53 protein-coding genes and 2 tRNA genes (2 of these 55 only partly in view) are annotated in these 57671 nt (G+C 45.2%); 17 read left to right on the forward strand and 38 right to left on the reverse strand.

Annotated elements, in window-relative coordinates:
- From rplA to ABH09_RS09475, 12 genes are all read right to left on the reverse strand, one after another.
- On the reverse strand, nt 1–47 hold the 5' portion of the coding sequence (rplA, locus tag ABH09_RS09420; protein WP_253714197.1) for a 50S ribosomal protein L1. The gene continues 634 nt to the left of window position 1, outside the view; 47 of the gene's 681 nt are visible here — the first part of the coding sequence; its start codon is at nt 45–47; its stop codon lies beyond the left edge, outside the window.
- A complete protein-coding gene (gene rplK, locus ABH09_RS09425) occupies nt 47–481 on the reverse strand; it encodes a 50S ribosomal protein L11 (protein ID WP_253715764.1) in 435 nt (144 codons plus the stop codon). The genes rplA and rplK overlap by 1 nt, the downstream gene beginning before the upstream one ends.
- A 104-nt stretch (nt 482–585) precedes the next feature.
- A complete protein-coding gene (gene nusG / locus ABH09_RS09430; protein ID WP_162664069.1) occupies nt 586–1140 on the reverse strand; it encodes a transcription termination/antitermination protein NusG in 555 nt (184 codons plus the stop codon).
- 9 nt (nt 1141–1149) lie between these two features.
- Complete coding sequence (secE, locus tag ABH09_RS09435; protein WP_162664070.1) at nt 1150–1329, reverse strand: preprotein translocase subunit SecE; 180 nt, start codon at nt 1327–1329, stop codon at nt 1150–1152.
- 21 nt (nt 1330–1350) lie between these two features.
- A tRNA-Trp gene (locus tag ABH09_RS09440) sits at nt 1351–1423 on the reverse strand.
- Nucleotides 1424–1468: 45 nt separating this feature from the next.
- Nucleotides 1469–1639 (reverse strand): 50S ribosomal protein L33, encoded by a 171-nt coding sequence (gene rpmG, locus ABH09_RS09445; RefSeq protein WP_162664071.1) that lies wholly within the window; start codon nt 1637–1639, stop codon nt 1469–1471.
- Nucleotides 1640–1663: 24 nt separating this feature from the next.
- Nucleotides 1664–1736: transfer RNA gene (locus tag ABH09_RS09450), tRNA-Thr, on the reverse strand.
- 58 nt (nt 1737–1794) lie between these two features.
- The gene (locus tag ABH09_RS09455) at nt 1795–3237 is read right to left on the reverse strand and encodes a hypothetical protein (RefSeq protein ID WP_230977670.1); all 1443 of its coding nucleotides are present in this window, start codon (nt 3235–3237) and stop codon (nt 1795–1797) included.
- Between the two features lie 177 nt (nt 3238–3414).
- Nucleotides 3415–3888 carry an arginine repressor gene (locus ABH09_RS09460; protein ID WP_162664073.1) on the reverse strand — a complete coding sequence of 158 codons (474 nt, stop codon included), beginning with the start codon at nt 3886–3888 and terminating at the stop codon, nt 3415–3417.
- 164 nt (nt 3889–4052) lie between these two features.
- Entirely contained in the window at nt 4053–5093 is a 1041-nt protein-coding gene (gene queA, locus ABH09_RS09465; RefSeq protein ID WP_253714198.1) for a tRNA preQ1(34) S-adenosylmethionine ribosyltransferase-isomerase QueA, read from the reverse strand.
- Between the two features lie 143 nt (nt 5094–5236).
- Entirely contained in the window at nt 5237–6136 is a 900-nt protein-coding gene (locus ABH09_RS09470; RefSeq protein ID WP_253714199.1) for a radical SAM protein, read from the reverse strand.
- Nucleotides 6137–6148: 12 nt separating this feature from the next.
- Nucleotides 6149–6931, reverse strand: a complete 783-nt coding sequence (locus tag ABH09_RS09475; protein WP_253823666.1) for a sulfite exporter TauE/SafE family protein — start codon at nt 6929–6931, stop codon at nt 6149–6151.
- Nucleotides 6932–7400: 469 nt separating this feature from the next.
- On the opposite strand from ABH09_RS09475, the gene ABH09_RS09480 reads away from it, so the two are divergent.
- On the forward strand, nt 7401–8585 hold the full coding sequence (locus tag ABH09_RS09480; protein ID WP_253714201.1) for a hypothetical protein: 1185 nt from the start codon (nt 7401–7403) through the stop codon (nt 8583–8585).
- Here the strand turns inward: ABH09_RS09480 and ABH09_RS09485 are convergent.
- From ABH09_RS09485 to ABH09_RS09515, 7 genes are all read right to left on the reverse strand, one after another.
- Entirely contained in the window at nt 8567–9229 is a 663-nt protein-coding gene (locus ABH09_RS09485; RefSeq protein ID WP_253714202.1) for a hypothetical protein, read from the reverse strand. The genes ABH09_RS09480 and ABH09_RS09485 overlap by 19 nt on opposite strands.
- Before the next feature lie 19 nt (nt 9230–9248).
- On the reverse strand, nt 9249–10424 hold the full coding sequence (gene thiI, locus ABH09_RS09490; RefSeq protein WP_253714203.1) for a tRNA uracil 4-sulfurtransferase ThiI: 1176 nt from the start codon (nt 10422–10424) through the stop codon (nt 9249–9251).
- 98 nt (nt 10425–10522) lie between these two features.
- Nucleotides 10523–11863, reverse strand: a complete 1341-nt coding sequence (locus ABH09_RS09495; protein ID WP_253714204.1) for a hexokinase family protein — start codon at nt 11861–11863, stop codon at nt 10523–10525.
- 35 nt (nt 11864–11898) lie between these two features.
- Nucleotides 11899–12936, reverse strand: coding sequence for an aspartate--ammonia ligase (gene asnA / locus ABH09_RS09500; protein ID WP_253714205.1), 1038 nt, complete (start codon nt 12934–12936; stop codon nt 11899–11901).
- A 149-nt stretch (nt 12937–13085) separates the two neighbouring features.
- Entirely contained in the window at nt 13086–14114 is a 1029-nt protein-coding gene (locus ABH09_RS09505; RefSeq protein WP_253714206.1) for a glycosyltransferase family 2 protein, read from the reverse strand.
- An 8-nt stretch (nt 14115–14122) separates the two neighbouring features.
- Complete coding sequence (locus tag ABH09_RS09510; protein ID WP_253714207.1) at nt 14123–16612, reverse strand: hypothetical protein; 2490 nt, start codon at nt 16610–16612, stop codon at nt 14123–14125.
- A gap of 86 nt (nt 16613–16698) precedes the next feature.
- Nucleotides 16699–16836, reverse strand: coding sequence for a hypothetical protein (locus ABH09_RS09515; RefSeq protein ID WP_253714208.1), 138 nt, complete (start codon nt 16834–16836; stop codon nt 16699–16701).
- A 40-nt stretch (nt 16837–16876) separates the two neighbouring features.
- On the opposite strand from ABH09_RS09515, the gene ABH09_RS09520 reads away from it, so the two are divergent.
- Nucleotides 16877–17530: a DUF2715 domain-containing protein gene (locus ABH09_RS09520; protein WP_253714209.1), complete on the forward strand. Its 654-nt coding sequence runs from the start codon at nt 16877–16879 to the stop codon at nt 17528–17530.
- A 140-nt stretch (nt 17531–17670) separates the two neighbouring features.
- Here the strand turns inward: ABH09_RS09520 and ABH09_RS09525 are convergent, their stop codons facing one another.
- From ABH09_RS09525 to ABH09_RS09560, 8 genes are all read right to left on the reverse strand, one after another.
- On the reverse strand, nt 17671–18570 hold the full coding sequence (locus ABH09_RS09525; protein WP_253714210.1) for a hypothetical protein: 900 nt from the start codon (nt 18568–18570) through the stop codon (nt 17671–17673).
- Between the two features lie 80 nt (nt 18571–18650).
- Nucleotides 18651–19583 (reverse strand): LysM peptidoglycan-binding domain-containing M23 family metallopeptidase, encoded by a 933-nt coding sequence (locus tag ABH09_RS09530; RefSeq protein ID WP_162664087.1) that lies wholly within the window; start codon nt 19581–19583, stop codon nt 18651–18653.
- An 11-nt stretch (nt 19584–19594) separates the two neighbouring features.
- Nucleotides 19595–19999: a hypothetical protein gene (locus ABH09_RS09535; RefSeq protein WP_162664088.1), complete on the reverse strand. Its 405-nt coding sequence runs from the start codon at nt 19997–19999 to the stop codon at nt 19595–19597.
- 95 nt (nt 20000–20094) lie between these two features.
- On the reverse strand, nt 20095–20265 hold the full coding sequence (locus ABH09_RS09540) for a DUF362 domain-containing protein (protein ID WP_162664089.1): 171 nt from the start codon (nt 20263–20265) through the stop codon (nt 20095–20097).
- Nucleotides 20266–20328: 63 nt separating this feature from the next.
- Nucleotides 20329–22974, reverse strand: a complete 2646-nt coding sequence (gene mutS, locus ABH09_RS09545) for a DNA mismatch repair protein MutS (protein ID WP_253714211.1) — start codon at nt 22972–22974, stop codon at nt 20329–20331.
- Between the two features lies 1 nt (nt 22975).
- Nucleotides 22976–23494 carry an OmpH/Skp family outer membrane protein gene (locus ABH09_RS09550; protein ID WP_162664091.1) on the reverse strand — a complete coding sequence of 173 codons (519 nt, stop codon included), beginning with the start codon at nt 23492–23494 and terminating at the stop codon, nt 22976–22978.
- 13 nt (nt 23495–23507) lie between these two features.
- Nucleotides 23508–25949, reverse strand: a complete 2442-nt coding sequence (gene bamA / locus ABH09_RS09555; protein ID WP_253714212.1) for an outer membrane protein assembly factor BamA — start codon at nt 25947–25949, stop codon at nt 23508–23510.
- Nucleotides 25950–26057: 108 nt separating this feature from the next.
- The gene (locus ABH09_RS09560) at nt 26058–30437 is read right to left on the reverse strand and encodes a translocation/assembly module TamB domain-containing protein (protein ID WP_253714213.1); all 4380 of its coding nucleotides are present in this window, start codon (nt 30435–30437) and stop codon (nt 26058–26060) included.
- A 352-nt stretch (nt 30438–30789) separates the two neighbouring features.
- Between ABH09_RS09560 and tmk the strand changes: the two genes are divergently transcribed.
- From tmk to ABH09_RS09590, 6 genes are all read left to right on the forward strand, one after another.
- The gene (gene tmk / locus ABH09_RS09565; RefSeq protein ID WP_253714214.1) at nt 30790–31419 is read left to right on the forward strand and encodes a dTMP kinase; all 630 of its coding nucleotides are present in this window, start codon (nt 30790–30792) and stop codon (nt 31417–31419) included.
- Nucleotides 31420–31422: 3 nt separating this feature from the next.
- Nucleotides 31423–32037 (forward strand): hypothetical protein, encoded by a 615-nt coding sequence (locus tag ABH09_RS09570; RefSeq protein WP_162664095.1) that lies wholly within the window; start codon nt 31423–31425, stop codon nt 32035–32037.
- Nucleotides 32038–32443: 406 nt separating this feature from the next.
- A complete protein-coding gene (locus tag ABH09_RS09575; protein WP_162664096.1) occupies nt 32444–33469 on the forward strand; it encodes a M23 family metallopeptidase in 1026 nt (341 codons plus the stop codon).
- Nucleotide 33470: 1 nt separating this feature from the next.
- A complete protein-coding gene (locus tag ABH09_RS09580) occupies nt 33471–33896 on the forward strand; it encodes a bactofilin family protein (RefSeq protein WP_162664097.1) in 426 nt (141 codons plus the stop codon).
- A gap of 9 nt (nt 33897–33905) precedes the next feature.
- On the forward strand, nt 33906–34433 hold the full coding sequence (locus tag ABH09_RS09585) for a YaaR family protein (protein WP_162664098.1): 528 nt from the start codon (nt 33906–33908) through the stop codon (nt 34431–34433).
- A 12-nt stretch (nt 34434–34445) separates the two neighbouring features.
- Complete coding sequence (locus tag ABH09_RS09590; RefSeq protein ID WP_162664099.1) at nt 34446–35378, forward strand: PSP1 domain-containing protein; 933 nt, start codon at nt 34446–34448, stop codon at nt 35376–35378.
- A gap of 80 nt (nt 35379–35458) precedes the next feature.
- Here ABH09_RS09590 and ABH09_RS09595 read toward each other — a convergent pair whose 3' ends face one another.
- Genes ABH09_RS09595 through ABH09_RS09605 form a run of 3 tightly spaced genes read right to left on the reverse strand, consistent with a single transcriptional unit; the run spans nt 35459 to nt 37470 of the window.
- Nucleotides 35459–36649, reverse strand: a complete 1191-nt coding sequence (locus tag ABH09_RS09595) for a hypothetical protein (protein WP_253714215.1) — start codon at nt 36647–36649, stop codon at nt 35459–35461.
- Complete coding sequence (locus tag ABH09_RS09600; protein WP_253714216.1) at nt 36631–37017, reverse strand: hypothetical protein; 387 nt, start codon at nt 37015–37017, stop codon at nt 36631–36633. Before ABH09_RS09600 ends, ABH09_RS09595 begins: the two co-directional genes overlap by 19 nt.
- A 3-nt stretch (nt 37018–37020) precedes the next feature.
- Nucleotides 37021–37470 (reverse strand): metal-dependent transcriptional regulator, encoded by a 450-nt coding sequence (locus ABH09_RS09605; protein ID WP_162664102.1) that lies wholly within the window; start codon nt 37468–37470, stop codon nt 37021–37023.
- A gap of 246 nt (nt 37471–37716) precedes the next feature.
- Here ABH09_RS09605 and ABH09_RS09610 point away from each other — a divergent pair, with 246 nt between their 5' ends.
- From ABH09_RS09610 to ABH09_RS09620, 3 genes are all read left to right on the forward strand, one after another.
- A complete protein-coding gene (locus tag ABH09_RS09610; protein WP_162664103.1) occupies nt 37717–39192 on the forward strand; it encodes a type I 3-dehydroquinate dehydratase in 1476 nt (491 codons plus the stop codon).
- Nucleotides 39185–39916: a ribose-5-phosphate isomerase RpiA gene (gene rpiA / locus ABH09_RS09615; RefSeq protein ID WP_162664104.1), complete on the forward strand. Its 732-nt coding sequence runs from the start codon at nt 39185–39187 to the stop codon at nt 39914–39916. The genes ABH09_RS09610 and rpiA overlap by 8 nt, the downstream gene beginning before the upstream one ends.
- A 116-nt stretch (nt 39917–40032) precedes the next feature.
- Nucleotides 40033–40749, forward strand: a complete 717-nt coding sequence (locus ABH09_RS09620) for a 5'-methylthioadenosine/adenosylhomocysteine nucleosidase (protein ID WP_162664105.1) — start codon at nt 40033–40035, stop codon at nt 40747–40749.
- 105 nt (nt 40750–40854) lie between these two features.
- On the opposite strand, the gene ABH09_RS09625 is transcribed toward ABH09_RS09620, so the two are convergent.
- The 4 genes from ABH09_RS09625 to ABH09_RS09640 form a co-directional block, all read right to left on the reverse strand.
- Nucleotides 40855–41682, reverse strand: coding sequence for an EFR1 family ferrodoxin (locus ABH09_RS09625; protein WP_253714218.1), 828 nt, complete (start codon nt 41680–41682; stop codon nt 40855–40857).
- Between the two features lie 151 nt (nt 41683–41833).
- The gene (locus ABH09_RS09630; RefSeq protein ID WP_253714219.1) at nt 41834–43177 is read right to left on the reverse strand and encodes a butyryl-CoA:acetate CoA-transferase; all 1344 of its coding nucleotides are present in this window, start codon (nt 43175–43177) and stop codon (nt 41834–41836) included.
- Between the two features lie 8 nt (nt 43178–43185).
- The gene (locus tag ABH09_RS09635; protein ID WP_162664108.1) at nt 43186–43965 is read right to left on the reverse strand and encodes a short-chain-enoyl-CoA hydratase; all 780 of its coding nucleotides are present in this window, start codon (nt 43963–43965) and stop codon (nt 43186–43188) included.
- A gap of 17 nt (nt 43966–43982) precedes the next feature.
- Nucleotides 43983–44822 (reverse strand): 3-hydroxyacyl-CoA dehydrogenase family protein, encoded by an 840-nt coding sequence (locus ABH09_RS09640; protein ID WP_253714220.1) that lies wholly within the window; start codon nt 44820–44822, stop codon nt 43983–43985.
- Between the two features lie 473 nt (nt 44823–45295).
- On the opposite strand from ABH09_RS09640, the gene ABH09_RS09645 reads away from it, so the two are divergent.
- The 4 genes from ABH09_RS09645 to ABH09_RS09660 all read left to right on the forward strand — a co-directional run bounded on the left by ABH09_RS09645 (nt 45296) and on the right by ABH09_RS09660 (nt 50735).
- The gene (locus ABH09_RS09645) at nt 45296–45892 is read left to right on the forward strand and encodes a TetR/AcrR family transcriptional regulator (protein WP_253714221.1); all 597 of its coding nucleotides are present in this window, start codon (nt 45296–45298) and stop codon (nt 45890–45892) included.
- 91 nt (nt 45893–45983) lie between these two features.
- Nucleotides 45984–48461 (forward strand): PEP/pyruvate-binding domain-containing protein, encoded by a 2478-nt coding sequence (locus ABH09_RS09650; protein WP_253715765.1) that lies wholly within the window; start codon nt 45984–45986, stop codon nt 48459–48461.
- Nucleotide 48462: 1 nt separating this feature from the next.
- Nucleotides 48463–49827: an MATE family efflux transporter gene (locus ABH09_RS09655; protein ID WP_253714222.1), complete on the forward strand. Its 1365-nt coding sequence runs from the start codon at nt 48463–48465 to the stop codon at nt 49825–49827.
- Between the two features lie 71 nt (nt 49828–49898).
- Entirely contained in the window at nt 49899–50735 is an 837-nt protein-coding gene (locus ABH09_RS09660) for a mechanosensitive ion channel family protein (RefSeq protein WP_162664113.1), read from the forward strand.
- A gap of 287 nt (nt 50736–51022) precedes the next feature.
- Here the strand turns inward: ABH09_RS09660 and ABH09_RS09665 are convergent, their stop codons facing one another.
- The 3 genes from ABH09_RS09665 to ABH09_RS09675 form a co-directional block, all read right to left on the reverse strand.
- Nucleotides 51023–52057 carry an ABC transporter substrate-binding protein gene (locus ABH09_RS09665; RefSeq protein ID WP_253714223.1) on the reverse strand — a complete coding sequence of 345 codons (1035 nt, stop codon included), beginning with the start codon at nt 52055–52057 and terminating at the stop codon, nt 51023–51025.
- Between the two features lie 58 nt (nt 52058–52115).
- On the reverse strand, nt 52116–53204 hold the full coding sequence (locus tag ABH09_RS09670; RefSeq protein ID WP_162664115.1) for an ABC transporter ATP-binding protein: 1089 nt from the start codon (nt 53202–53204) through the stop codon (nt 52116–52118).
- Nucleotides 53205–53268: 64 nt separating this feature from the next.
- Entirely contained in the window at nt 53269–54936 is a 1668-nt protein-coding gene (locus tag ABH09_RS09675; protein WP_162664116.1) for an ABC transporter permease, read from the reverse strand.
- A gap of 153 nt (nt 54937–55089) precedes the next feature.
- Here ABH09_RS09675 and ABH09_RS09680 point away from each other — a divergent pair, with 153 nt between their 5' ends.
- Both ABH09_RS09680 and gnd read left to right on the forward strand, forming a co-directional pair.
- Entirely contained in the window at nt 55090–55956 is an 867-nt protein-coding gene (locus ABH09_RS09680; RefSeq protein WP_162664117.1) for a MurR/RpiR family transcriptional regulator, read from the forward strand.
- Entirely contained in the window at nt 55953–57440 is a 1488-nt protein-coding gene (gene gnd / locus ABH09_RS09685) for a decarboxylating NADP(+)-dependent phosphogluconate dehydrogenase (RefSeq protein WP_253714224.1), read from the forward strand. Before ABH09_RS09680 ends, gnd begins: the two co-directional genes overlap by 4 nt.
- A 124-nt stretch (nt 57441–57564) precedes the next feature.
- Here gnd and pyrE read toward each other — a convergent pair whose 3' ends face one another.
- A protein-coding gene (pyrE, locus tag ABH09_RS09690; protein ID WP_253714225.1) for an orotate phosphoribosyltransferase crosses the window boundary here: on the reverse strand, nt 57565–57671 show its end. It continues 565 nt past the right edge of the window; the window shows 107 of its 672 coding nt (coding positions 566–672); the start codon falls outside the window, past its right edge; the stop codon is at nt 57565–57567.

Below are 57671 nucleotides of genomic sequence, written 5' to 3' on the forward strand. Positions count from 1 at the left end.
CTATCGTATTTTTTCAACGCATTGCGGTAATTTTTTCCGTGTTTCATTAGCGCTCAACCTCCACACCCATACTTCGTGCAGTCCCTGCAATAATCTTCTTTGCGGCTTCCAGATCATTTGCAGTAATATCAGGCATCTTCATTTTTGCAATTTCTTCAAGCTTTGCTTTCGACAAAGTTGCAACCTTTTGAGTTATGGAATTTGAAGAACCTTTTTGAATATTACACGCTTTTCTGATAAGAACCGCAGCAGGCGGAGTCTTCAAGATAAAAGTAAAGCTTTTATCCGAATAGACGGTAATAACAACCGGAACAACCAGTCCCTGCTCCATTGACTTTGTGCGGTCGTTAAACTGTTGCACAAACTGGGGAGCGCTTACGCCATGCGGCCCAAGCGCAGGCCCGACAGGCGGAGCAGGCGTCGCCTTTCCGGCAGGACACTGCAATTTAATAACCGCAGTAACCTTTTTCTTTGCCATAATTATCTCCTTCTGGTACTAACGGGAAACCATTTCCCTCCCATAAAATGAAAATCAAAAAAAGACACGGAAACATCGTCGAACGCTTAAGTGTTAAGAAATATCCCTTAAATCAATTCAACCTGAAGCATATCCACTTCAACGGGAGTAGTTCTACCAAATATAGCAACCATCACCCGCAGCTTATTGCGATCTGCCATAACTTCTTCTACAGTGCCGGTAAAGGTATCAAAAGGCCCCTCTATAATTTTAACCTGCTGACCGGCTGTAAACAACTGAGCCGCCCGAGCTTTTTCACCTTTGATTTCACCGGACTTCTGTAAAACACTTTTCGCTTCATCCGCAGAAATGGACTGAGGGCGCGCATCACCGACAACACCCAAAAATCCGGTAACGCCGTGTATCCTTCTAATCGGAGTACAAACCCCCTTCCAGTTTACAGCAGGCAAGTCCATTTCAATAAGAATATAACCGGGTAAAAACTTTCGGCGAACAACTCGCTTTTTACCGTCTTTCACCTCAGTCAATTCCTCTTCGGGAATCTTAATCTCAGAGATAACTCCGGCAGGAATTTCGCCATTCTCTATCAACGAACGTATTGCACGCTCTATTCTCTTTTCATACCCTGAAAAGATATGCAAAATATACCATTCTTTAGCCATAACCGTTCCTTAAAAGAACCAACCCAAACAAGCGACAAAGAATGTATCGACAACACCAAGAAAAATAGCAACAAGAATGGTAGAAACAATAACAACCTTCACAGCAGAAACAACATCATCACGCGTAGGCCAAACCACCTTACGAAGCTCGGCAACACATTCTTTTCCAAAAGTAATTATTTTTGACATATCTACCCCTTTTTTATGAAACAGGCCAGGAAGGACTCGAACCCTCAACATTCGGTTTTGGAGACCGACGCTCTACCATTAGAGCTACTGACCTCTATTTAAAAGCCGCAGGCCATTAGGTCGGTCGGACTTCAAATACTTATTTAACTTTTGCTTCTTTATGTAAGGTATGTTTACGATCAAACGGACAATATTTGCTTAACTCAAGCTTACCCTGAATATTCTTCCGGTTCTTTGCGGTCGTATAATTTTTTCGCTTACACTCAGTACATTGCAGTGCGATAAGCTCAACAGATGTTTTCTTAGCCATCACAAACCTCCTATAAAAACAAAAAGCTTCCGAGCGGAATCGAACCGCTGACCCCAACCTTACCATGGTTGTGCTCTGCCGACTGAGCTACAGAAGCAAAATGACAGCTGAGGATACCAGAAGAACGGGAAAGTGTCAAGGACTCAGAGAAAATTTTACGGATTAAAGAGGCCTGCTTCCGGAGCGCGCACACGTACAAGAGCGGCATAAGCATCTTTATTTTTTTCGATAAACTCGGCGATCGGTATCCGTTCACTGTTCTCATAGATATCAACGTGGAATTCGCCCCAACCGTCAAAATACGGAAAGAATACAACTACCCTGTCATACATTCTCAGCTCCGTAGCTGAAGACACCGTGCTGACACATGCAAGATAAAAATGATCAGGCTCGACGAGAGTAAAATAATATAAAAGCGGTAAAAGATACGATATCTGATACCCTGCATATCGTTGATACCCCAAAAAAGCAGGTTGTTTTAGCAATCCGGTTTTTGCATTCGTATTTATCGGGATCGCCGCGCCGGTAAGCGCAAAAGGACAACTATTCACATCCAATCCGGAAGAGTCGGGATAAACGGTACGATTCAAATTCAAGCTTAAAGCGGCAGCACCAAGATTGCGTATCCAATCCAATCCGAAAAAGACATTTTCGGTATCCAGATACGGCCTTATAAAATGTGTTTTAGGCGCATCAGTCTCACGTTTTAACGCTTCAATAACCGTCCCCTGCCCTGCAATGGGACGGATCATCCCATCGATAATCCACTTTGCAAAGCCGGCCGAATCAACACCACCGATTATTTCAGAACGGATTTGGTCGATATTCATCGAAGCCGTTATTTCCGCTTCGGTTTGCGGTTGCGAGCTACTGATGTGCACAGGTTTCCCGTCGTGGTCAAAGCAACCGTCTTTCAATCGTACTAAGTGATACCGAAGATTTTCGACTATGCGCGACATCGTTTTAACAGAGCTGTTATCACGTGGCGGATTAAATAAATCCCATGGAATGATTGCTTGACTCAAGGATTTCAACCGTAAAAGCGAAATATGGTAAAGCGTTTCAAAAGGGACGCCTATGGCAATATCCTTTCGCACATACGCATTAAAAAGACATATATCGATAAACGATTTGCCGCTGTAAGCTTTTTGACTCGCAGGTCGGAGAGAAATCGAAAGAGCAGGATTTTCGCGCGGGTATATCTTGATCGATAAGGGAGCCCCGGTATCAACCCTTCGGTACAGTATCCATGTACCTTGCGGTATAAGATTGTGCTCCGGGAAACTGTAATCAGTAAGATGGGGAACAATAGAGATAGTGTAAATATTCCTACTGTCTTCCGCATACTTCCCCGATACCGTAAACGTATTTCCTTTTGAATCCGTATGCAATTCGGGCGCCTTTTTGATGACTTTTTCAATCGGGGCGGAAAACCATGAGGCCGTAATCGCTTCGCGAATTTCAGCAGAATCCGGTATTTGATCCAAGGGATAGAGGCGCACAGCTTTCAGATCCTTACCGGCTACCGTTTCTACCGTAACAACGGATTCTTTACTCTCAGTACTTTTTTTTACCGCCGTTGAATTCGGTGCGGGCACATCGGCTCCGAAAGCTGTTGTTATACCTACTATGCATATGAGAATACTTCCTATTAGACAAGAAGACATCCTAAAACAAGCGCTTTTCATACTTCTATGGTATCGGCATTTCCACATCATATCTTAAAGCAGTATCACGACGCCCCTAAAAACAAACCGAATTCTTAGAAACATCTATCAATCTTCCAATTCGGGAATCCGGTCTTTCAGCTCACGTAAAAACTGTTCACCGCTTACTCCCTCTCTCAAACAAATAAACACACAGTTATCCCGACCGGCAATAATACCGAGAACGGAGTCAAACCCCATATTTTCGAGCGCCATCGAGATTAATTCGGTATGTCCCGAATATGTTTTGATAACCGCCATATTTCCCGAATAATCTATAGAAATATACCCGCGCAAAAAATCTTGGATGCCTGCTTGTTCCGCTTCATGGGGGTGGTCTTCACTCGGCACTGTATAAACATAATCGCCCTTCCCATTAGAAACCTTACTCACCTTAAGCATCTTTAAATCACGTGACAAAGTTGCCTGCGTAACGGAAAATCCTTCACGATCCAAATAGCCGAGCAGCATCTCCTGAGATTCAATCGGGTATGATTTTATCAATTTTCTGATTGTTTTTAATCTTGTTAGCCGTTGTTTCACTTATGCCACCTATAGAATAATAGTGCATAAATATTCAAAAAAGTCAATAAAAATAAAAAATATCGGAAAAATATGCATAATTTTGCATAAAATTCCGTACAGAAAGGGAATCCCCCGCTTAAAATATTTTTAATGCGGATTGCCCCGGATATATGCCGCTTTTCTTAAAGTATAAGCATGGCATCGCCGTAAGAGAAAAAACGGTATTTTTTTTCTATTGCATGGCGGTAAGCGGCAAAGATATTGTCGCGGCCGGCAAATGCGGATACTAACATAACGAGGCTCGACTGCGGCGTGTGAAAGTTGGTAAGCAGGGCTCCGGTAAGCCCGAACTGAAAGCCGGGATAAATGAAGATGTCGGTCGCCTGCATCCCGCGACTCAGCTGCTGCACATCGGACTTCCATGCAGATTCGAGCGTCCGCACCGAAGTTGTCCCGACAGCAAGGATGGTTTTACCGCTCCGGTGAGCGTTTTCAACCATCTCTGCCGTTTCATCGGAAATAAAGAACTTTTCGGAGTGCATTGTATGTTCTTCGACCACTTCAGTCCGCACCGGTAAAAACGTACCGAGCCCGACATGCAGCGTTACGGCGGTTCGTGCAATATGCCGCTTATCCAGTTCCTGTAAAATCGGCTCCGTAAAGTGGAGTCCTGCGGTAGGCGCTGCAACCGATCCGGTGTTCTTTGCGTACACGGTCTGGTACCGCGCGGCATCTTCATTCGTGTCGCCGCGCTTGATATACGGAGGCAGCGGGATATGACCGTTGGCTTCAAGCCAACGGTCATCAATGCAGCGGTCAAAGCGTACATATTTGCAATCAGGCTCCGCTGCATTGGGGGAAGGGGGTGGAATCAGCACGGCACGGGTGCCGTCGTTAAAGGTGTACTCCTTCCCCTCCCGCTGCCGCTTGGCACGCTTTACGATGGTTTTCCACACAAAGCCTTCGTCGAGCGGTTCAATCAACAAAAACTCAGCCTCGCCGCTGGCAGTATGGGCATACAAACGGGCATGGCGCACCTTTGTGTTGTTAAACACCATTAAATAATCAGGCGATAAAAAATTTGACAAGTCGGAAAACATCGCATCGGTTAACGTCCCCGTCCGTCTATGTAACACGAGCAGCCGGTCATTTCCGCGTTCGGCTGAAGGGTACTGCGCAATTAATTCTTTCGGAAGATCAAAATCAAAATCTTTAGTAAACATAAGGCCTCAAAAACGGCGAATACTATACCCGAAAACCTCCCCCAGTGACAAGGTAACCGATCAGGGTTGTTTTTTGCAGCCCCGCAGAATAATGGAGACATATACTACAAAGAAGTCGGTAGGTTCGCCCCATGCTTGCGACTCTATAAATAATATTTTTGGTGTTCAGGATATACGCCCCGCTCCAGAACACGGTTGACTTGCGCAAGCATTGCGTCCCGATCCTGTGGCAGCGTTCCTTTCAGCGTTAAAAAGTTGGAGGCGTGATTGGAGCGGAAAATCACCGGAGCGGTCATCTCTTCAACATGGATATTTTCTAAGATCAGCTTTAGTTCTTTAACGACTTCTTCAATCCCGACGATTGTGTATTTTCCTTCGGCGGCGGCTTTGGTAAGATAACTGCCATCCTCAAGCCGCAGGGTGAGCAGCCCCGCATACGTCAAATACATTTTAGAGATAATCTCGCCGGTTTTAATCGCATGCTGCGTGTTATCCCGTTCGGCGCCGTTAATCCCTAAAATAAAGGTGGCCGACAGCTCCATCCCCGCATCTTTCACCTTGTATGACAGTTTAATAAGCTCAGCCGCCGTTGTTCCCTTTCGGATAAACTTGAGCGTTTCATCATCGCCGCTTTCCACACCGAGATACAAAAGCGTCAATCCCTTTAAGGCCAACAGCTGCAATTCTTCCGGAGATTTTTGTCTGATATTGAGATGAGTTGCATAGCAGGACACCCGTTTGCACTGCGGAATAACGTCAGCAATCGCATCCAGCACCTCAACCAAATATTCCGTCGGGGCGGTTAACGCGTCGCCGTCAGCCAAGAACACCTTATCGACACGGCGATAGTGTTCGGCAAACATCGCAAGTTCCTGCTTCACCGTTTCAATCGGCTTAATCCGGAATTTTTTTGTCTGATACATTCCGCAAAAGACACAGCGATTATACGAACAGCCGAGTGTTACCTGTAAGATTAAAGAATAGGCCTCGCTCGGCGGACGGTATAGCGGATAATCATAAGGGTCGTAAAGTGAATATTTCATGCTCATCGGCAATTACGAAAACAGCAGCGATCCGAAAACATCGTAAAAGAGTTTTCCGAATAGCAGCACGATAACGCAGATCATCAGCGGTTTGATAAACACAGTGCCTTTTTTTATTGCAAAGCCCGCCCCGATATAGTTTCCGATGATGCCGAATACGGCGGCAGGAATTGCAATGGAATAGATGACCTTGTTGCCGGTTATAACAGCAATGAGTGATGCATAATTCGATGCAAGATTCATGACTTTTGCATTGCCGGAAGCGGTTTTAAGGTCGTACTTCATCCCTACAGAAAAAACGATAATCGCGATGGTACCCGTTCCCGGTCCGATCAGTCCGTCATAAAATCCGATCACCAATCCTGCACAGGCAGCTAAAATAAACGCTTTCTTTTTAGGAATATCAGCTGATTGATTTTCCGCACCGAAGTTGCGCTTGAATAAAAGGAGCACGGCGACAATCGGGAGGACGATAACCAATACGGTTTTAAGCGTTTCTTGATTAATCATCAATGCAATTCTTATACCGAGGTACGAAGCTACAAATGAACAGACTGCGGAAATTGCAGCGACCTGCCAGTCGACCGCTCCGTTTTTAAAAAAACGCGCTGCAGAAAGTGTAGTACCGCATGCAGAGGAAAACTTATTGCACCCGATTGCCGTATGCGGCGGAAGCCCGACAAACAGATACGCAGGCAGCGAGATTAATCCACCACCCCCTGCCGCGGAATCAACAAAACCCGCCAAAAAAACGAAGAACCACAGAAATACAAGCGCCCAAATACTTAAATGCATGGTCATATTCTATCATCCTTTTGTTCTTTTGAAAATATGCATACCGTCTACGGCGTTGCTTCACAAAAATAAATGCTCGACGTACAACAAGTACGCCTCCGCTTTATTTTTGTTCGCGCCTTGTAGTTTCAGAACGGACACGGATGTCCGTGGTTATAAGCAGTAGCGAGATTTGTGTTATGCACAAATCTCGTCGTTAAGCAGTTGTACACGGAGGTATAACTGCTTAACAGGCTATTTTCAAAAGCGTTGGAAGGAGGCTTTCAGTAGCGGCATGGATGCCGCTGGTTCCACGCAGAAACAAGTTTGTTTACAAACTTGCAGCCCAAAATGAACACGGATGTTCATTTTGGGCGAGGTCCAGTCAGTAGCGTGTTTGAACCGATGATATAGTCTTTTTTACAACAAACGTATATATTGATAGTGTTCTCTTATCTTATATTCATGGGATGAACAAAGGCGGTTTTGTATGGATAATCTGAAGAAAAATTTAGCGGACAAAAAAAAAGAGCGAGAAGATTTACAAACAATGCTTAATTCATTGTACAGAGAATACGGCGAAACCCAATTCGAATATGTTTTGCAACGTAAAGAAACGACACCTCACATTGACGAACGGGACTTTGAGGCGTGGAAAATACTGAGAGAGTCCCGCCGAAAGGATTCGGATACTATTTTGAGCATCAAAACGGCACAATCGCGGCAAAATGAATTAAAAGCTTTTTCCAAGGAAGTCGACAAACTGTTAAATGAACGGCAGCGCACATATCAAAAAGCACGAAACGATTTTATTTTGCTGTTCTTTCAAACCTATCAAAATAATCCGCTGCCACAAATTGCACAGATTGCACAATCAATTGGACCGCTCAAAGAGTCTATCGAAAAGGTACAGCAAGACAAACAAGAACTTGAACGCCAAAAAAACGATGCACACTTTTTTAAAAAGCTGACCTTGAGTCCGCAGCTGTTATCGTTAAAAGGGAAATTAGCCGGCCTACAGAAAAAAATGAACGAGCAAATTATTGCTGCAGGAGAAGAGTTCCTCACCGATACTGTTATAAAAGAGGTACGCGGAGCTTCCTTTCCGGAACAACTTGAAGCAGCGTATCTTGCCCTCCAAGCAATCGTTTCAAAACAAGATGAGACGGAAGACAGAAAGGAAGCGTTGACTGCCGAGCAGAAAAAGCTTGAAGAAACGCTAGCGGAATGCGGTGTTATCGATACCCCCCAGAAACGAATCAATACACTGACTGAAACCATAAAAGATACGGATGAAAAAATTGAAGAAGCCGAGAGACGGCAAGGTTCGCAGTATAGCGATATCTTTTATACCGATGCAGGAATGAGAACCGGCGAATCCCTTACCGGCGTACCGGATCTGTTTAAACCGTATTTAGACTCCATTGCGGAGTATCGCGTAAAGCTGGAAAAAAATGCAATCGACATCGAATATATCGGAAACGAAATTGCTCTTGCCGGCGAGGTACATAAAATAGAAACATTACAAAAAGCAATTGCCGGGTATAAAGACGGCATTACGCAGTACGAAAAGCTCATCGAAACCGCCGAACGGGATATCGCACGGGCAGAAGAAATAAAACTGGGACTTCAGGAAAAAAATAATGAACTGAAATCTCAAGGTTCAGCGGACTGAGGAGGAATTCGGCTGATAGCTCTCAGTTCCCATTTTTTCGGTTTAAAGAAACCTCGAGCGTATACAGCGCCGAAACCGGGTTCATACAGATGGATTTTTCGTATCTGCTTTGTTATGTTCCATTTTTTGATATACATACCATAAGATTCCAGAAAATTGAGCGGCTGCAGCTTCGTAAAACCGCATCGAGTATCGTATGCAGCCGTTGCAATCTCAATGTAAACGCTGTAAGGGGCATTAAGCTCCAGCTCAAGCGGATTTTGATTTTTAGTAAAACAAGCTCCGACTTGTACGCTCACTATAGTATCTATCGGTAAGAGCTGCTCGACAGGATATCCTCCGTAACTAAATGAGGCTCGTGCATTGCGAAGAATTTTTCCCGAAATTTCAAGCCGCTTATTATTCACGGCAAGATAACGGTACATACAATCGATCAGTTCAAACAAGTTAATACCTGTATCTGCTGCTGTGCCGAGTATGAGTTGTATATCATCATCACTTGTATAATATATGGTATTCTTTTGCATCGGCAGTGCCGAAACTGTTTTTTCAATAATAGGATAAGCATCATCAGCGCTCATACCCACTAAGAGAACAGAAGAAAAAAACAAAAGATATAAAACAGGTAATAATTTTTTATGCATTATAAATAAAATCCTTTCTTTACGGCAAAGTCCATTCTATTTTTTTTGTTTCACGCTGCTCAAAGGCTTCCATAAGCAGCGGCTCTATGTCTATACGCGCATAGATATCTTCGGCATCTTTCTGCCGTGTATGCAGTACCGGATGTTTGGGAGAAAACAGTACACAGCAATCTTCATACGGCAGTATGGAAGTTTGATAGGTACCGATATCAACTGCATACCGTATGATTTCTTCCTTATCCATGCCGATAAGCGGACGCAGGATCGGGAGTTTTGCACAGCTGTCGGTAATCGTAAGGTTTTCGATTGTTTGGCTTGCCACCTGCGCGAGACTCTCTCCCGTAACCAAGCACTGCGCATTAACCTTTTCAGCCAGCATTTCGGCCGTGTGCATCATACACATACGGAGCAGGAGCGTCAAATAGGGTTCCGGCACCGTCCGCTTGAGGTGCTGCTGCACCTTGGTAAACGACACGACGGTAAGGTACCCGCCAAGCCCGTAACGGGCTAAAATACCTGCTAAGGTTTCTACCTTTTGCTGAGCTTCCGGCGACGTATACGGATGGGAATGAAAATACACGTAATCGACTTTCATACCGCGGAAGAGCATTTTGTATCCGGCAACGGGGGAGTCGATTCCGCCCGAGAGCAGCAGCAGCGCCCGTCCCGAACAGCCGCAGGGGAGGCCTCTCCTGCCGGTATGCTCTACGCCGTAAATGAACGCTTGCTTTTCGCGTACCTCGATGCTGATAACCGCATCGGGGTTATGCACATCGACGGTTAAAATCCCCGCCGTATGGATAGTTCCGCCTACTTCCCGCGCAATGTCATACGACGTGAGGGGAAATTGCTTATCGGCGCGGCGGGCTTCAATTTTAAAGGTGCGTGCACCTTGCGCCTGCAGCGCTTTGGCTTCGGTAACAGCCGTTTCGGAAATGGCTTCGAGCGTTTTATCCGCCGGTTTTGCCTGCGCCCAGCTTGTAATGCCGAAAAGGTGATTTAGAGCCGCTTCTACCCGCGGCTGCAAGGCCTCGTCAGCCCGTACATACATCCGCCCGGCGCGCACCTGTACGTTCGGCGCCGCTCCGTCAAAATAGCTTCTGAAGTTTTGCGCAAGCCGCCGCTCAAAATCCTTTAGGTTCCCTTTTTTAAGATTGATTTCTCCGATTTTTGCCAGATAAAAAAGCTCCGCCATGTGAGTCTCGTTAAACCTCCGTTACATTGTTACAGCACACCTCTAAAAACTCGGTTAGATTTGCTTCGCATCCTTCGAAATAGAGGTGCGCTACATTGTTAAATCGTGCCCGCGATAGCGGTGCCGAACGTAATTGCATGCTCGAGGGACACCACATCAAAATAAATGCCTCGCTCTTGCGTCAGCGCCCGATAGAGGTACGCAATGACGGCATCATGCAACCGGTACGTTTTTAAAAACGTTGTACCCTCCGCAAGGATACAAACCGGCAGCGCAGGATTTTTTCCCTTGCCTGTTTTAATGACAGCCGCCGCGATATTCCCCGCAGCGAGCCGTGCCGTGCGCATAATCAGCGCATCCAATATCCGGTAGAGAACCTCGCGGTCTTCCTCCGTGCCGCCGGTTAACAGCTGTCCGAGTGGGGTTTGATCGGAATACGGCGCTTGCAAAAAGCGGTTTACATCGATGAGCGGAAGGTCGGCAATGGAAGCAAACGCTTTTTTAACACCGAAGGAAAAAAGGTTATCCGCAGCGGCGGCCCGTATCATCACCGAAGCAACCGAGCCGAGGTAAGCGCCCGAGCACATTTTCTCAAACCAAAACATCAGCGGCTGGTCGGTCTTTTTTGCAAATGCTTCATCAAAATCGCTGCGCGGCTGTTTGTTCGACTTGCCCGACTCGCAGACGACAATCTGCGCAGGCAAGGCGACCGTACCGGCGCTGTTCGACGCAATTTTCGGAATATTCTGATATTCGATATACGCAGCGTTCATTCCGGTTCCGAGGATAAAGCCTACATACGAATCGTATTTTTTCCCGCCGACAGCAGTCGACGCCCCTGCGAGGAGCGCCGCAACCGTATCGTTTAACAGCACAATGCGTTTCAGCTTATTCCAGCCCCGCTGCATCAGCGCCGCCTCCAGATTTTGGCCGACCAATGAGCCGATTACCTCGGGCGCTTTGATTTCCTTAGAGAATTGCAGCACTTCGCCGTCGCCTGCCGGAGTAATTTTCATCGCATACGAAAAGCAAAAAGCAATAGAATCCGCAGCGTTTTTCAGATGGTCTAAATAAGAGGCGATGGTGTCAAAAAATTCCGCTTTGGAGTATTCCCGATCGGTTGCCGGCATCGGCTTCCGCTCAAGCTGACTGATGGACGGGATGCTGTTTTCGTCAAAGGTAACCAAGCATGACCGGAAATTGGTTCCGCCCGCATCGATAACGATAACCGAAGTATTCTTGGGCGGCTGCTGAGGCGGCATAAACCACGTAGGAATCATATCCAGAGCCGGCCCCGTACCGACGGGAATGCTCGGATCCCGTTTCAGTCCTTCTTCCATATCATACAGCAGCGTATCGATAACCGTATTGACCGTGGGGCCTTCCGCATCAAAATTATGCCGCCCGAAAAACGCAGCAACCGAATGCCGAATGTCCATTGTAATGCCTCCCGATAAATTCATTCACAAATATTCTATAATAGTAGAATACTCCGTCCCGCGCACTGCGCCCGCATATCATCAGGCCATACCGAAACCTGCGTTTCACCGATATGGGCTTTCCGCAAGAAGAACATACAGAGCCGCGACTGCCCGATCCCCCCGCCGATGGTTTGAGGCAGTTCTCCGTTCAGCAGCTTGGTATGAAAAAACAGCGATGCCCGTTCCATGCAGTTGCGGGCGGCAAGCTGTTCCCTCATCGTTTGAGGACTTACCCTGATCCCCATTGAAGAGAGCTCAAGCACATCATCTAACACGGGATTCCACACCAACAAGTCTCCGTTTAATCCGTGCCGTCCGCTGCCGGTTTCGGTAATCCAGTCGTCATAGTCGGGCGCCCTACCGTCATGCGGTTCTCCGTTTTTGAGCGGAGCGCCGATACCGATTAAAAAGACAGCACCGTACTGCCGGGCGCACTTCCGTTCCCGTTCCTTTCCGGAAAGATTGGGATACTGCGCATAGAGATCTTCCGCATGGATAAAGGTGATATGCTTCGGCAAGATAGGCTCTATCGCAGAATAATTATCATAGATGAAAAACTCGGTACACTTTAAGCAATCGTATATTTTTTCTACGGTTGCCTTCAAAAAATCGAGCGTTCGGTCGGACTCCTCCATCGCGAGCTCCCAATCCCACTGATCGACATACAGCGAATGGATATTATCAAGTTCCTCATCAGCTCGGATCGCATTCATATCGGTATAAATACCGAAGCCGGACTGTAATCCCATTTCCGCTATTTTAACACGCTTCCACTTTGCAAGCGAGTGTACAATCTCAAGTTCCTGCTCGTTCATATCCTTTACCGGAAAACGCACTGCCCGCTCCGTACCGTTCAGATCATCGTTCAAGCCCTTTCCTCTGGGAACAAAGAGCGGCGCTGTAACACGGGTTAAGTTCAAACGGGTCGATAAGGTGAGCTGAAAAAAGTTTTTGATACGGACGATAGCCTGTTCCGTTTCTTTACCGGTTAAAACCGGCCGATAGTGTTCGGGGATATAAAGATGCGGCATAAACTCTGACTTTCCTCAATGATTTTTACGGGGAATACGTCAATTTATCCTTTTTCCGGGGAAAAAACAAGGGTACATCCGTATCAATGAAATATGCCAGCCTAATAGGGATAGATGGCATCCGGTACCAAGAGCGCATAAGTCCGCGCCTATGCGAGCCCCCACCACTCATCCAGCATAGCCCGCGCCTCTCTTTGTAATGAAGGAACCACACAGGCTTCCAGCTGCTTGAGGTTATCGGCATAGTGAGCGCGGCCTAAATCCTGTATGGCTTCGCGGATACCGCCGTCAACAGCGGGATGCTCATCTAAATATGAAAGGATGATGGTAAAAACCGAAGCAACGGAGCATACCTTTTGCCATTCGGAAAGGCAGGCGATTGTACGGCGGGAAGTAACGCCGGTGTTGATACGGTAGTGATACACAACATCCCGTATGCCGGCGTATGTATGCGCTTTTTCGGTATACCCGTCCTCTAATACGCCGACAGATTTCGATGCAGTCAAGGCAATAAAAAAATAGAGCAGCATATCTTCCGCCATTGTACAATAGGTAAACGGAATTTCGCCGTACGCTTTTTGAACAAGATCGGTTTTAAAAAGCTTGCCCCATACGAAACTGCTGTATGAGCGTTCAACGATATATGTGCGGAGGATTTCATCGCCGGTTAAAACACCATCGTACACATTCTGCGCCCTTTGAGCAAAGGCTGCAACACGCGCGTCCGGTTCTCCTTCCATACCGCACACCGCAGCCTTGCCGTGTACAATATCGGCACCCGACGTAGCGGCTGCATCGTACAATATACGGAGAGCATTAGGCGGAAGCTCATCGTCCGGATCGGCAAAGGCGAGGTATTCGCCCGATGCCGCATTTACCGCCGTCCGGCGCGCTTCGAGCGTACCGAGGTTTTTACTGTGTTCCAAAAACACGAGCGGCAGCCCCCGCTCCTTAAACCGCTTTGTATATGTTTTAACAATACCCCGCAGTTCCTTTGCGCCGGGGCTGCCGTCATTTACAATAATGGTTTCAAAAGGCGGTGCATCAGCCTGCCGTAACACACTTTCAAAAAACCGTCCAATAAGCCCCTCCGTCCCGTATACGGGAACGCAAAGGCTTACAAGCGGCTTATGCCGAGCCGCTCGCCCGAAGCGCGCGGCTCGAGAAATAAAACTCATCCTACGATTTAATTCCACTCAAAGCCGGATTCTTGTAACACCTTAGAAAAGCTTCCGCCCGAATTCTGTTCGCCTTGTAAACTGCCTTTCAAATCGTACTCCAATACCTTGTCGGCATTTTTACAGTAAGGCTGTTTAGGGGAAATAACAGTTCCATCCTTACCCCATGCACCGTCCGAGGCGATGATGAGCCTAATCCGCTCGGCTTCGTCGTATTTTACGGCAATAAAGCGATAAAAGCCGTAGCCGACTTCATTCCCTGCCGTATCTACAGGATCCTTTTTAGCCAATTCGACGGCACTGCCGGAGAATCCATCCTTCGTGCTGCCGATTTTATACAGCTTGCCGCTGTTTTTAAAGGTATCGGCTTTGTAACCGAAACTAGTTTTTTTCATACCGTACTCTTCTTTTGAAGTGATGGCATACAACACACCGTCGAGAATCTGTAAGTCGTTAATAGCGCTCATAATTTTCGTATACGGAGGATAGGGAGAATCAGGTTCGGTAGGAGTCGGTTGGAATGCCCCGACATCGATCGTTCCTTTATCGGCTCCGTCCTGCTTGGCATATTTCTTTACCGATAATGTATAACCGGCAGGAGCTATGTTCATTGCCCTTGTGCCGACGAATACTCCGTCTTTGTTTGCGGCAAGCGCGGTAAAGAAAATGTCCTGCGAATTAATATGCACGCCATACGTTGAATCAAGTGTTGCCGTATCAAATGAAGTACTATTCCAGCTATATCTTTGTATGTGCTTATTTGAACCATCCTCATACACATAATATAAATAATTTTTTCCGTCGGAAACATCAACGGCAATCGTAGGAACAGTATAGGATGTCAAAGTCAAATCTACACCAGGCTTATTATATGTACCGTCTTCTTTCAGCGCAAACCGTCTAACATTGTAACCAGAACTACCTTTCCACAAAATATACAGATTGCCGTCCTGATCGTAGCAGAACACGTCGGTAGGCTGCACGGAGTCTTCAAAAAGCTTATTCGTAGCGGAAAATGCTTCCGTTCCGTCTGTGCTTATCCAATAGTTCATGGGGGAAAGAACCATGGCAGGGCTTTGCTTTTCCCACAGCAGTATCTTTGTATTGGGCTTTTTATAGACGGCGTGCTCTGTAAACCATGTTGCACCAGAGTCACTGAAAGACAGACTATCGTTTCCGCGGTTGAATGCGGCAATGCGGTTTTTATTCCCGTTAATCCGCCAATTTTCGTTCAGATACTCGATATTTACACCGTCATCCGCTATGTAGATATTGTCTTCGTCATAGCCGATAAAACCGATGGGGTTAGAAAAATACTGTGCATTAAAGGCGATGGGGTCTGCAGTTGGAGCAGCAGGATTAAGTCCTATCTCAGTTTTCTTGGTAAGCGCGCTGCCGGAATATTCATAGCGAACGAGCTGCCCAAGCGCATACTTTTTTCCTGCTTCCTCTTTCCGCTGAGTAAGCAGACAGTACACGCCGTCATCGTCGGCAAAAAGCCCGGTACAATCGGGAAGATCATTTCCGAAGGCGAAATTCGATCGAAGTTTATCTAAGTTCTGCCTCGCTGGTGTAGCCGATTTAAATTTTAAAGTCTTATTATTGCCCGGAGTGGGGAGATTTACAAATTCAAACTCACCGGCAAACAAAGTCTGATCACACACAGCAAACAGTACTTCATGATCTACCGCGACGGCGCGAGCCTCTGTGGATGACAGCAGGAAGTCATCCTCTCCAAAAGATTTAAACGAATGATCATCTTTCTCCTTGAAGCAATAGACGGTCTTCTGTTTAAACAAAAAGATATAGTTATCGTCCTGATCAATTGCGATATTATCAATATTACCGATAGCAACACCGGCAGCTGCCAGTACAGTAGTAAGAGCAGCTTCAAATCCGGCATCCTCATTTCCCTCCACATCAAAGCGTTTAAGATGGCGGGCGGAAGAAATATCGTCATAGAGAACATATAGTCTACCGATACGATCGCGTGCAGTGCGCGGTTTTGTGCCGATAAGAATTCCATCGAGCAGTTTTGTACCGTTTTGCGTGCTCAAGGATACGATATTACTCCCTAAAGAATCTTTCCCGGTAATAGAAAACAGCAGATTGGCGGCAACTTTCAGCGTTTTAGATAGCTTTACGGCAATGAAATTATCCCCTGCCGTAACAGTGTGCTTCTCGGAACCGTGCCACTCTCCTGCCGCTGTTGTAACAACCGCTTTTACGGTAATTTTTGTACCGATAGGGAGCGTAACCGTAACCGATGTTGTTTCCCGTGCTAGTGCAGTTCCCTCTTCATCCGTAATGGTGATAACGGTGTTCTTCTCATTAAGCGCAGGGAGGCCTTTTCCATCAACAGAACGGGCAGTTCCGCCTCCAATAACAACCCGTACCGTGCCGGTATCTCCGCCGGTAAGCATACCATTACATGCCGTAAACGCAAGGCACAGCATTGCCAAAAGAATACTGACAGAGTTCACATACTGCTTTTTCATATCCTACCTCCTCGTATATCCCCTTTTGTATTTATCATAGAATTCAACATGCTATCTTTTTAGGTAATCACACTTTACCCTTTTTTTTAAATGTAGTATACACCGTCCTCGATAAAAACACAAATACTAATTACAATCATGCCGAGACAGCCGCTTTCCATAATAGCGATTTCGGTGTATTTACCCCCTGTCGTTTCATTGACCGAAACCGGTAAAAATGCCATACTTGCGCTAACTTTATACCTTTTAGGAGGATTATAAGATATGAAGAAAAGAATTTGTATTCTTTGTTTACTCACCGTATTTTCGGTAGGTTTTCTTTCCGCTAACGTAAAGATGAACCTTGAACTCGGCCCGGTCTATACCTACTTCAGCAGCCACGAGCCTTCCAATAGCTTCCATTTTGGCAGCGGACATAGATCATGGCAAACCCATACCGGCGGTCTGAATGTTCTGTTTGGTGCCGAATTCGTCAAAAATTTCGGAGTATACGTAAGCGCAAACTTTGCTTTTGGGAGATACTATTGGGGTAAGGAGTCATACCAAACTCACTATGAAGGGACCAGAAGTCCGGCAGGCGTAACCTATGCAATCGACAGCCAGTTCGGATTTTTCTATGTATTCCACCCCTCAAAGAATTTTGATCTGAGGCTCGGCGCAGGACTCGGCATCGGCGGAAGCGGATACAACAAACCACTTTCTAAATCGCAAGCCAATATCGGAGGCGGCGTCGATTTGAATATTTCCTATATGTTTACCAAAATGATAGGTATTTACGGCGGCGTATCAGATACTTTATATGCACCCGTATACACGGAAACCCAAATTAGTTCCACTCAGTCAATAAAAGATACAGACGTATCCGGCAAGATTGCCAATTCGTTAAATATCAAAGCAGGAATAAGATTAGTATTTTAAAAGCGGGTGCACAAAAAAAAAGCCGGTTAAAGAACCGGCCCGCCGTCTGGCTATCGGCCGGTTAATGGGTGGGAGGGGAACTAACCGGCCGATACTCTATATATCGGCTTTGAGGTACTAAACCTTAATGTATTTCAATGTTAATTGGCAATTTCCTGCAAGAGGACATCCATCGTCATCGTCATTTCGTAGGTCTTTCCTTCCTCAACGGTAATTTGACGGGTTAGTTCATAGCTGCCCATCTTAAAGACGACGGTATGCATACCTACGGTAACCGGCAGTGGCTCTTTTGAAAGCCCTATCTCTTGATTATCAAGAAACACTGCCGTGTTTTCGGGTGCTTGTATGTGCAGTAACGGCGTAATAGATTTCAACTGAACTTCCAACTGCGTTATTTTTCCCCGCTCGACAATACAGGAGCGCATTTCAGTTCGGTACGCATCCGAACTGATACTTACCGAATACGTCCCCGGCAATAACAGCTGCAAATTTTCGAACTGCGTGAGATATTCGTTATTCAACTGTACGGTAACAGGTTTCTGTTCCTTTTCGGGAAATTGAAGCTTCAGCTTTAAACCACCTTCAGCGATCAGAAGGGGGCGAATAATAACCGTAAAAGAGGCTTGCTCAAAATCGTCAGGCAAGCCTTTCATAACAGGATTCAGCCGCAGCATAATAGGACTTACACCAATTCTGCCTGTATACGGTAAGAGTTCGCTATTCTTTATGTGCTTAAAAGTATAGTCTTTTTTTAACGGAATCCTCAGGATATGCGAAAACCTATTCGGAAGCAATGCCGTACTGATTTTTTTTGCAGAATAGTCGACATATTTCTTTGAAGGTTCCGGTTTTATATCGGTATATACCGTATAGGCAATGGAATTAGGATAATTCATACTTGTCTTATCCTGCTTTATTTCAAGTTCTATCCCTTCCAAAAACAAAAAATCGCTTTTAACCGCAAACGAAACCGCATCATTATAACCGATGGTAAGCGATACGGGGGCAAATGCATCCCTGTCAAAGACATACGAATGCATATTGCTGATCCTAAAACTGTCAGCGTAAAAAAAAGAAACGGCAAAAAAGAAAAAATATGATGTTATACACAAGAGCTGCTTCATGACTTTGCTTTCTTTGTATCAATGAAAAGGGACGGATTCTTTGCCTTTCCTTGCTCACGTACCTCAAAGTGCAGATGAGGCCCTGTGGAAAGACCGGTAGAACCGACATACCCTATTACTATACCTGATTTTACCTTTTCATACAAGCGGGCGCGAACCTTGCTTAAGTGCCCGTACAAACTTTCCCTGCCGTCGTCATGGCGCAGCAAGATATAATTACCGTAGATATTGCTGTATGCAATTTCAATAATCGTACCTGAGGCGCATGCATAGACAGGGCTTCCGGTTGGGGCGGCAAGATCAATGCCTGCATGGTAGGTTGATTTTCCGGTAAAAGGGCTTTTCCGCATACCGAAGTCTGACGTAACAACAGCATGCTGCAACGGAAACCGATAGAACGGAACAAAAAAGAAGCTGCGCACGGTGCTGTCAAGCATCGCATTCGGAAAACATTCTACCCGTATCTTTTTCTCGGGATTTGCAGCGGAAGGGAGCGTAATGGAAAAAGATTCGGTTTTAAGCTTTTTACTCAGCGCTTCGGTCAATTTTTCTATATCGGAAACCGCTTTTTCGGGGAGATAGAGCGCCGGTAAAGTCGGCAGCAAGAACATCTTGCCTGAAATATCGGTTTTAACGGATTCGATACCGTTTAAGGTGATCAATGCATCATACGGAATACTGCATCGGGCAGCGATTCGGATAACGGTATCCTCTTTTCGTGCTCTATAGCGATAAAATTGCAGGGGTAATTCGCGAGCGGTTTTCCCTGCGGCAAGCGCTTTCCGTGCATAGAGGACATCATCGCTATATTGCTGAAAAATATGATTTTGCGGAGACAGCTCCGGTATCAGCGGCAGTTCAGCGTTTTCGGCAACCGCAGCAATAGAAATAAAAAAAATAAGTACACAGCAGAGTGGAAATTCTTTCATCGCCGAGAGCGCTATATCCGGTCTTCCGAAAACCCGAAAGCTACGAATCCGTATAATATAAACGAGAGGATAAGCACCGAAAAGGCCAAAATACGATGATAAGCAAAAATAAAGACAAAGAAGAGGATCAATCCTCCGAAGAGAATGAGCTTTTTTATGAGCGAATAGAGGAATCTTCGCGGATGGGCTTTATAGCTTTTTATACTGCGCTTAACAATAAAAAACAACAGAAGCGCGGAAAAAAGCAAAAGACTGATAGCGGTATACGTTTGTGTGTACCGAGTTGCCAACAGCCAGAGCGGATAGACAATACAGAAACTAAAGAGGAGGCAGCCTCCTAAAAGTAAACCGAATACACACACCTTCAAAAATAGGGACTTATAACCGGCCGCTATTTTGTGAAAATACTCTTTCACGCTTAAAACCTTTTGTAATCAACATAATAGCGGCAGCCTGTGCATACCGAACCGTTGAGAGCGGTTCCAGAACTGCCGCCAAGAAACCTAAACCGTTATCCTTCGGAAATTGCTTCCGTAGGACAAACGCCGGCACATGCACCGCAGCTGATGCAAGCATCAGCATCGATAACCCGTGCTCCATCCGCTTCACTGATAGCGCCTACGGGGCATTCGCCCTCGCATGCACCGCAATTGACGCAAGCATCGGAGATCTTATAAGCCATAATCATACTCCTTGATATGTGTGATGCCCGTATCATAATCAGAATGGCCGAAAAATGCAAGCATCAGGAGCACCCGGCAAAGAGTGTTTTTTTCCAACGGGTAATCATTTGCAGCGCTTGAAGCGGTGTGATTTCGTCGGCGTTTGTAGAAAGGATTTCGTTTATAACCATTTCTTCATCACTAAAGAGATTCTTTTCCGGACTCGTTATCTTCTTCTCCGGCACGGTAAAGTCCGTAAGTATGGTAGTACCGGGCACCTGTGCGTTCAGCAGCTCCGTCGCCCGCCGTATGACCGTTTCCGGCAGCCCGGCAAGTTCCGCAACGTGTACCCCGTATGAATGGGCTGCGATCCCTTCGATAACCTTCTTTAGGAATACGATTTTTCCTTCGGTTTCCAATACATCCAAACAAAGCTTTTGCAGCCGCGGATGGGTGAGCTGCGCTAATTCATGGTAATGGGTTGCAAAGAGCGTTTTTGCCCCGATCGTATGCAAAAGGTATTCGCTCACCGCCCGCGCGATTGAAAATCCGTCTCCCGTCGAAGTCCCTCTTCCGATTTCGTCCATGATAACAAGACTGTTGACCGAAGCATTCCGCAGGATGTATGCGGTTTCGGTCATTTCAACAAGGAAGGTGGATTCCCCGCGGGCGAGGTTATCGCTTGCACCGACACGACAAAAAATACAGTCGACGGGAGTGAGCAGTGCTTTTTCCGCCGGCACAAAGGATCCTATCTGTGCAAGCAGTGTAATGAGCGCCGTTTGCCGCAAAAAGGTACTTTTACCCGCCATATTGGGGCCGGTAATGAGCGCAAAAGAGGGAATATCCGAAACGGGGGAAGAAGAAAGCCGTATACTGTTCGGCACGAATTCGCCCGTCGGCAGATGATTTTCTACAACAGGGTGCCGACCATCGCGGATATCCAAGAGGCCGTCGGCGGAAAATTCCGGTTTTACCCATGCATGGAGCGCTGCCGTGTATGCAAAAGATTGCAGCACATCTAATTCCGCGATTTCTTTTGCAAGGAGATGCAAAAGCTCAATTCGATTGTATACTTCCGTATGTACTGCAAAAAACAGCTCTTTTTCGCACGTGATAATATTTTCGCCGACATCGTTCAGCTTCGTTTCAAGCTTACTTAAAGCCTCAGTTGTAAAGCGATCGGCCGTTGTCAGTGAGCGCCGTTTAATAAAATGCTGAGGAATTTCTGCCGTTTTCAGGCTGCCGCGGGTTACCTCAAGGAAATAGCCGCTTAACCGGTTATACTTGATTTTTAAGTTTTTAATCCCCGATTTTTCCCGCTCTTTTTCCAAATAGTTTTCTAAAAGCTTATTGGCGTTATCCCGCGTATCGCGCAGCTCATCCAGTTTTTTTGACCAACCCTGCTTAATCAGTCCGCCTTCGGCAAGGACAATCGGACAATCTTCGGCGATGCTATTATCCAGAAGCGTATAGATCCGCTCCATATCATCGCTCAACTTTTGCGGCAGCTGTAAAAAAAAGAGGCTATTGCTTTTACTCAGCCGGGCAAGCTCGATGCAGGCTTTAAGGCTTTGCTTAATCCCCAGCAGATCCTTTCCATGTGCCCGCTGCATTGCTACCCTGCCGGTAAGCCTGTGTATATCAAGCACTGCAGCGAGTATGTTCCGCACGGCAGCGAGCGCCTTTTCATTGCGAAAAAGTAGAGCCGTTTTATCAAGCCGTGCGTTTATTTCTGCGGCAGTTCTGAGCGGATGGTAGAGCCAGTGCCGCAAAAGGCGCGTCCCCATCGCCGTCTTTGTATAATTGACGGTTTCAAACAAGGTAAAAGAATCCGTATTATCGTGCAGGTTCTGCAGTAGCTCAAGGTTTTTGCGCGTTGCATCGTCCATCATCACAAAATCGGAATCGCGGTATACCTTTATACCTGTAATATGGGGCAGAGCAGCTCCTGTCGTTTGATCCAAATACTGGAGCAGCAGTCCTGCCGGCGGTAATTCGGGAGAAGCGGACGTTAAGGAAAAGGATTTAAGGTTTTCGGTACCAAAGCACGCACAAAGCCTCTTTTCGGCGGACGAAGCGGAAAAATGCCAGTCGGGATAGAGGTTTTGCAGCATCTGCGGATACTCTCCGCACAATGTTTTTAAAGCCGGTACCGAATCGGCAAGCGATATTTGAATAAGGATTTCCCGCGGCTGTACACGGCCAAGCTCTTTCTTGAATTGCTCTGCAAAATCGGCACGCGGAAATGAAGTAGCAAAAAACTCCCCCGTACTGACGTCAAGATACGCAAAACCGATAAACACATCCGTAACAGTACCGTAGGTAATTTCTTTCGGTGTACAGTAAACGGCAGCCAGATAATTATTTTGCCCTTGTTCAAGAAAATCCTCCCCCGTAGCGGTGCCGGGGGTAATCACTTCTACAATTTTTCGCTCGGTAAGTTCGCCGGGTACGACATCGGAGACCTGTTCACAAATCGCAATTTTTTTTCCGGCACGCAGCAAACGCGCAATATAAATACGCGAAGCATGATACGGAATGCCGCACATAGGACTTCCCGTCCGCTGTGTCAGCGTTAGGTTCAGCAGTTTACTCACCTCGATCGCATCGTCATTGAACATCTCATAAAAATCGCCTAAGCGAAAAAAGAGAACAGCATCTCTATACTGTGCCTTGATTGAGAGATACTGCTGCATCATCGGGGTGATAGACGCCGGCTTTGTCATATCAATTCGAACTGAGTTCTCGGATAACAGTTTCCGTAATATCGACAGTCGGACTATACCAGATAATCGCTTCACCCTGTTGTAAGTTCAGTACCATCGTATAGCCTTGACTCTCTGCCACTTTTTTAATCGCGGCATAAAGGCGGGAATAAAACACATCATCGCTTACCAAGCTTTTCCGCAACATCGCCAACTCATCATTACACGCCTTAGAATATTCAAGCAAAAAACTTGTCTTTGCGTCGATTTCGGCCTGGTATTTTTGAACGGCATCGGATTTTCCGATTGCTTCCGCATCTACTTTTTTTTGGCGAAGCGCGATAATTTCATCGGACATCCGCTGTATTTCAGCCTGATACTTTACCTGTTTTGCCTGATAGTCACGAACGGAACGGGAATCCCGCAAAAAAGTAGAGTAAATACGGGAAGTATCGACCACTGCAAAACGGGTTATCTGCTGTGCCGATAATGCAACGGCACCCGCCACAAGACAGAATAATATAAAAGCATATTTTTTCATCTATTTACTCCTCTTATAGGTTTGGTACATTAAACGATAATACAAACCGCCAGTCGGCGCCTTTACCGTTGCCCCAAACCGGCTTTCCATTTTGTGATTTAAAGGTATTGGCAAACATCAGCCGTAACGGGAATTGCGGAATAACAAAGCGTAACCCCGGTCCAAAGCTGAAATAGTAATCATCGAATTTAAAGGTCTTTAAATCTGCCAAATCTTTTTTAATGGCAGCCGCATCGACAAAAAAGTCAAAGGATAGGATACCGTGTGCGAGCGGCCATCTAAATTCTATCCAATGGTTTATCAACACATTCCCTTTACCGGTCGATCCCAGCGTCAGCCATCCCCGACCGGTAAACATACCGTCAATAGCGAGTTTACTGCTATCTCCGATATGACTGTTCGGCATCGGAATCTGGAACGAAAAGCCCGTATAAAAAGCCAGTACAAACTTTAGGTTCCAAATTCCAGAAACAGGATAATCGACAAGAGTAATATATGCTTCCGCTTTTGTTTCGGAACGGAAGAAATATTCATCTTCGACTTTTGGTATAAGGCCAAAGAAAGAGGCCTGTTCACTTAGGAACCAGCCCTTACTCGGGTCATAGGTAATATCGCGTCCGTCAAGCGAGAGGCGTGTCCAAACCGAGTTGCTGAGCCGCCATTTAGCCTGCTGCTGCCGTACCGTCGGATCGGCTGCACGATAGAGCGTAGTATCGTAGAAGTTCTTGACCAATGAAAAGTTAATTCCCCCGCGCAACGTAGTGGTAAAGAAACGGTTATACCATCGATAGCCGGTATGAACGCCGAACGTTGTTTCAAAGCGGTCATAACGCATCCGATAAGCATTTGCCAAGTCCTTATTTTTTTCAAATTCTTCTTTATTTTTAAACGGTCCGTAAGGGAATACCATATCTTGATAATCAAACAACAATTTATGCGTAAGCGACAGGTCAAAACCGAGCGTCAGCGGATAGCCGAGAAACCAATTTTCAGCATAACCGAGCTGGAGCGTTTGATTGTCCGTTGCTGCAGTCGCATTAACCGATAGTTCGTTCCCGCGTCCTGCAAGATTTCGTTCCTGCCACTGAACAAATAACGAAAGCGGGAAACTGTCTGCATCAGAGATGCCCGAAAACGTAATCCCGAATTGAATACTGGCCGTCGACTGTTCTTCAACATTGAGGATAACATCGATCAGATTCTGCTCGGAACCGGGCTGTACATCCGGTACAACCGTAGAGAAATAACGCAGATTAAATAAATTGCGCAAACTGTTGGTAAACTTTGATTTAGAAAATACATCGCCTTGCTCGAATAAAAGCTCGCGGAGTATAACGTAATCTTTTGTCCGCTTATTACCACGAATAATAATATTTTCGATATGGCTTCTACTCCGTTCAACAATAGTAATCACAAACGATACTTTCTTAGTTGTTGAATCCCGCTGCATTGCTTTTGCAATATAATTAGAAGTATAACCGCTTTCAAAATACATATCGGCGATGGCTTGAAAGCCTTGCTCAAATCTGGTCATATTCAAAACATTGCCGGGTGTCAATCTTATTTTTGCAGTCAAGTCTTCGGTAGAAAAAATCTTATTTCCTTCAAAAGAAGTCCCGCCGTAAGTATACTGTTCGCCTTCCATAATGACATACGTCAGCTTTACCATGTTTTTTTGCGGATCGGATTCGGAATCTATATCCCGAATAATATTTTCAACGTGTGCATCGATATAACCACGTTCACCGTAGAATTGCTGTATAGCTGTCTTATCTTCTGCGAGCAGATTTTCTTGAAAGATTCCCTTTACGAGAAATTTTGCCGGTTTGGTAAGGAGGACTCCTTTCAGAGCCTTTTCTCCTATAGCAACGTTACCTTCAAACGCGACGGCAGAAACAATCGTCTGCTTCCCTTCTGTAATAGTAAATTCAAGGATAATACCGCCTTGCGGACTATCGGATACACTTGAACTCACAACAGCCGATGCATAACCTTTTTCTATATAGTAATTTTTGATGGTTTGTTCGTCGGCATTCTTTTTTATCTCATTGTAGATATCACCTTTTTTCAACAGTACCTTGGATAAAATATCGCCGCGTGAAATTTGATGATTTCCCGTTACTTTTATCAGTGTAACGACCGGTTTTTCGGTTACCTCAAATTCAAGCCGAACATACTGGTAATCGATGTCGGCAGGAACCGCTTTGGGTATAATATTGGAAAAGTAATCGAGCGCATATAATTTTTGCAGTATTTCCGAGTACGTTGCATCGGAAAAGGGCTTCCCTTTAAATGAATCAAAAATTCCGTCCATTTCGGTTTTTGATACACTATTCAATCCCTGAAAAACAATGCTTGATATCGGTTTGTTTTCATACCAATTATCGGGAGCTTGTGCCCATAAAAAGCAGAAGGATAACATGAGCGCCGTTACGGCTATCACCTTTTTTAACATTAAAGACTCCTCTATTTCATTTACATTAACATTATATTATCCAAACAGTACTACCGTCCCGCATCCTTTCCAAACTACGGGATAATACTATTCTTTAGGGTATTGAGTTTAATATGAATATTTCCATGAAAAAGTCAATGCAGTATCTCCTACAAATAAGGTATCCGGTTTTGTCGGGGCAACCGACCAACGGAGCAGGAAGAAGGGCGTTGCCATTTCCAAACCGATTTCAGGTTGAAATAAAAGATCCTTATAAACAGGACGCTTTGAACCGCCGTTTTTAAGCGATTTTGAATCATAGTGGCTTAGGTGCAACAGCGCATCCGCATAGATAGCCGAACCGAAATATTTCCCTATATAAACACTTGTATTATCAAGATAGTTACTCATTGTTAAAGTAGTATTCTGATTTGCCGTGAACAAGTTGCCGAAAATAGCATTCTGCAGCAGCAATGTACGGAAAGAAAAAGCATCCAGTCTTAAAAAATCCCTGACTTTACTTTCCACTTTTTTGAGAAAGCCCACTTGTGCAAGAATATCGGAACTGGAAACCAGCAGATTTTGCCATAGATTATCTTTTCCCGTATCCCCGATAGCCACTTGACCCAATAATTGCATAATCTCATTCGTAGAACGGGGCGGATCCGAGCTGATTTCCGGATTAAAACTGAATAATGATTGATCCTTTGCCGTCAAGACAAGCCGTAGCGGCTCACCGTTACTATCACGATCGCGAATCTCTGCCCTTAATGTTACCAACGGTTCAATTTCCTTAGCTACATCCGCAAAGGTGATAGCGCCTTCACGGATATAGAAACTGCGCTTAATATAGAAGACTTCTCCTCCCCGCATCTTTATATCACCTTTCATTGTAAAGTCACCGGTTCCAGCATCGGCAATCAATGAAAGCGGGGCATCGGTAGGGACAAGCGTTCTTAAGATCGGAAAATCTGCGGTAGGCCAGCGGAATTCGGCTTTATGGCCAAACTGTAAATCGAGCTTCATATCAAAAGCGACACCCTGCTCCCCTCCGTATTTAGCATTGAACTTATCAAGATCGTTAAATTTAAACACAAAATACCCTGAATCAAATGTTGCAGACCCGTATACACCGACAAGCGTAGGCGTTACTTTTATTTCAACAGTACAGCCGGCAAGACCGTCTGCTTTGAACAAGATATTATCAGTCTTAAATACACCCATCTTGGTTCCCAACGTTCCGCATTGGACTGAAATATTGTTAGGAATCCAACCTGAAAATTCTGCGGTACACCGTGCCCAAATATCCGTCGACGGGCCTTTCAATACGGTATACGGTACCTCTAGACCCGTACCGTCCGCAATAATATCGAGTAAAACAGGGCCATACATTTCCGGTGCATAGTGGGGTGAGTTGACGGTTATATCTTGCCCGACTAATTTCCCGTTAAACTCAGGCTCTATCGGCTTGCCTCCGATCGACAAATCTCCGGTAAGTGTTCCGCCGTAAAAAAGTACATAATCCAAGCCGGTTATATCCCATATCCGCTTAACATCGGCACGGATACCCGACACTTGCAAATTTAAAGCATCCTTTTTCACCGTACCGTCCAAATTAAGCTTAAGCGGAAGCGATTCCGCTAATTGGAGCGAAACGACACCATCGTCTAAAATAAAGCCGGTTATATCATCATTCTTCCCTGCATAAAACGCAGTAACGCCCGGATCACGGATCATTGAAAGCGGCACAGGATCTTTTCCCGTAAAATCGCCGAACCGCCAATTGCTCAAGTAGGTGTTAATCGTAAAGCGCTCCGTTACGTTTTTAAGTCGGGAAAACAATGCCCGTTTCGTTTTTTCATCAGGTTGTACGCCGGTATACTCAGTACCGATATGAGCCTCCAGCTGTTTGTCGGCAATCATACCGGTATAATCGGCTTCGAGCTTTCCGGTCATCTCAGCCAGAGAAAAACTACCCACTATATCGGAAACCTTATGCGCACCCCAGTCAAGCTGTGTAATATTCAGTTCCGCTTTTTCATCTTCTACCGTCAGGGAACCGGCCAGATTCAAATTCTCTCCTTGCACAAACACTGAAAGTTCAGACAAATTCAATCGAGCTGAAAAGGAACCCTGCGCAACCGAAAAAGCAGTATCGGCCGACACAGTATGTCCCTTTCCCTGAGTATATAAAAAGCGGGCCAACGAAATATTATCGAGTTTAAGCGATCCGTCTGCACGGATATCTCCGCTTGAAAGATCGAGATTTGCTGCAAGCTCAAGCTTTTCGGTGGCATCGGGAGAAACAAGATTCATCTCGGCAGTGTAGCTTTGTCCGCCCTCACCATCAGGCGCAGGAGCCGCTGTTACGGCCAACATACCGGTAAGAGCGGCGTCTTCACCAAGTTTTACTTCAGACAAAAACAATCCCGAAGGATCCGCTTTTCCCATAAAATTAAAGCCAATTTTTGCCGGAGTCAATGAAGCAGGAGCTCCGTAACTGATATATCCGGCGTCGATAGTATAAAGCCAATCCGCACGATTATGATACTGAAACTCCGAATCCAAGGTTAAAAAGAGGGGCAGAAAAGGTAGCGGTATTTCACTGGTCTTAACGGTTCCCTTAAATCCCGTACCTTTTTCATAGAGGGCGCTAATTGCAAGACCATAGTCACCGTAAATACTGAGAACATTCTGAGAAAAAAATCCCTGTACCTGATAGCCGATTGAGTTAATAGCTAAAGAGCTGGTAAAAATAATATCGCTTAAATGCTCAAAATCGGCATTGACATTTCCACGGACGGACATATTTTTATAGGACAGTTCGATATCGGTCAATGCAAAGGAAGATTGATTACCCTTTACCGATAACAGTGCATAAAAGTCATTTAGTATATTTGAAACTAAAATGAACCTGGTGCAGTTGTATGAGAAACTGCGCAAATCACTTGAAATGTAAAATTCGGTTGTGCATTGGAGCGATTCGACCGCTTCATGCGGTATATCTACGCCGGGAACAATCGCCTGAATAAAGCCGCAGATTGTACCGATACCCACGGCATCGAATGCCCCATGCAGTTCTGCAAAACGGGGAGAAGCAGATGCGCTACCATTACCTTCATTATAAATATAGGATCCGTCAAAACGATACTTTCCGTATCCGTCTTCGGCAGATAAGGTATAATCGGCCTTCTGCGCCGAAGGGGTAACAGTCAAAGTGATGTTATGAAGGGCTCCTTCGCCGACAATTAGCTTCGGTATTTTGCAAAAGAATGTCCTTCCTTGCTTTAAGAAGTGAAAATCTGCCGCTACCGAAGCGCCGGTTGGAAGATTAAACCGTTTTATGGATGCCTTCCCTGTAGGGATTATAGTGTTGAGGTTAAAAGTAAATTCGGAAAAGACATCTACATCTGCCCCTGATAATGAAAGCCGTGAAACGTCGATCTCTGCATCCTTTCCTTCAGCCGCAAGCTGCAAACGAGAAGGTGCAAGCCGATATGAAGGGAGCTGCAGCGACGGCAGAGCAACAGTTAAATCGGTAGCCCATTGGATATGCTGTCCTGAACGCATAAATTGAAAGTTACCGGACATTGTCATAGAGGCAAATTGGGTGAGGCTTATGGGGGCATTGTATACCCTAACGGACTGCAAAGGGGCAAAATCTTTGCAGCTGAATCTTCCGGTTATATCGTTTGTTGCAATATTCCAGTTTGCGGTAAAGTCAACCGGCTGGAAATCTTGCATGGTATTAAAGGTAAAAACTTTATCACGATAATCCGCAAACAGTTTTACCCGATATATGCCGAACCGATCGGTAGAAATACGAGAGAAGTCGGCAACTGCCGAACCGGCAGTTAAATTTTTGTCAAACTTCCCTTCAATGGTGAAGCCCGTCTCGGCCTGACCGATGGCTGTATAATCAGTATTGCGGTAAGAAGCAGTACAGCTCAGGCTAATCGTGATTGCCTCCGCATCAATGCCGACATATCCGTCCGCTATTTTTGCATTTATATCGTGTACAACATTTTTAAACCGCAAGCGGACATTCTTAATATGCACATTCAACATTTGAGCAGAAAGGAAAGAAAAAATCCGCTCGGTATTTGCCGGGGGTTGAGCGGAAGTTCGGACGTGCGTTGCCACGTTAAGCTTTTCAGCAAGTGCTTTATTATGCACTAAGTCTATATCTATAAATCCGTCGGCAATATTCACGGAATCTAAAATTTCGGCAGTATTTCCCCATAAAAGCGCCCAGAACCGATATTGGATGGAAAAATCTTCAAAAGAAGCAATTTCAACACTGTGTTCAGCGTCATAAACTTTTACATTCCGCAACGAAATCGATCGCATGATTGAAGGAGATAACGATTCATACGACAGGCGTACATTATACGTTTGCTCCAGTTCCGTCAAAAGTACCGAACGTACTGCCGCCAACTTTTTTTCCAGCGTTTGCATCAGAGGGCGAAGCGCCGCAAAAGAGAGGATAAGTATACATAAAAATAACAAAAACTCTACTTTAGTTCGCGCGGCAGGTTTCATTAGGGGGCTATTATATCAAAAAAGAAATTGTTATGATAGATAAGCATGCTAGACAAACACATCAGACTTCTTTTGAAAATATATGGCGCATCTACTGCGTCGTACGCTGAAAATAAATGCTCAACGTATCATAGATACGCCTCCGCTTTATTTTCAGCTAACTCCTTGTATCTACACCATCTATTTTCAAAAGCACTGATTCTACGCAGTCTCCTGAACTCTGGTCTCACCGCCTCATTTTTTTCTGCGCTTTTATCTATCCTGCCTGATGTGTTTGTCTGCCGGCTGGAAAAAAGGAAGAACTAAGGAAAAACTATAGATGATTTTGAAAAATTTTGTGGTGTTTGAGGGGCTGGACGGGACGGGGACGACGAGTCAGCTGAGGTTGTTACAGGAAGCGTTTACAGCTCGCGGGCGGCAGGATGCTGTGCACTTTACCTGTGAACCGACCGGAGATTCCATCGGGAAGTTAATCCGCGAAGCGCTTTCCGGTGCAGCGGGCTTTGATGCAAAGACGATTGCGTATCTTTTCGGAGCGGATCGCTGCGAACATATATATGGTAAAGAAGGTATTTTAGAACAGCTCAAAGCGGGGAAGGCGGTCTTTTCCGACCGCTATCTGTTTTCCAGCCTTGCCTATCAGGGGCTCGCGGCGGGAAAGGAGTTGGCGCAGGCAATCAATGCACCGTTTCCGCTCCCCGAATACCTTTTTTTCTTTGACCTGCCTGCGAAAACTGCGATGGAACGGATCGGAAAGCGAAACATCCCGCGGGAAATATACGAAAAAGAGGCGTTTCAACAAAAAGTCGCGGACGAATACCATGCCATTTTCCGGTATTATGCGGAAACGGCGCCGGATATGCGGATTATTCGCATCGATGCCGCCCAAACAATAGCAAAAATTCACGAAAACATCTGGAGCATTGTCTGCAGTTTGCCGATAGTATAAAGGATGAAAAGGCATTTTTGCTTATCCGCAGTGTTACTTTTTTTCTCTTTCGCCCAAACAGCGATGCTGCCTGCATACTTTGTAACGTATAAAGAGCAGTATTATAAGTTGTACCATATTCATTATCAGCAGTATCCCGACGATACGCTTGAGAATATCTATTGGCTTGAAAAGGCGATCAATGCGGATTTCTGTAATCCCTTGTATGCGTTGGGTAAGATAAACGACAGAACGGACTGGGAAAAATACCGGTACCTGTTTATGATGCACTTAAACCTCAAAATGGTAGAACAGCACCTGAGGCTCGGCATGAAATACGATAAACAGGTCGCGTACTTTTATAATGCGCCGTGGAAAGAACAAAACATCGAAAGCTTGAAGATGGCCGAAGATTGTTATAATACCGCCTTATTTTATTGGAAAGAAGCAACACTTTGGGCGGAAAAGGCAAATGTGCGGAAGTTTCAGTTCCTTTTTTTAACCGACCTACAGTATTGGGAGGATGAGCGAGAACGGATCGCGCAAAAAAAGCTCAACTACGAACGCACAATAACACGAGAATTGGAACGGCTCGCCAAAGTCCGCGCCGAATTTATGCAGATGGAAGACACATATTGATTACCATCCAGGGCAAATACATCAGGTTGTTTTTTACAACCCCGCAGAATAATGGAGATTGGGCAACCAGAGCTGCCAAGGATGGCAGTGGTTCCATGCAGCAGCGATGTTTTGTGCACGCACAAAACTCGCCTTCAACGGTTGTACACGGATGTACAACCGTTGAAGATGGTTCAAATGGTCTCACAACCTCCATTATTCTGCGGGAAACGCGAACATTGTACTTCCTTGTACAATGTTCGTGTTAAGTTTTTCTAGCGAAAAACTTGCTGCTGATTAGTATCACCGCCATCCGTGGCGGATATGAAAAATTAGTCTGGTACGTTTTCCCTGAATGCGAATGCTGGACAGGTAAGGCGTTAATTGGTATACTTAACTATTAGCATTGTATAAAGAGGTGCAAAAAGTGTCCCGAACACGAGGGTATAAGAAAACCGAAAACAACATTGTACGATATATATCGAAACAGATAAAGAAAGCAGCCGAAGCGGTTCTGCATTTTTTTAAGAGCGTCATTGCAGGCGGCAGGAAGAAACTGACTATTATGATAGTTCCGCACTCACAAAAGAAGGTGCTGAATTTTCAGACAAGTATTTTTAGTTTACTTTTTACATTGATCGCGATTATCGGCTTTTTCTCATCATTTTTTTGGTTTGCACACAAAACTGCCGTGTCGGTACAAGACCTGTCCGCTACCAAAGAGGAAGCTCGTAAAGCGCAGGCAAGTTTGGATGTATTGCGGGATGAAACAAATGAACTTTTAAAAACGGCGCGAAATTTTCAAACAGCGCTTACTTCAACGTTTTCTTCGCTCGGCTTAAAGACTGCTGTTCCTGTGGGGCAGGCCACAAACGGAGACTTGTCCTTCTTATTCAATATGCACGAGGTCGCGGAAGGCTCGCTGAAAGAGGCTGCGGAGCTGCAGCAACTGACTTCGTACCTTAACGATGCCGTTTTGCCGGTACAGGAAATGGGAAAACTCCTTAATATGCAAACTACCCTCTTTTCCGATATTCCGAGCTTGTGGCCGATTAAGGGCGGCATCGGGCATATTTCGATGGCGTTCGGCCAGAACCGGCACCCGTTTACCGGCCAATGGTATATTCATAAAGGAATAGACCTTTCTACCTATCGTTCGGGAGATCCCATCGTGGCGACTGCCGACGGACAGGTGGTTACCGTAGAATTCGATCCCGGCTGGGGAAATTATATCATCATTAAGCATAAGCACGGTTTTTACACCCGTTACGCACACATGCAATCTTACCGCGTTACCAGAGGCGAGTACGTACAGCAGGGGCAAACCATCGGATATATCGGGACAACCGGCGTTTCAACCGGACCGCATTTACATTATGAAGTGCATATCGGTTCCGATGTCGTAGATCCGATTAAATATCTGAATATAAAAGCTTCCAACACAAAACAATAGTATGGCAAAAAAAAACTTTATCGATGATATTTCGGTCAATACCATTGTAGGGCCGGGAGCACTGATATCGGGGAATGTAACGGTGTCGGGGCTTTTGCGGATAGATGGCGATATAGACGGCAACGTGCAAACCCAAGGACGCGTTATTATCGGGGAGGATGCCCGAATACGGGGGAACATCAGGGCAGCTTCGGTGAGCGTCGGAGGGATTGTGCAGGGGGATATTATTGCGCCGGATTATGTTATCATTCTTTCTTCGGGAATGGTGATAGGGTCGGTTCTGACAAAAAAACTGCGGGTCGACGATGATGTTATCCTGCACGGATTTTGCTCTGCAACCGGCGAGCAAACCGGCTTTGAGGAAGCGGAAAAAAAGTATCTTAACCGACAGGCTCTGCATTCATCCACTTTTTCTTATTCAAAATAAAGGAGAAAGATGGGAAACCAGATAGAGAGTTCGAGCTATGCAGCGGGGATAACCGTCCAGCCGTCTCTGCAAACAAAAACGGCACAATCGGAAAAAGACAAAAAAAAACTAAATAAATTTAAAGAGATGCTGCGAAGCGTCTTACCTCAAACACAACCGGAAAACGAAGCCGACATACTCGAACAACTGAGCAAATTACCTCAAGAGGAAGCAATCGCGTTACTCCAAGATGATGTCCGATCCGCCGGTGATACGTTGCGGACTCATCAAAATCCCCAAACGATTTTACGATATAAGCAAGCGGTTAAAAACTTTATCGGTTATGTCGCACGCGAAGCATATACGGTTACGACACGGACTCATTTACGACGCGATAAGACCAACCACTTACGGCCGCGCTCTTTTACCCAAATTGTCATTATCAATGAAAAACTCGATAAGTTTGCCGGTGAGCTGCTCTGCGATCAAAAAAGCCAGCTTTTTATTTTGGAGCGACTTGAAGAAATATACGGCTTGATTATAGATTTAATTACCTAACGGGAGTACAAAATGGATGTTGAATTTGAAGAAACATATACCGAATATGAAGAAATAGATGATTTAAGCGTTTTGGAAGATACCGATGATATACCGCAGGTTGAAGAACCGCTGCAAGAGGGAGCTTTTCCTCAACCGCTCTATCAGTTAAAACTTGAATATTCACAAGAAACTTTTTATGCAACAACGACGGAATTAAACCTGCAAAGCGGAGACTATGTTATTACCCCCACACGCTACGGAGACGATATGGCTCATGTAATGGGGTTGGTACACCATCCCATCAGAGTGGCAATTAAGGATATTGTTACGGTTACCAGAAAGGCAACGGATGAGGATTTTCAGCGGCAAAAAGAAAATCTGAAAAAAGAAAAAGAAGCAAGCGCTCTTTTTAAAGAAAAAGTACTTATCCATAAGCTCGATATGAAGTTGGTTGACTGCCACTATTTGCTGGAAGACCCTAAAGTGATTTTCTTTTTTACTGCGGACAGCCGTATCGACTTCCGTAAGTTGGTTAAAGATTTGGTTGCTATTTTGCGTCTTCGTATCGAGCTGCGGCAAATCGGTGTTCGCGACGAATCGAGAATAGCGGGTGGTATCGGCTGCTGCGGCCGACCGTTTTGCTGCCACGCCGTAACTGACAAACTGCGACCGGTATCCATCAAGATGGCAAAAGAGCAAAATCTTTCGTTAAACTCGCTCAAAATATCGGGACAATGCGGCCGCCTACTTTGCTGCCTAGCGTATGAGTATGACTGGTATGTGGAAACCCGAAAAAAGCTGCCAACCATCGGTACCAGCCTCTACTACGACAATACCCTGTTCCGCATCAGCGAGATAAATCTGATTACCGGCATTATCGCACTTTCGGGAGACGACGGGAGAGTCATTTCCATGCCCGTGCAGCGTCTTTCTCAACAGCACGGAAAATGGAAAATCAATTAGCACCGTACCGGAGCTCAAAATCAACGTTTCATCTTACTAGACGCCTCTAAAAACTTGGTTAAATTTTTAGAGGTTTTCTACTACTCTTTTTTCAGTTTGAGCGTATTGCCGCTCAGTTCCGTCGTCCATTCCTGCTCGCTTGGCGCCATCTGCTTGGTTATGGGGAACTTGTTGATATCACTTGCTTCAAGCGTATAAGAGCTGCTTCCTTTTACAACTTCCCGCCCCTCAGTATAGCCAGAATTGCTTCCCACTGTGAGCGTTGCCGCGTGTGGTTCTGTAAGCGCTCCGGTAACGGTGATATACGCATAGTCGGTAGAGCTCAAACCGCCCAAATGCACATCATTATTTTTATCAACTGTTGCACTTCCGGACATCACAACCTTCGTACTGTTAGTTTCCAGATACATACCCTTTCCCAAACCGGGCAGAGCGGAAACGGTATTACCGGTTACAGTGCCTCCGGTAAAGCTTAGTATATTATTGTAGCGGAGATATATTCCGCCGCAAATAGAGTTTGCGTTATTCTCCTTTATCGTAGGTGTTTTAGAATCATGTTCTTTTATAGAAAGTTTATACTCTGAAGTAATTCCGCCGCCACTGTCTGCGATATTATTGGAAATAGTAGAATTGCCGGACACGACAATTTCACCATTATTGCTACCATGAGCGTTACCATGAATACCACCTCCGTATCCGGCTTCATTGCCGTTAATAACACCGCCCATCATATCCAATATACCATGAAGCACAAAAACACCTCCGCCACTTCCCTGTTTTTTATGGGATGGATCTTCATATGAGGCCTTATTCCCGGAAATTTTACTATCATCGCCGCTCATCTTAAACGAGCTATTGCTCGTAACGGCAACACCGCCGCCGTATCCGGCTTCATTATCGCTGATGGTACCGCCCTTCATCGTAAAGGTAGCACCGGAAGTACCACCATCTACACTATCCCCTACGCATACGCCGCCACCTGTATGTCCAAAATATTGCTTATCCCCCTCAAGCGCTTTGTTATTTTCTATGGAGCCGGCCTTCATCTCGAATATTGCGCCGTCACACACGCACACACCACCGCCTATTGTCGAAAGGTTCGAGCCGCTGCCTGCCGTTTTAACTTCGTTATCGGAGATTGAGGGGGAATTCCCTTCCATAATGAACTTACTTCCGCTGCCGCTGACGCAGACGGCGCCTCCCATCGCTTTTGAACCGACGGAGGTTCCTTTTGTAGTTGCCGTATTGCCGCTTATCGTGCCGCCTCCCATCGTAAACGTTGCACCGGCGTTAACGTATAGTCCGTGCCATACGTCGGCTGCGGCGAAAGCCCGGGAAAGCGGATAACCTTTCCCGCATCGGCGGGAGAAGCAGCAGGCATAACGAGCCTAAAGTTTTTAGGATTGTGCAGGTTAACCGTAACCGTTACATCGGTATCGGTTCCATCATCAGCAATGGACGGTACACACAATGCACCGGCAGCATTCGTTGAATACGACGGATTGATGCGGTAGTCCGTAGCAATCACCTCCGCCGCCCAACGACTTAAATATTCGTCTATATCTGCGGTAAACGGCTTACAGGTTGTACAAAAGAGGATTAAACATATTCCGGTTAGAGTGGCATAAACTCTGCGCATGTATTATTTAATAAGACGGTCATAAGAGGTTTGCACTCTTTGGGTTTTTGATATCTTATCGGTCGGCTGCGGCGCCTTATTGAGTTTACTGAGGTATGCATATAACTTATCAGAGGTATCTTGGCTGATTGCATGTTCCATTTCGCACGCCTCGCGGTCGGCGGTATCTTCGTCTACACCCAATATATCGGTCAAGAACTTGTACAGCGTGTTATGCCGTTCACGAACGTTTTTTGCGACAGCACATCCGCTTTCGGTAAGACGCACCAACCCGTACGGTTCATGCTCGACAAAACCGGCATCTTTTAACAAGCTTAAACGCTTATTCACGCTCGCCCTCGAAACTCCCAACAAATTGGCGATATCGATTGAACGGACAGACTCGGTACCGTGCGATAAATCATAAATAACTTCCAAATAATCTTCTTGCGAAGCTGAAACTCTTGCTATCATACGCTTATTATATACCCCTTTGAGTCTGTTTGCAAGTTTTAATTTTCCCGATACCGACTTTCAGTAGCGGCACGGATGAAAAGATGCTCTCCGTAAGCCTTTTGAAATAGACGGTGTAGATACAAGGAATACGGTAAAAAAGTACCGCAGGCGTATCTTTGATACGTTGAGGACACTTTTTTACCGTATGACGCAGTAGATGCACCGTATATTTCAAAAGGAATTGCTTTGTGCTATACTGTCGACATGGTACCCAAAATATGCCTCGTATTGACGGAAAATACAATCGACAAGAATATCCAATTAATCGAGAGGTACCGCCCATGGATCGACATCGTCGAACTGCGGGCAGATTTCCTTGATCCGCAGGAGTTGCTGTATATCCGCGCGTTTCCTAAGATTGCGCATATACCGGCCATTCTAACCATACGCAGATTTTTAGACGGCGGAACATTCAAAGGCGGAGAAGGTTCTCGTATCACACTGTTTGCCCGCGGTCTTGCCTTTGCGGATACCAATCCACTGAATAATTTTGCATATCTCGACCTCGAATCCGATGTGCAGGCGCCGAGTTTGGAAGAAGCGGCGCAGGCTTTTAATATCGGTATTATTCGCAGCCTCCACAGTATCAAAGCACCGATCAAGGATATTGCCGCTAAAATACGGGATATCCGGCGGACGGATGAAGAAATTGTAAAGATTGCATATAAGGCAGACAATCTTACAGAAGCGACGGCGGTATTCAAAGAAGCACAGCAGCTTAATGGGCAAAATATCTTAATTGCTATGGGTAAATACGGTATTCCTTCCCGTATTTTAGCGGCAAAACTACATTCCCCGATTGTATATACCATGCCGCGGGAGTACATCGCAAAGTATCATTTAGAACAGGAATACATCGATCCTATTACGCTCAGCGACTTGTATCACTTTCGCACAATACATGAAAATACCGCAATATACGGGGTTATCGGTACGGATACGACAAGGAGCCTGAGCCCCGCTATTCACAATAAAGGTTTTGAACGAAAAGGGATCAACGCTGTCTATATTCCGATTTCAGCTGCGAACACTCAGGAAGCCATTACATTCGCCGATTGTACAGGGGTAGCAGGACTCTCGGTTACCCATCCGTTTAAATTCGATATTATTCCTTTTTTAGATTCGATCGGCCCCGCTTCGACAGCCTGCGGCGCAGTAAATACGGTACTATTTGACGGCGGTAAACGGCGAGGCTTCAATACCGATATCGACGGTTTTTCGCGGGCTTTACAAGAGTTTTTGAACATTCGAAGCCTTGGCTTTAAACATATTGCGATTATCGGTACCGGCGGAGCGGCTCATGCAATCGCCAATGCCGTACATCTGCTGCATGGAAAAGCTTGTATCTTCGGACGTTCTGCAGAAAAGTCAAAACAGCTGGCGGGGCGGTATAATTTTCACTGGGCGGTATTAGACTCAGCATCCGTTCGCATGCTCAAAAAATATTCCGATGTTATCATACAGGCTACCTCCGTCGGGATGCATGAAGGTGAAGACCCGCTTGAGTTTTACAGCTTTTCGGGTACAGAAAAGGTGTTTGACGTTATCTACACCCCTGAGAAAACAGCACTCTTAAAACGTGCCGAAGCTACCGGCTGCGATATTTGCAACGGATATGATATGCTGAGGTATCAAGCATATAAACAATTCGAACTATTTACAGGAGGTTCCTATGAGTAACACAATAAGTGTTGAAGATCAGAAGATATTAGTTGCCCGTACTGCTATCGATAAATTGATTTCTGAAGGGCTCATTTATTCCGGTATGAAGATCGGCCTCGGAACCGGCTCCACCGCGATGCCTGCCGTAAAACGCTTGGCTGAGTATATTGCAAAGGGGAAATTAAAAAACATCGCCGCTGTCCCTACCAGTTTTCAAACATCGATAGCGTGTGAGGAATTCAACATTCCGATTTTTTCTCTCAGTTCAGGACGAATTAACGGATCGCTAGACTTAACAATTGACGGGGCAGATGAAATCGATTCAAAAAAGAATCTTACGAAAGGCGGGGGTGCAGCATTGCTGCGCGAAAAGATTATCGCGTATAACAGCGAACTATTCGTGGTTATCGGTGATGAAACAAAAAGCGTCAAAACATTAGGGGTGAATTTTCCGCTCCCTATTGAAATTGTACCGGAAGCACGGCTCAGCATTATGAAAAAACTGGAATCTTATGGAGTCTCAATGATTATCCGCGACGGAATCCGGAAAAAGGGGCCGGTTATCACCGATAACGGAAACTTCATTATGGATATAAAATGGCCGGCTAATGCAAAAATCAATCCTGTCAAATTAGAAAGCGAATTGAATGCAATACCGGGCATTATCGAAAACGGCTTCTTTACTCAAAAGCCCCCGCGTGTCTTTTTAAGCCATTCAAACGGAACCGTCGAAGAATTCTAACGCGTGAGAGGATAAAAATCAGAGCAACCGCCCCGGAAGTTAAGCGGTTGCTTTCCTTTTGCGCAAAATTTTGAAAAAATTTTGTGCAGGTTATATTATGAAGAAGGGGAAGAGAGATGAGAATTGGTATATTTGCGGCGGAGCAACAGGAAATTGAAAACATCCGACAAAGTCTGCAAGGGCGGAAAATCGAAAAAGCAGGGCTCGTATTTTATGAAGCGGAACACGGCACGCATACGGTTATCAGTGTGTGCGGCGGAATCGGTAAAGTGAATGCAGCGATTTGTACGCAGCTGCTGATTTCGGAATTCGGTGCGGAGGCGATTATTAACACCGGCACTGCAGGAGGTTTAAACGATTCGCTGCATATATTCGATTTGGTTGTGTCTACCGATGCGGTACAGCACGACGTGGATGTTTCGGTATTCGGCTATGCGAAAGGACAGATCGCCGGTACTGCGTCTCCGTTTTGGAAGGCAGACGACGGTCTACGTACTGCGATAACGGAAACGTTTACCCGTCTGAAAGCAGATCGTGCGGAAGATTTTGCACATACCAACAGCATGATTGCAGGCCGCGTCGCTTCGGGCGACCGCTTTATTGTAGACCCTGCGGTAAAGCAGGAAATTATCTCGACGTTTAAGGCCGACTGTGTCGAAATGGAAGGCGCCGCTGTTGCTCAAACCTGCGTAATGAACGCCGTACCCTTTGTAATATTGCGCTGCATTTCCGACAATGCGGGGGAACCTGCCGCAATCTCGTATCAGCAATTTTCAAAAGAAGCTTCTCGTATTTCTGCCACGCTGGTGTTGCATACGATTGCCCTCCTATAACTTTTGCAAACAGACGGCGCATCTGCGTTGTCACATCATTAAAAGTGTACAAGGATGTAATTTTTGGGCGAGGATGTCCGGGATTTTACACAATAGCGACGTTTTTTACTCTGTAAAAAACTCCGAAGCGGCAGGGCGCGTATAGTTTTGTTCCAGCATAGCTTTATGCGACAGGAACAACGGATCGTCGAACGACTTTGCTTTGGTGTGGCAATGCACAATACAGGCTTGGCACTTTATACAGATACCGGGAACTAATGACACGTCGTTTTTGTCGATCGAACCCATCGGACATACGGCTGCGCAAACGCCGCAGTTGTCGCATTTAGCTTTATCGGTAACCGGTTTTGCCTTTAAGAAATTCACCGGTTTGCCGTCAGTGCCGAGCGGAACATAATAGGCGGTAAGAGCTTCGTTCCTTTTTATCGAGGCATTGGAGAGGGGCAAAGCGGATTTTTGCAGTTTTTCAAAAACGGTATCGGCAAAAGCGGCTATACGCTTCTCATCGGCATCATCCGGTCGCCCGATACCTACCTCGGCAAACGCATGCTTGCACACTACCGCACCGGCACCGATTACCGAAAAATTATTCTTTTCCAACTCCATGTGAAGCTCGCTCAAGGAATTGTCAAAACTGCGGTTACCGAAGGTAACAACTGCTACGGCAGGGGTTCGCTTCCCTTTAAACAGATTTTGCACAAAGGGCAACACTTTATTTGGGATACGCCCTGCGTAAGTCGGTACACCGAAAATAACCAAATCCTCAGACGAATACGTTCTGGCGTCAACATGAGCTGCAGGCAGCGTAAAGTCATCCGATTCAACCGGAAGATTCAGCTTTTGCGAAAGCAACGCTGCCAGCCGTTCAACCACCCGCTTGGTATTGCCGGTAGGGCTAAAAAAAACCGCCTTGATATTTTTAATTGGTTGCATACTCTTTTCCTTTTATAGCGGAGATTAGGAACAAACGCACCGGAATCTTGTTTTGCAATATCCCGATACGTTTGGATTTCGATTGAAAAAGCCGTACGAGGATGTCGCAAAAGTTAGTTTACTTTCTCGACATCCCTACGCAGGAGAATGGCTATCGTTTATTGGAGCGCTTCCATATATGAAGTTTTTCCGCTTCGGCAATGAGCGAATCTCTAAAATCGGGGTGCGCGACCGAAATTAAGGCTTCCGCCCGCTGCCATGCCGGTAAGCCCTTTAAGTTGACCTTTCCGTATTCGGTAACGAACCAATGGACATTCGCCCGCGTGTCGGTAACGACGGAACCGGGTTCAAGTGTCGGGCGGATACGGGAAGACAGTGTTCCATTCTTGTCCTTAAAGGTTGACGAACAGCAGATAAAGCTCTTACCGCCTTTGGATAAATATGCGCCCAATACGAAGTCAAGCTGTCCGCCCGCTCCCGAAATATGTTTTGTTCCCGATGTTTCGGCATTCACCTGGCCGAATAAATCAATATCCACTGCGTTATTGATGGACATAAAGTTATCGATCTGTGAAATAACCCGTGCATCGTTCGTGTAGGAAACGGGAGCCGCCATACATGCAGGATTGTTATGCACATAGTCGTAGAGCTTTTTTGTTCCTGCCGCAAAAGCAAACACTTGCCTCCCCGGATCGATCGCTTTCTTTGTGCCGGTAATTTTTCCCGCTTTTGCAATATCGACAAAAGCATCGACATACATTTCCGTGTGTACGCCGAGGTCTTTTAAATCGGACTTTGCAATCATCGCACCGAGCGTATTAGGCATACCGCCGATACCGAGCTGCAAGCACGCTCCGTTCGGAATTTCTTCGATAATAAGCTGTGCGACGGCCTTATCGACCTCGGTGGGTTCGCCTTTATCGACAAGCTCATCTATCGGCGGATTATCCCCTTCGATGATCATATCGACATCGGAAATGTGAATCTTATCATCGACGCCGTTTATACAGTTCGGCATATTAGTGTTGACTTCTACGATGACGATATCCGCACAATCCGTAACTGCTTTGAGGTGAGAGGCATTCAAACCGAAATTGAAAAAACCGTCTTTGTCCATCGGGGTCGTTTGGAAAACCGCTACGTTGAGGTGCTTAATATTTTCGTAATACCAGCGCGGCAACTCCGAATAGCGGAGCGGTATATAAAAGCCGAATCCGGCGGCGATGGTTTTACGTTCATACCCTGACATGTGCCAAGAATTCCACGTAAAGTGAGCCGCAGGAGCTTTTATTTTAAAGATTTCCGGCTCTCGCAACAAAACACCGCCTCTGATATTGATATCTTCAAGCTCAGGCAGCCGGGCGGCAAATGCTTTATCGAATGCGACTGTGGTGTTATTGCCCCATCCGTAATCAAGCCAATCGCCCGACTTGACCGCCTGAGTTGCTTTTTCCGCTGTAGTCAGCTTTTGTTTGTATAACGTACTGTAATCCATGACCATTCCTAGCGGTTATTGAACTTTTCGATTTTTTCTTTTTTGACAAAAGCGTTCATAGCCATTTTTTGGTCTTCCGTTGTAAAGCATTGAGCAAATTCTTCCGTTTCAATGGCAAGCGCTTTGTCGATGCTTACCTGCAGGCCTTTATTGATGGCTGCTTTTGCCTGTTTTATTGCAAAGGGAGCTTTTTGGCAAATGGTTTGCGCCATGGCGAGCGTTTCCTGCATTAAGGCTTCCGGTTTTGTTACTTTATTAACAAGACCGATTGCAAGCGCTTCCTCCGCTTTTATCGTGCGGCAGGTGTAGATCAGCTCTTTTGCACGCCCCGCCCCGACAAGTCGTGCGAGCCGCTGCGTACCACCAAATCCCGGCGTAATACCCAAGCCTGTTTCGGGCTGCGCAAAGCGGGCGGTTTCCGAGGCAATACGAATATCGCATGCCATCGCAAGTTCGCAGCCGCCGCCCAAAGCAAAGCCGTTTACTGCAGCAATAACAGGGCACGGGAAGTTTTCAATATGCAAAAACACCTTGTTCCCAAAGGCACCGTATTCTGCTGCCTGTGCCTTATTCTTATCTTTCATTTCCGAAATATCGGCGCCCGCTACAAAACTCTTTTCTCCGGCGCCGGTAATAATCACTGCATAAATGTTTTCAGCTTTTTCAACCTCATCCAATGCATGATTAAGGTCGGTCAACACCTCGGTGCTGAGCGCATTTAAAACCTGCGGTTTATTAATGGTGATTGTCGCAATATGTCCGTCTATATGGAACAGTACCGTATTCATCTGTCATGCCTCCGCTTTTACTTTGAATAGTCAAAAAAGCCTTTCCCGGTTTTACGTCCGAGTAATCCACCCCGTACCATCTTACGGATAAGCGTACAGCAGCGATATTTGCTGTCGCCCGTTTCACGATACAATACGTCCATAATCGCCAACACGACATCAAGACCGATTAAATCGCCGAGTGCAAGCGGCCCCATCGGATGATTTGCGCCGAGCTGCATTGCCGTATCGATATGTTCAGCAGTCGCAATACCTTCCTGCAGAATAAAAGCGGCTTCGTTAATCATAGGAATGAGGATCCGGTTTACAACAAAACCGGGTCCTTCTTGTACCTCAACGGGTGTTTTTCCCAAACTCTTTGCCGTTTCTATAATCGTATTTTTTACTTCGACAGGCGTGTTGACTCCTGAAATAACTTCTACCAACTTCATTCTATCGGCAGGATTAAAAAAGTGCATTCCAATAACAGGGTGCTTAATGCCCTTCGCAATTTCGGTAACAGACAGGGAAGATGTATTCGTCGCGAAAATGACTGATTCTTTACAAATACCATCCAACTCGGTAAAGAGCGTTTTTTTAGCTTCGGCGGTCTCCAATATAGCTTCGACAATTAAGTCGCTATCGGCTAAATCTTTGTATACGCCGGTCTTTAAATTGCCTTTGATGGAGGCAACCGCTTCTGCGGTTATCTTGCCCTTTGCGGCCAATTTGTCATAATTTGCCGCAATCTTATCTATTCCCGACTGTGCCCATTCGATCTTTATGTCGCACACCGTAACCTGATACCCGTTCGAAGCAAATGATGCGGCAATCCCCTGCCCCATCGTGCCTGCACCTACAACACCGATTTTCTTCATAGTGAAGCTCCTATACATACCATTTTGTAACACTTACCGCCCGAGAAGGGATATTCCGGGCGGTGCTGCCGCCGGCAACGCCGGTGAAAAGCGCCTCATAGACATCTCGAAAGGCTCAGTTGTTCTTCAGGGATGCCCAGCTTTAAACACAAATATAGCGTATCACAAAAAACGCCTAAAATAAAGCCCCAGTTTCCTTTAGATTTAATATGCGAGAGGTGACATCAATCATCGTCTACGCACTTTCCCTCCTTTCCGGCTTCCATACGGATAAGTACCCGGTATCCCATAGGCGTTCCCCTTCCCTATATCAATCAATAAATATAAAGCAAAATATTCATTGACATGCACGAAGTCTTTTGCTATATTAGCAATGAATAAATGATAAAATATTCACAAACATAGAGACGAGTGAGTAACCCCGAAACACTGTGACGAGGTATTAAACGCTCCGTATGAACGAAGGATGCAGTATGCCGAAAGCATTTACCGAAGAAGAACGAATAAAAATAAAAGAAGCGCTTATGGAAACCGCGCTCGATTTATTTCACGATAAGGGCACAAAATCGTTAAGTATAGCCGAATTGACCAAGCGGGTCGGTATTGCGCAGGGAAGTTTTTATCATTTTTGGAAGGATAAGGATGCATTGATTATCGAACTCATTGTGTACCGGTCAAATCAGAAACTACGCAATAGTGAAAAAAAGTTTTCAACTTCGCTTACCGACCCGGCAGCATTTCTCACGGACATGATATACAAATCTTCGATTGATCTTATGACAAAAATTCAAAGTCAGCCTATTTATCAGGATGCGTTTAAGCTATTTGAAGTAAAGGGCAAAAATGAAGTGCATAAAATCGAAATACTGTATCAAGATTTTTTAGCAAAGCTGATACAATATTGGGAACAAAATAATGCGGTAAAAAGGGTTGATAAAAAAGGCTTAATGAGCGCATTTATCGGAAGTTCGGTTTTGTGTTCTCAGTGTTATCAATTTGATAAATCGTATTTTAACGATGTACTGCAAACATTTATCTCCGGAATTGTGAATAAGTATATAGAAGTATAGCGGCATGAATGGAACCGCTTAAAAGAAAAAAGGAATAGAAACTGCACCGAAAATACTGTGCGCGTTTTCCTTAAAGGAGTTGAATACAATGCTGATAGCTGATTTTACACAGATACATAAAGATGATGTACCCATTGCAGGCGGTAAGGGCGCCAATCTTGGCGAGATGACTGCTGCGGGAATACCGGTTCCGAAAGGATTTGTGATTACCGCAGATGCGTATCGGGAATTTCTCAAAGAAAATAACATAGATGAAATTATCTTGCGTATTCTTACAGAAGCGCAAACGGATGAACAGGCATTGTTATCCGCAGCAGGAGTATTTCGAGAAAAAATCATAGTAGGACATTTTCCCGCTCAATTGGAAAAAGAGATACGGAATAAATATGCGGAACTCGGAGAAGCTGCGAGGGTTGCGGTTCGCTCATCGGCAACAGCGGAAGATTTACCCGATGCGAGTTTTGCAGGTCAGCAGGAAACGTATTTAAATGTGCAAGGGATAGAAGATGTCCTACTTCAAATACGCCATTGTTATGCCTCGCTATGGGGAGAGCGAGCGGTAAGTTACCGGTTTAACCAAGGGTATAATCAAAGCACTGTAGCGATTGCCGTTGTCATTCAAGAAATGGTAGAAAGTGAAAAAGCGGGCGTTCTGTTTACCGTCAATCCGGTAACACAAAACAAAGATGAAATACAGATCAATGCAAGTTACGGATTGGGGGAAAGTGTGGTAAGCGGCCGTGTAACGGCAGATAGTTATATTGTAAATAAATCAGGCGATATACTGGAAGTCACTATCGGAACTAAAGAAACGCAAATTGTCTATGCGGATAAAAACACAAAAGAAGAATCGGTAAGCGAGGAAAAAAGAACAGCGCAGGCATTGAATGATACTGAGATTGCAGCTCTGGTGAGCGCTGCATTAAAAATAGAAAAACACTACGGTATGCCGATGGATATTGAATGGGCAATACAAAAGAACGAAATATATATTTTGCAAGCACGCGCAATAACAACCTTAAAAAACAATGATGATGAGAAGCTTATTCAAAAATATATCTCAAAAAGGCCATTATCAAAAATGATGAAAGAAAATATGGCTTTTCAGTTTGAAAAAATGCCGTTTGCCTACCGTGCGTTGGACTTTGATTATATGATAGCAATTAACGACCAAAAAGCACGGATATTCGCAGAGGGCGGTATTGTTTTTAATTCAAATCCTACAATTGATGACGATGGTATTCAGACACTTCCGGAAAATAAAAAAGGGTTTACTCTGCGTATTTTTCATATCTTTAAAATCATACGGATGCTCAAAAATTTCGGCTATTGTTCGGACGTATGTAAAAATTTTATGGCTCAGTATGAACAAGAGATAGCACATATTAAAACCTTAGATTTCGAACATATAACATTAGCCGAATGTACTGTATTTATGGAACAGAGTTATGCGCTGACAGAAAAACTTACATACGATAGATTTAAATATGCCTTATTTCCATCTTTTTTAATGAGCAAAAAATTCACCAAAATAATCAAACGTGTAGATACGAACTACTCCGCCTTTGATTTTTATTGGGAACTCAATAATAAAACAGCTGTCGTTACCAATGATATTTCACGCATGGCGGATACGATACGGAAAAACACAGCTCTAACGGAAGCTATATTATCCGGAGAGAGCTTTAAAACATTATGTATCGATTTTCCTGTATTTAAACAGCTTGCGGATGATTTTATCAAATGCAACGGTTTTAAGTCTGATTACAACTGCTATTGCATCGAAGCAAAAACATTTATCGAAGATCCCGATAGGCTTGTCAATATTATACGCCCGTTATTAAACACCTCTGATACAGCCGATCAGCATTCCGATGATAATAAGAATAAAAATTATACGAATTTAATACAGCAATTAAAGCATATTTATGGAAACAAATATCCGCGTATAGAACAAGACATACAGCACTTCCGATACTTCCATGTCGTTCGAGAAGAATCGCAGTATCTCTGGGAAACACTCTTTTATTATGTTAGGCAGTGTGTAAAGCGGATAAATATTCTTCTATTAAATAGCGGAGATTATAAACATGGAATTGCAAATCTCTTTCACCGTGAGTTAATGGAAGTGTTGAAAGCCGGATATATCAGTGATGTTTATAAAGAAAAGATCGCAAGGCGGAATGAAAAATTTCCACTTGCGGAAAAGGTTTGGGAAGCTTCAAAATTACTGGTGTTCAATTCAAAGGGCAATGTGCTGAAAGGGGTGAGCGGAAGCCCGGGAACTGCTGTCGGAACGGTGCGCCTTATCCGCACACCTAAAGAATTTTATAAGATGCAAAAAGGAGATGTGCTTGTCTGTCATCTCACCGATCCTGAATGGACACCGCTTTTTAAACTTGCAAGCGCTGTCGTTGCGGATACCGGCTCTGCACTCAGCCATGCTGCGATTGTTGCACGGGAGTTTAATATACCGGCAGTATTAGGCGTCGGTTTTGCCACCACCAAATTCAAGGACGGCGACCTCATCACCGTTAACGGCAATACCGGTGAAGTGCGGAGCTGTTGAGATGGATTCAAAAGAACAAAGACGGTTTAACATTTTAACAAAGCCGATTTTGCCGTTGCTTATTAAAACGGCAATTCCGACAATCATCGGTATGTTGATCAGCGTTATATATAATTTAACCGATACCTTTTTTGTCGGACAATTACACAACAGCTCAATGATTGCGGCAATCGGTGTGGTATTTAGTTTTGTCAGTGTTATTCAAGCAATCGGTTTTTGGTACGGCTACGGCAGCGGTAATGTAATGTCAAAAAAAATCGGCGCAAAAGACTATGCGGAAGCGGAAATTTTTTCTTCAATAGGTATTGTCATTGCAATCGTAACCGGCATCGTAATCGCAATCGCAGCATATATTTTTGTTGTACCGCTTGCAAAACTGATCGGCGGTAGTGCATCGCAGGATGTACTCACCTTTACAGTGCAGTACTTAAAGATCATTATCATCAGCATTCCGTTCAGTTTATACGCAATAACCGTGTATAATCAGCTGCGCCTGTGCGGGAATGTACGCGATGGAATGATCGGCTTACTTTCCGGAATGTTGAGCAATATGGCGCTGGATCCGCTGCTGATGTTTCCGCTTAACATGGGGTTTATCGGTGCAGGCTATGCAACGCTCATCGGCCAGATAATCGGGTGCATTGTGTTGACGCTCTTAGCAAAACGACACGAGAGTATTTCGTTCAATCTAAAAAAAGTACAATGCAACAAGGCGCGCATGTATCATATTCTTGCGGGAGGGCTTCCTAATTTTTCGCGGCAGGCAATTACCGGTGCCGCATTGGTGCTGCTCAATGTTACGGCAGCGCACTACGGTGAAAGTATGATTGCTGCTTTGACGATAAGTTCAAAAGTTGTCGCATTGGCTTTTATGATTATGATCGGCTGGGGACAGGGGTTTCAACCGATTTGTGCAATGAATTACGGCGCAAAAAAATACTCCAGAGTAAAAAGAGCTTTTATTACTACCGTTGCCGTGGGTACCGTTTTTTTAACAATCGCCTCAATAATCTTATACATCTTTGCCGAACAATGTATGCAGATGATGTCAAACGATGATGAAGTTGTATCTACCGGAATTAAGATACTCAGGATGCAATGCTTCTCGCTGCCGTTGCTCGGCGCTTTTGCCGTCAGCAGTATGTTCATGCAGAATATCGGCAATTATTTTTCAGCGCTCCTGATATCAATTTCACGGCAAGGCTTTTTTTATGTGCCGCTCTTATATGTTTTACCTGCCCTATACGGAAAAACCGGGATCTACCTGCTGCAGCCGGTTTCCGATTTTTTATCGTTCCTGTTTGCCGTTGCGGTGGTGTGTAGGTGGTATGGGAAAAAGAACCCATCCAATAGTTGTACAAATTAGTTAAAGTATTCCTATCATTTCACAATTTTAATACCTTTATTGTTTTTTATAATTATGCTAAGCTCTCACCTATGACCAGTATAAGCAATGTTATCGAAAATTTCACCGGCTTTTTTACTACCGAAACAAACGAAATACTCACTGCAAAAATATGGAGTATTACACAATTTATTGTAATTCTTTTTGTTCTCTCTCTCTTCTTTAGAGTAGTTAATTCCATCGTAAAAAAAATTACCGTAAAAAAATGTTCACTGCAAATACAGCATGTAATCAATAAGATTATCCGATACGCGGGTTTTACTGTCATGGTGTTAACAGCCTTTCATCGTTTAGGCATAGATATCAGTGCAATACTCGGAGCTGCGGGAATTGCCGGCGTTGCTATTGGCTTTGCAGCACAAACTTCAATATCAAATATTATTTCCGGACTCTTTGTTATAACCGAACGGGCATTTAAAATAAACGACACTATCGAAGTAAACGGGACAATAGGCACTGTGCAAGCAATTAATTTATTGTCGGTTATTCTCAAAACATTTGACAGCCAATATGTCAGAATTCCGAATGAGACCATCATAAAAGCAAACCTGATTAATTACTCACAGTTTCCGTATCGGCGTGTAAAGACGGAATTGTCCGTCGCTTATGGTACTGATTTAAGAAGAACGGAACAAATTCTATTAGCCGTTGCAAAAAACAATGCATTCACTCTTGATGATCCGGCGCCTTCAATTCTTTGGACAAGCTTTTCAAGTTCAAGTATTGATTTTACGCTTATGACATGGACAAAAATCGAAGACTTTAGAAATTTACGTAATTCATTATTCATCGAAATAGATGAAAAGCTTAAACAGGAAAATATAATCGTACCCTTCCAGCAACTCGACATTCATATAAAGGATGACTAAACAATAACGATACCCGAACTTGACCAATCAATACCTCCAACACAGAGCATTGCCGAGGACGGCGGGTATTAAACTCTCCGCACAAATAAAAAACCTCTCAGCCCTTACATTGTAAGTTCCGGCAGATATTGCAAAAACAAAACGTCCCTCTGAAATAGTATGCTTATGTTACAGCGACTTGAAGAAAAATGAGCCGTACGAAATATTTTTATCTTTTATAAATTTAATGCGATCTGCTATAAACACAGACCGCATTTTATGCACAATGATTTAATAACCGTCTTGTCCTACTTTGACTTAATTGCGTTGTTCCATGCTTCGAGCAGGCGGTTCTTGTTTTGACCCGACCAGATAAAATCATATTTAATGAGCTTGGTATCACGTAATGCAACAGCTTCATCGGGAGTATGCGCATCGGGATTAGTCAAGAAGTGATAGGAGTCGGTATATTTCTGACCGATTTCGAGGCACGCGGGAGTCATACACCAGTCGATGAATATCTTGGCAGCTTCAGCCTCGGGAGCGCCTTTGATCATAGCAACGGATCCAACCTCGTAACTGGTACCATCTTTCGGAACGGAAAGATGAATGTTGGTATAACCTTGTTTCATCAACCGGATACCGTTGTGCAAAAAGGTAATACCGACGGCGCATTCGCCGAGCGCAGCCGACCGGGACGGCGCTTCACCGCTTTTAGTATACTGCTTAACTTGACCGTTCAACGCCTTCATATACTGAATACCTTCTTTTTCTCCCCGCATCTGTACCATTGTTGAAAGCAACAAATAACCGGTGGATGCAGAACCGGGATTCGATACGATAATTTGTCCTTTAAATTCAGGCTTTAATAAGTCGTTCCACGATTCAGGATAGGCGACACCGGGGTGATCTTCAAACCAGCGTTTGTCGCAGATAAAACCGAGATAGCCTACGGTAAGCCCTGTCCAATAACCTTCCGCATCTTTAAAGTTCGGTGCAATTTTTGCGGCAGACGGCGAAACGTATGCTTCCAATAATCCCTCACCCTTTGCAGTGATGAACGAATCGGCAGATCCGCCGTACCATACGCTTGCTTTCGGGTTTGCTTTTTCCGCACGAATCCGGCCCAAGGCTTCGCCTGCGCTCATACGTACAAAATCGACGTGAATACCGGTTGCTTTTTCAAACTCTGCTGCAACCTTCATACCGTACTCTTCAACATAACCGACATACATCGTCAAATGTTTCGGTTTTCCATTCCCCTGCTCCGCTTGCCCACCCATAGCAAAGAGCATTCCTGCAGCAACGATCGCTGCAAGCATCATACTGCACATTTTTTTCATATAGACCTCCTCATTAATGGGAACCTCTGAAAATCCAGCTTGGTTTTTTAGAGGTGTCCTAATCTACTATATATATGCTATCCTCATGCAGACGGATAGATACATGCTCATTTTCTGCAAACAGCTTACCGCCCATCGGGTTAAGTTGTTCGGCATCCAGTACGATATCGCCGAGTTTAACTCGGTACTCTTGGTGTGCGCCCATAAAAGCAGACATCACAATATCGCCTTCAAACTGACCTTCCGTACCGACCGTTACGGATTCGGGGCGCACTACGGCGGTTACCGTGTCGCCTACGGCGAATTGCTTTTTTGCATAATTTGTTATGTGCAACACCGTACCGTACAGTTCAACGGCAAGGCCGTGCTCATCACGCCCCTTTACCTCGCCCTTAATAAAGTTTGCCCGCCCGATAAAGTCGGCGACAAAAACAGAAGCAGGACGCAGATATACTTCTTGCGGTGTTCCTACCTGCTCTATCTTCCCCTTATTCATAATGATGATACGGTCGGAAAGCGCCATTGCTTCCGCCTGATCGTGGGTTACATAGATACTCGTAACACCGAGCTTACGCTGAATCTTGCGGATTTCGGTACGCATATTTACGCGCAGTTTTGCATCGAGGTTAGACAGCGGTTCATCAAACAGCATTACAGCAGGTTCCATAATGAGGGCACGGGCAAGTGCCACACGCTGCTGCTGTCCGCCGGATATCTGCGTTGGGAAGCGGCTTTCCATACCGGTTAGCCCGACCAGCTCAATCATCGCTCCGACCTTTCGGCTGATTTCTTCTTTAGATAATTTACGGAGCCTCAATCCGTATGAAATGTTATTAAACACATCATAATGGGGAAATAACGCATACGATTGGAACACCATCGCAGTATCGCGCTTATCAGGAGTTAAACTATTAATCCGCTCATTTCCCAGAAACATATCGCCTGACGTCGGTGTTTCAAAACCTGCGATCATCCGCAGCGTAGTGGTTTTTCCGCAGCCGGAAGGACCAAGCAGCGTTACGAATTCGCCTGCATTGATGGTAAGATCAATATCATTGACCGCGCGGAACACCGACTTATCGGGAGAAACATATTCTTTTACAATGTGCTCTAACCGTACCGGTTGAGATTTCTCATTCTTTACCATATCGTTACCTCATTGTGTGAACAAGGGTATCTCTAAAAACTAACCGAGCTTTTAGAGATACCCATTATGTCAATTTAATGTCTTTTTTATTTACGCCGAGCAACCGTATCAGCCGGTAGAGGATTGCAATCGCAATGTATACAACGACAATCAGCATCGTTGATAAGGCCGAAGCGACGCCGAATTTTCCCGAGTCTACCTGATCGAGAATGGAAACCGTCAAAAGCTTGTACCGTGCCGATACCAAAAAGATAACGGCGCTGATCGATGTCATACTCTTTACAAAAGTGTAGACGAGTCCGCCGAAAAATGCGGTTTTAATGAGCGGCAGTGTAACGGTTGTAAATGTCGTAAACGAGTTCGCGCCTAAATCAGCCGCTGCTTCTTCTATAGAAGGATCAATCTGCTTTAACGAGGTTACACCCGATTGTACGCCGACGGGAAGATAGCGGAACACATACGACAGCACGATGATGAGCATTGTACCGGTAAGCACAAGCGGCGGAGTATTAAAGGACAGCACATAACCGATTCCCATGACCGTACCCGGCACCGTCATACCGAGCATCGAAATCAATTCCATTGCTTTTCTACCGACAAACCGCTTACGTACCGTTAAAAAGGCGATAACCATTGCCAATATACCGGTAACCGGAGTCGCAAGCGCCGCCATCAACGTTGAATCACGGAGACTCTTCATACCGATACCGAATGCATACCGGTAGTGTTCAAGAGTGAACGTATAATTAATACCCCACAGTTTAACGAACGAAACAAGCGGAATGAGGATATACAAGCCGATAACGATGAACGAAATAAAATAGCAGCCTGCATTGATGGGCGCTGCGATATGTTTTTCATCAATGAGCACTCGTCCGCGTGCCGCCTTGCCGGTAATGGTAACAAAGGTTTTCTTTTCTACCCAGAGCTTACTAAGCGCAAAAAGACCGATCGAAATCAGCAGCAATAAAATAGCCACTGCTGCGCCGCCCTGCATATCATAATTACCGATTGCCTGATAGTAAATTTGTGTCGCTAAGGTTTGATAGTTGCCGCCGATGGTGATGGGATTCCCGAAGTCGGCAACCGATTTGATAAATACCAGCAAAAATGCGTTCGCAATACCGGGTAAGCAAAGCGGCAACGTAACGTGAAGAAAGGTCTTGCCCCGTGAAGCACCCATATTGCGGGCTGCTTCTTCAATTGAAGGATCAATCGAACCGAGCACTCCGTTTAAAAGCAAGTATGCAATAGGAAAGTACGAGAGCGTTTGTGCAAACAAAAGCCCGCGGAATCCGTAGATATTCACATCCTGTAAACCGAGCAGCGTGTAAGAAATCAGCCCCCTGCTGCCGAACAACAAGATAATCGACAATGCGATGGCAAAAGGCGGCGAAACAATCGGAAGCATGGCAATCAGGTTGAAAAGCCGCTTCCAGCGCATGTGGACATAAGCGGCACTGTAGGCAAACAAAAAACCGATAGCAGTAGAAAGGATGCCGCTCGCTGCCCCAAGCGTCAAACTATGACTGAGTGCCTTAAAATTTTCTTCCGACGTAAACGCACGGAGATATGCATCAAAGGAAACGACACCTTCATACGAAATAAAACTTTGAATGAGTACTTTTACTAATGGGATAACGGCAAACACAATCAGCGAAACCATTGTAAATATAATGGTAAACACTAAAAGCGGATCAACCGGTTTGTTTGACGCCGGCATCTTCAGCATATCTGCAATCTCCTTCTAAACGATCCCTCAAAAAAACAATTGAGGTGAACTATACTAATAGCTTACACCGAAGAATATCTGCTGTCAAGAAAAAAATATTCCTTGCATAAAAAAAATTTTCAAGATATACTAATAAGAGAGATGGTCAATAAGATGAATACAGAAAGCGAAACAACAGTAAGTGTTCTTTATACTATTAAAAACCAGTATGGATCACTCAGTGAAAAAGAACGGCTCATTGCAGATTTTATTATCGAGCACAAAGGGGCTACTGTTGATCCAAGTATCACCGAGCTGGCAGCACAAATCGGTATCAGCGAGGCGACACTGGTACGGTTTGTTAAAAAGCTCGGTTATCAAGGCTATCAGAAATTCCGTATTGCGCTTGCCCGCGAAAGTGCTGCCGATAATGCGCATATTTTTGAAATAGCGGTTGACGGAGATGAGCAGGAAGAAGATGTTATCGACCGTATCTTTAAACATACCATACAGGCGCTCGAATCCAGCCGGAAACTCCTCGATAAAAAAGCCGTCATAAAAGCAGCGGAGCTTATGACAACTGCCCGACATTTGCTGCTGTTCGGATTCGGCGGTTCAAATGTAAACGCCCGCGATGCTTATCATAAGCTGTTACGGACGGGGCTTGCATGTATGTACACTGATGAATTTCACATGCAGCTCATGCTCGCTTCACAGGCATGCGCTGAGGATGTGGCATTGCTGTTTAGCCATTCGGGAAGAAATTATGATATTGTTGCGTTGGCAGAGGAGTTGAAAACACATAAATGCCCGATCGTTGTCATAACCAGTTATGACAACTCACCGCTTGCGCATTGTGCGGATATATTGCTGACGGTGAGTCCCGTACTCAATTCGGTTATTTCGGAATCGTTTTCGGACAGTTTGGCGGTGGGTACGCTCATTAATGTGCTCTACGTTGAGGTCATGAATAGGCTGAAAGAAACCGGCTTACAGAACTTAGCAAAAATGCGCAGAGCAATTGCAGGGAGAAGAATATGAAAGCATCTATCGGTATTATCGGCCTTGCCGTTATGGGAGAAAATCTTGCATTAAATATGGAAAGCAAAGGTTACACTGTTGCGGTGTTTGATATTCGCCCTGAACGGCCGGATGAATTTGCCGGTTCAAAGGGTGCGGGAAAGCGGTTTATTCCTGCACACAGTCTGTCGGAATTGGCCGCTTCTCTTGAACGTCCCCGGAAAATCTTGATGATGATAAAGGCCGGAGAGCCTGTCGATCAGGTGATTCAAAGTCTACTGCCGATTTTAGATGAAGGCGATGTTATTATTGACGGCGGTAATTCCAACTTTGCCGATACGGAGCGGCGTATAAAACAGGTTGAAGCAAAAGGAATCTTGTATATTGGGATGGGAGTTTCCGGCGGAGAAGAAGGTGCTCTGAACGGGCCGTCTCTTATGCCCGGCGGAAGCGCAGCCGCATGGCCGCTTGTACAACCGCTGCTGCAAACCATTGCCGCACACATAGATACGAGCCCCTGTTGTAATTGGATTGGAACAGGCGGTGCAGGGCATTTTGTTAAAATGGTGCATAACGGGATTGAATACGGTGATATGCAGCTTATCTGCGAAATATACGACATTATGCGCAAAGTGCTCAAAATGCCTAACGAAGTGATGAGCACGGTTTTCTCCGATTGGGATAAAGGAGAACTCTGTTCGTATCTGATAGAAATCACTGCGAATATCCTCAACTACCACGATACGGACGGATCCTATTTAATCGACAAAATTGCAGATACAGCCGCACAAAAGGGAACAGGTAAGTGGGCAGGTATGACGGCCTTATCCGAGAGTGTTCCCCTCACGTTGATTACCGAGTCGGTATATGCCCGCTGTTTAAGCAGTCAACGGACACAGCGGACGGAAACGTCGGAAGTATTCTCCGGTATACAAACAAAGGCACCGGATGCAGCAGGAATATCTGTTGCCGAACAGTCCGACACATCTGCCACCGGCAATGAAGTCTTACGCATTTTGCATGATGCGCTTTACGCTGCTAAGATTATTTCCTATGCACAAGGATTCGAGTTGATTAAAACAGCGGATGAGCATCACAGCTGGGGAATCGATCTCGGAGAACTTGCACTTCTCTGGCGCGGAGGCTGCATTATTCGATCGGTGTTTTTGGAGAAAATCAGCGAGGCCTACATCCGCAATAAAGATTTACAGAATTTAATTGCCGATCCCTATTTTAGCGGAGTTTTATGCCGTACGCAGCTTGCACTGCGGCAAGCGGTAACGTTCGCTGTTCTCAATGGAGTTCCTGTTCCGGCGCTTTCCGCAGCGCTGGCATGGTTCGACGGTATACGCTGTACCCATCTTCCGGCAAATCTTTTACAAGCGCAGCGCGACTACTTCGGTGCGCACACGTATGAACGCACCGATAAAGCTCCGGGTACATTTTTCCATACAAACTGGACAGGTTGCGGAGGAGAAACATCATCTACAAGCTATACGGTGTAAAAAGTAGAGACTTGTACACCGCTTCGATACTAAGACAAGCCAATTAACACACTTATTCCTACCGGCATCACCATGCGGCGACAGTAATGACACACCTCAATACGAAAGAAACGGTTCCTTCCCCTTACCCGCGCCGCACACGGTCAAACCAAGTTTCGGGTTCCTTGTTCCATTCAAGCGCGATAGCGGCTTCTTCGGGGCTTAAATACTTTTCTTTTTGCAAGAGCTCAA

Origin of the sequence: Treponema sp. OMZ 803 (genome assembly GCF_024181165.1) — a bacterium.
Taxonomy (GTDB): domain Bacteria; phylum Spirochaetota; class Spirochaetia; order Treponematales; family Treponemataceae; genus Treponema.

What these genes read in the sequence shown, in the direction of transcription:
- nusG (WP_162664069.1), bottom strand. Translation starts at nt 1,140, where the DNA reads ATGGCTAAAGAATGGTATATTTTGCATATCTTTTCAGGGTATGAAAAG.
- secE (WP_162664070.1), bottom strand. Translation starts at nt 1,329, where the DNA reads ATGTCAAAAATAATTACTTTTGGAAAAGAATGTGTTGCCGAGCTTCGT.
- rpmG (WP_162664071.1), bottom strand. Translation starts at nt 1,639, where the DNA reads ATGGCTAAGAAAACATCTGTTGAGCTTATCGCACTGCAATGTACTGAG.
- queA (WP_253714198.1), bottom strand. Translation starts at nt 5,093, where the DNA reads ATGTTTACTAAAGATTTTGATTTTGATCTTCCGAAAGAATTAATTGCG.
- ABH09_RS09470 (WP_253714199.1), bottom strand. Translation starts at nt 6,136, where the DNA reads ATGAAATATTCACTTTACGACCCTTATGATTATCCGCTATACCGTCCG.
- ABH09_RS09475 (WP_253823666.1), bottom strand. Translation starts at nt 6,931, where the DNA reads ATGCATTTAAGTATTTGGGCGCTTGTATTTCTGTGGTTCTTCGTTTTT.
- ABH09_RS09480 (WP_253714201.1), top strand. Translation starts at nt 7,401, where the DNA reads ATGGATAATCTGAAGAAAAATTTAGCGGACAAAAAAAAAGAGCGAGAA.
- ABH09_RS09485 (WP_253714202.1), bottom strand. Translation starts at nt 9,229, where the DNA reads ATGCATAAAAAATTATTACCTGTTTTATATCTTTTGTTTTTTTCTTCT.
- thiI (WP_253714203.1), bottom strand. Translation starts at nt 10,424, where the DNA reads ATGGCGGAGCTTTTTTATCTGGCAAAAATCGGAGAAATCAATCTTAAA.
- ABH09_RS09495 (WP_253714204.1), bottom strand. Translation starts at nt 11,863, where the DNA reads ATGGACATTCGGCATTCGGTTGCTGCGTTTTTCGGGCGGCATAATTTT.
- asnA (WP_253714205.1), bottom strand. Translation starts at nt 12,936, where the DNA reads ATGCCGCATCTTTATATCCCCGAACACTATCGGCCGGTTTTAACCGGT.
- ABH09_RS09505 (WP_253714206.1), bottom strand. Translation starts at nt 14,114, where the DNA reads ATGAGTTTTATTTCTCGAGCCGCGCGCTTCGGGCGAGCGGCTCGGCAT.
- ABH09_RS09510 (WP_253714207.1), bottom strand. Translation starts at nt 16,612, where the DNA reads ATGAAAAAGCAGTATGTGAACTCTGTCAGTATTCTTTTGGCAATGCTG.
- ABH09_RS09515 (WP_253714208.1), bottom strand. Translation starts at nt 16,836, where the DNA reads ATGGCATTTTTACCGGTTTCGGTCAATGAAACGACAGGGGGTAAATAC.
- ABH09_RS09520 (WP_253714209.1), top strand. Translation starts at nt 16,877, where the DNA reads ATGAAGAAAAGAATTTGTATTCTTTGTTTACTCACCGTATTTTCGGTA.
- ABH09_RS09525 (WP_253714210.1), bottom strand. Translation starts at nt 18,570, where the DNA reads ATGCATTCGTATGTCTTTGACAGGGATGCATTTGCCCCCGTATCGCTT.
- ABH09_RS09530 (WP_162664087.1), bottom strand. Translation starts at nt 19,583, where the DNA reads ATGAAAGAATTTCCACTCTGCTGTGTACTTATTTTTTTTATTTCTATT.
- ABH09_RS09540 (WP_162664089.1), bottom strand. Translation starts at nt 20,265, where the DNA reads ATGGCTTATAAGATCTCCGATGCTTGCGTCAATTGCGGTGCATGCGAG.
- mutS (WP_253714211.1), bottom strand. Translation starts at nt 22,974, where the DNA reads ATGACAAAGCCGGCGTCTATCACCCCGATGATGCAGCAGTATCTCTCA.
- ABH09_RS09550 (WP_162664091.1), bottom strand. Translation starts at nt 23,494, where the DNA reads ATGAAAAAATATGCTTTTATATTATTCTGTCTTGTGGCGGGTGCCGTT.
- bamA (WP_253714212.1), bottom strand. Translation starts at nt 25,949, where the DNA reads ATGTTAAAAAAGGTGATAGCCGTAACGGCGCTCATGTTATCCTTCTGC.
- tmk (WP_253714214.1), top strand. Translation starts at nt 30,790, where the DNA reads ATGATTTTGAAAAATTTTGTGGTGTTTGAGGGGCTGGACGGGACGGGG.
- ABH09_RS09570 (WP_162664095.1), top strand. Translation starts at nt 31,423, where the DNA reads ATGAAAAGGCATTTTTGCTTATCCGCAGTGTTACTTTTTTTCTCTTTC.
- ABH09_RS09580 (WP_162664097.1), top strand. Translation starts at nt 33,471, where the DNA reads ATGGCAAAAAAAAACTTTATCGATGATATTTCGGTCAATACCATTGTA.
- ABH09_RS09585 (WP_162664098.1), top strand. Translation starts at nt 33,906, where the DNA reads ATGGGAAACCAGATAGAGAGTTCGAGCTATGCAGCGGGGATAACCGTC.
- ABH09_RS09590 (WP_162664099.1), top strand. Translation starts at nt 34,446, where the DNA reads ATGGATGTTGAATTTGAAGAAACATATACCGAATATGAAGAAATAGAT.
- ABH09_RS09595 (WP_253714215.1), bottom strand. Translation starts at nt 36,649, where the DNA reads ATGGGAGGCGGCACGATAAGCGGCAATACGGCAACTACAAAAGGAACC.
- ABH09_RS09600 (WP_253714216.1), bottom strand. Translation starts at nt 37,017, where the DNA reads ATGCGCAGAGTTTATGCCACTCTAACCGGAATATGTTTAATCCTCTTT.
- ABH09_RS09605 (WP_162664102.1), bottom strand. Translation starts at nt 37,470, where the DNA reads ATGATAGCAAGAGTTTCAGCTTCGCAAGAAGATTATTTGGAAGTTATT.
- ABH09_RS09610 (WP_162664103.1), top strand. Translation starts at nt 37,717, where the DNA reads ATGGTACCCAAAATATGCCTCGTATTGACGGAAAATACAATCGACAAG.
- rpiA (WP_162664104.1), top strand. Translation starts at nt 39,185, where the DNA reads ATGAGTAACACAATAAGTGTTGAAGATCAGAAGATATTAGTTGCCCGT.
- ABH09_RS09620 (WP_162664105.1), top strand. Translation starts at nt 40,033, where the DNA reads ATGAGAATTGGTATATTTGCGGCGGAGCAACAGGAAATTGAAAACATC.
- ABH09_RS09625 (WP_253714218.1), bottom strand. Translation starts at nt 41,682, where the DNA reads ATGCAACCAATTAAAAATATCAAGGCGGTTTTTTTTAGCCCTACCGGC.
- ABH09_RS09630 (WP_253714219.1), bottom strand. Translation starts at nt 43,177, where the DNA reads ATGGATTACAGTACGTTATACAAACAAAAGCTGACTACAGCGGAAAAA.
- ABH09_RS09635 (WP_162664108.1), bottom strand. Translation starts at nt 43,965, where the DNA reads ATGAATACGGTACTGTTCCATATAGACGGACATATTGCGACAATCACC.
- ABH09_RS09640 (WP_253714220.1), bottom strand. Translation starts at nt 44,822, where the DNA reads ATGAAGAAAATCGGTGTTGTAGGTGCAGGCACGATGGGGCAGGGGATT.
- ABH09_RS09645 (WP_253714221.1), top strand. Translation starts at nt 45,296, where the DNA reads ATGCCGAAAGCATTTACCGAAGAAGAACGAATAAAAATAAAAGAAGCG.
- ABH09_RS09655 (WP_253714222.1), top strand. Translation starts at nt 48,463, where the DNA reads ATGGATTCAAAAGAACAAAGACGGTTTAACATTTTAACAAAGCCGATT.
- ABH09_RS09660 (WP_162664113.1), top strand. Translation starts at nt 49,899, where the DNA reads ATGACCAGTATAAGCAATGTTATCGAAAATTTCACCGGCTTTTTTACT.
- ABH09_RS09665 (WP_253714223.1), bottom strand. Translation starts at nt 52,057, where the DNA reads ATGAAAAAAATGTGCAGTATGATGCTTGCAGCGATCGTTGCTGCAGGA.
- ABH09_RS09670 (WP_162664115.1), bottom strand. Translation starts at nt 53,204, where the DNA reads ATGGTAAAGAATGAGAAATCTCAACCGGTACGGTTAGAGCACATTGTA.
- ABH09_RS09675 (WP_162664116.1), bottom strand. Translation starts at nt 54,936, where the DNA reads ATGCTGAAGATGCCGGCGTCAAACAAACCGGTTGATCCGCTTTTAGTG.
- ABH09_RS09680 (WP_162664117.1), top strand. Translation starts at nt 55,090, where the DNA reads ATGAATACAGAAAGCGAAACAACAGTAAGTGTTCTTTATACTATTAAA.
- gnd (WP_253714224.1), top strand. Translation starts at nt 55,953, where the DNA reads ATGAAAGCATCTATCGGTATTATCGGCCTTGCCGTTATGGGAGAAAAT.